Raw genomic sequence first — 57,671 nt, forward strand, 5'->3', positions numbered from 1 at the left:
CGAGCGCGAGGCGGCGACGATGACGGTCGAGGAGCGGTTGGTGTACCGGCAGCGCTGCGCCCGGCCGGTCCTGGACGCCTTGAAGACCTGGCTGGACGGACTGCAGCACACCGTCATGGGCCAAAGCGGCACCGCCAAGGCCCTGGCCTACACGCTGCGGCGCTGGGACGCGCTCGTGCGCTACGTCGACAACGGCGCCAGCCCCATCGACAACAACCTGGCCGAGAACGCCATCCGGCCGATCGCGCTGGGTCGCAAGAACTGGCTGTTCGCCGGCTCCGAACAGGCTGGCCGCCGGGCCGCCGCCATCATGAGCCTGCTCGCCACCGCCAAGGCTAACGGCATCGAGCCGCACGCCTGGCTGGAAAACACCCTGACGCATCTGCCAACCACCCTCAATCGCGACATCGACAGCTTACTGCCGCTGCGGCGCGATTGAATCCGGGGGTGGGGGTGTCCTTACCGGACGCTTACGTTCCTAGCAGGGGATAGGGCGCACGGGCGCCACTGTCCGGGCGCCGCCGTCTGCGCCGGATGGGCTGGCCCGCTTTGGCTGGGCTATGCTTCCGGATCAGGAGGGCAGGCCATGGAACTGACGTACTGTGGTGCCGCCGGCGTTGTCACCGGCTCGTGTCACCACCTTCGCATCGGGCGGCAGCAACTGCTGCTTGATTGCGGTCTTTTCCAGGGCGGCCGGGAAGAGGAGGCGCGCAACATCCAGCCTTTTCCGTTCGATCCGCGTGCCATCGACGCAGTGGTCCTAAGTCACGCACACCTGGATCACTGCGGCCGCCTTCCACTGCTGGTCAGGCGTGGTTTTGACGGGCCGATCTATTCCCATCCGGCTTCAATCGATCTTGTCCGCGTGCTGTTGAAGGATGCCGCCTACCTCGAGCAGGCCGACGTGGAGCGTGAGAACCGGAAGCGGGCGCGTCGGGGCGAGAAGCAGCTCAAACCGCTGTTTGACCTTGCCGACGTCGAAGCGGTGATGGCCCGAATGCGGCCGCTCCAGTTCAATGCGGCGGACGAAGTGCTCCCAGGGGTTGCCGCGACCTTGCTTCCCGCCGGGCACATCCTTGGCGCAGCGAGCGTCGTCCTGGACGTCCACGACGCTGGGCGCCGGAAGCGCGTCGTGTTCAGTGGCGACCTCGGGCCCAGCGACACGACGCTGCTACGGAATCCGGCGCCGCCGGACTCTGCGGATCTGGTGCTTCTGGAGAGCACCTATGGTGACCGGAACCACCGCTCGCGCAGCGAGACATTGCAGGAAATCGGCAGCGTTCTCGAAGCGGCATGGGAGGCTGGTGGGAATCTTCTGGTTCCCGCATTCGCGATCGGACGGACCCAGGAAGTCCTTGCGCTGTTCGCCTCGCACCGCCACGAATGGAATCTCGACCGCTGGAGGATCTTCGTCGACAGTCCCATGGCCATCCAGGCGACCGGGATTCACCTGCGCCACGCCGACCTGTTCAATGACGAGGCCCAGGCCTTCATGGCCGGTCGGAGCCTGCGCGAACTGCTTCCCAACCTTCACGAAACACCGGAAGCAGCCCAGTCGATGCAGCTCAACAACATTCGCCGTGGCGCGATCATCCTGGCGGGTGCGGGTATGTGCACCGGCGGGCGCATCCTCCATCATCTTCGCCACAACCTGTGGCGGTCGCAGACGCAGGTGATGATCATCGGCTACCAGAGCGAGGGTACGCTCGGCCGCCGCCTGGTCGATCGCGCCGAAGTCGTCCGCATCTACGGCGAGGACGTGCGCGTCCAGGCTGGCATTCATACGGTTGGCGGGCTGTCGGCCCATGCCGGCCAGGACGAACTCGTCAAGTGGTACGGCAGTATCGGCGGCCGTCCGCCCGTGCATCTGGTCCACGGGGAGAAACGGGGACGCGACGGTTTGGCTGCGCGTCTCAACCATGACTATGGCGTCATCGCCCGGATGCCTGGACACGGCGAGGTCATTACCCTCTGAGCGGCCGTGACGGATCGTGTGCATGCGGTCATGCAGGTAGAATGCGGCATCGCGCGGGCCTATAGCTCAATGGTCAGAGCAGGGGACTCATAATCCCTTGGTTCCAGGTTCGAGTCCTGGTGGGCCCACCACACGCTGCATCCCGGTCCGAAATCCGACGCCCGCTTTGCGACGGTTGCGGCCCGCAGTGCGTATGATTCAGGAAAGACTTCCGGAATGACGATGCGCCTGCTCCCTGTTCTCGCTTCGCTGCTCACCGTATTCCCCTCCGCGTCGCCCGCTTCCGATGGATTGCCGGGCGAGGGCATCAGCGCCGACAATCTTGCGCGGCACATCAGGACGCTTGCCTCCGACGAGTTCGAGGGCCGGGCGCCCGCCACCGCGGGCGAAGCAAAGACCGTCGATTACATCAGCGCCGAATTCCGCAAGGCCGGGCTGGTTCCGGCCGGCGACAACGGAACCTGGACCCAGCAGGTGACGCTGGTGCGAAGCGAAATCCAGGGCGAGGTGAATGCCTCGGTTACCGTGGACGGCAACAAGCGCCCGCTCGTGAAGGACGAGGACCTGGCCGTCGAGAGCCTGCATCCGGATCCGCGCGTAGACCTGCGCGACGTGCCGCTGGTCTTCGCCGGTTACGGCATCAGCGCGCCGGAACTGGACTGGGATGACTACGCCGGGCTGGACGTGCGCGACAAGGTGGTCGTGGTGTTGGTCAACGATCCGGACTTCGAGAGTGGCGTCGGCCGTTTCGGCGGCAAGGCGATGACCTACTACGGTCGATGGACCTACAAGTACGAGGAAGCGGCACGGCGCGGCGCAGCCGGTGCCCTGATCGTCCATGAGACCGCACCGGCTGCGTATCCGTGGGCGACGGTGCGCAACGGACGCAACGGCCCGCAGTTCGACATCGTCCGCGAGGATGCAGCGGGATACCACCTGCGCATGCGTGGCTGGATCCAGCGCACCGTCGCGGAGCGCCTGTTCGCGGATTCCGGCTTCGATTTCGAGACGGCCAGGCGCGCCGCGCAGCAAGCCGGGTTCAAGGGCCATGCGCTGGCTGGTGCGACGATCAGCATCGCCTTCGACGTGAAACACGACCAGGTCCGGACGCGCAACGTCGCCGGACTGCTGGCCGGCAGTCCGCAGGCGGAGCAGACCGTCATCGTTTCCGGTCACTGGGACAGTTTCGGCGTTACGCCGAATGCCGGACCGGATGGCGACGCCATCATCAACGGCGCCGTCGACAATGCGACCGCCATCGCCTCGATGATCGAACTGGCGCGCGTGTTCGCCAGCGACAAGCCGCCACGACGCAGCCTGCTGTTCCTTGCCCTTGCCGCCGAGGAGAGTGGGCTGCTCGGCGCCAGGTATTACGTCTCCCGCCCATTGCGTCCGCTGCCGACCACGGCGGCCGTCATCAACATGGAGATGTGGAGTCCCGATGGCCCAACGCGTGACATATCGTCGTGGGGACTGGGAAAGGTTTCGCTGGAGCGCAGCCTGGTCGAGGCCGCGGCACGGGATGGCCGCACCTGGTCGCCCGACGACAACCTCGAAGCCGGCCTGTTCTATCGCGCCGATCATTTCGCGTTTGCACAGGCCGGTGTGCCGGCGATCACGATCGGCCCCGGCATGGACATGCTCGAAGGCGGCATCAGCGCCGGCAAGGCGGCGCGTGCCGACTATTTCGAGAAGCGCTATCACCAGCCGGGTGACGAGTTCGACGACAGCTGGGACATGCGTGGTCCCGTGAGCGATACACAGACCGTCTATCGCCTCGTCCACGCCATCGCCAACAGTGGTGAATGGCCGCATTGGGACGAGGGCAGCGAATTCGCCGCGGAGCGGCGTCGCAGCGACGGCGAACGCCGGCAACCTGCAGCTGCGGGCGCCCCAGGCAGCGAGTGATGGCCATCAGGTGTCACCCGCCAACGACACGCGTACGAGATCACCGCGGTTCGCATTGAACCCTGGAGTGCGACGGCCCGCTCGGCCGCACAACGATGCGACGGTGGCCCGCGCCTCGAAGCCCGGATCAACGCCCGGGGTCAGGACGCCGGGAACGTTTGCGCAACCAGTTCCTCGAACGGCGTTGCGGGCGGCAGCGTGCCGAAGCATTGCCCATGCCCGCCGCCCAACCGTGAGTCGATGAAGGCACCTGCGACCCGGTCGCGTCCGCTGCGGATGAGCTGGACTGCCTGCAGTGCCTGGGCGATGCGCTCGGTCAGCAGGCGCGAACGCGTTTCGATGGTGTCGCCGTCGTCGATGGTGGTGGCGATCCATCGCACCGCCGAATCGAGGGCACGACTTTCTCCGGCAACGCTTTCCAGTTCGCGCAACAAGGCATCCCGCGTTTCCGGTTCGCGACGCAGGGCGCGCAGTACATCCAGGCACTGGATGTTGCCGCTGCCTTCCCAGATGGAATTCAGCGGTGCCTGGCGATAGAGCCGCGGCAGGATGTTCTCTTCGACATAGCCCAGGCCACCCAGGCATTCCTGCGCCTCGTTGACCATCGGCGGGCAGCGCTTGCAGACGTAGTACTTGCCTATCGCCGTGGCGATCCGCGCCAATGCCGCCTCCGCCGGGTCACGTTCGCCTGCGTCAATGGCGCGTGCCACCCGCATCGCCAGCACCATCGCCGCTTCCGACTCCAGCGACAGGTCGGCCAGCACGTTCGCCATCAGCGCATGCTCGACCAGCCGCTTGCCGAAGGCCATGCGCTGCCGCGCGTGGTGGATGGCCTGGACCAGCGCCTGGCGCATAATGCCGGCCGAACCGATCAGGCAGTCCTGCCGTGTGAGTGCGACCATTTCCAGGATCGTCGCCACGCCCCGGCCCTCCTCGCCGAGCAGCCAGGCGATGGTGCCGGTGAACTCCACCTCCGAGCTTGCGTTGCTCCAGTCGCCCAGCTTGTCCTTGAGACGCTGGATGCGGATGGCGTTGAGGGTGCCGTCGGGCAGGAAGCGCGGCAGCAGGAAACAGGACAGCCCGCCCTCCGCCTGCGCCAGCACCAGAAAGGCATCGCTCATGGGGGCGGAAAAGAAGAACTTGTGTCCCACCAGCTCATAGGCCTCGCCGGGACCGGGCGAGCCGACCGGGAACGCTCGCGTGCTGTTGCTGCGCACGTCCGACCCGCCCTGTTTTTCGGTCATGCCCATGCCGATCGTGTTGCCGGCCTTCGCATGCGCGGCGACGAAGCGGCCGTCGTATCGAGGCGCAGTGATGCGCGGCAACCATTCACGCGCGAGCGACGGCTGCTTGCGCAGCGCCGGCACGCAGGCGTAGGTCATCGTCAACGGGCAGTTGTTGCCCTGCTCGGGCTGCATGTGCAGGTACGCCAGTGCCGCGCGGGCGACATTCGCTCCCGGTGTACCGGCATGACGCCAGTAAAAATTGGGGATGCCATATTCCACACCCAGCTGCATGATGCGGTGCCAGGAGGGATGGAAGTCCACCCGGTCGATGCGGTGCCCATACCGGTCGAAGGGCCGGAAAACGGGCCGGTTGGCGTTGGCGTCCTCGCCCAGGTGCATCAACTCGCCACCGGCGACCGGCCCGAAGGCGGCCACCTGCTCACGGGCCCAGCCGGCCCCCTCGCGCTCCAGTGCCGCCTGCAGCGCGGGATCGGTAGCGAAGGCGTCGTAGTCGAGCAGGGGACTGGCCTGGTTTCCGACGGAATGGGTGAGGAATCGTTCGGCAATACGCATGGTTAAAGTCCGGTTGCACGGCATCCGTGGCGAAGATGGGGCGCATGACCGGAACGGTGGTGGTCTCGCCTCGCTGTCCATCATAGGCCGGCGCGGCCGCCCCTGGCCGTGCGTGGCGCCGTCGGCGCCGGCGCCCTTCCGCTGCCCGGGCCGGCTGACAGGCCGCGCGGCTGTGGTGGCGTTCCGGAACAGGCGCCTGATTGTCCGACCCGGCCCCGAGGCAAGGAGGCATATCGCGCACCCGCGGGATCGGTCTGGGCCAGAAGATCTGGCTGAGCGAAAAGATCTGGCGGTCATGCGCCTCCACGAGTCCCGCCCGCTTCCCGTGTCCGTTCCCGGCCGAAGATGCAGATTCTCGATGCTGCGAGTGGAGTGGAAGCCGGACCGGATCCACGTCGACGGTCCGGCGCTCGACCGATTCCTTTGCACGGGGGCGCTGACGGGTCCTGCGCCGCTCAGGCCTGCTAGACCCGGGCGCGCATCAGCCCGGGTCGCAGCTGCCGCGGCCAGTCGCGGTCGATGCCCACCTGGGCTGCGCAGCGGCTGCTTTCCAGTGAGTCGAAGTCAAGGCTGGCCTGGACCCAGGTGCCGACCGAACCGACGGTCGACGCCACGATGCCGTCGGCGGGCAGGCCCACGTCCATCGCCGCGTAGACGGCCGCTTCGCCGGTGTTGGTGTCCAGCGCCGGACTCCACGCCGCTTCGCCGGCAGTCACCGACTGGGCGACGAAACAGCGGTTTTCCAGGGCCCGGGCAAGGCAACCCGTGCGCACGCGCGTCGCGCCAGCGGCGGTGTCCGTGCAGCTGGGAACCAGCAGCAGGCGCGCGCCGGCTTCCCATTGCGCCCGGGCCAGCAGCGGGAACTCGATGTCGTAGCAGATGGCGATGCCCAGTCGCACACCGTCCACATCGAACACCTTGAGCGCATCGCCCGGTTCGATCACGGCGGTGCTTTTCTCGAAACCGGTCAGCTGCAGTTTGTCCTGCCAAAGATGCATGCCGGCGGACGTGAACAGGTCGGCACGGTTGCGGTATCGCCCATCGCCGGCGTCGAGCAGGAAAGTGCCGGCGACGAGCGTCGTTCCGGACTCCCGTGCCAGGTCCGAGAACAGCTGCAGCCAGTCGGCGCGGTAGCGCTGGATCGCCGCCAGCGATGCGTGCAGGTCGTTGCGCACGGCGTTGTCGAAGGTCGCCGCCAGCTCCAGCGACAGGTACTCCGGCAGCACCAGCAGCTGCGCACCGGCAGCGGCAGCCTGCAGGACTTCGCCGCGCACGCGGGCGGCGAATGCAGGGAAGTCACCGGGTTCGCCAACCCGCCATTTGGCGACGGCAACGCGGAGAATCATGGCGCGGCCTCCAGCGGGCGCAACCAGAAGGTCAGGTCGTGGCCGATGTCACCGCGGCCGAGCTCATTCCACGCCAGCTGCAGTGTCATGCCCTGCTGGCGGACGTAGCCGCGTTTCCGCCAGAACACCTCGTTGCCACGATAGGCCGCAGGCCGGCGAGGATCGTCGCCGGCGCGATCGACCGCCGCGAATGCGGTGACCGAGAAACCACCCAGCTCGCGGGCATGGGCTTCGCGATGGTCGAAGAACGCATGGCCGATGCCGCGACCGCGGTAGGCCGGCAGCAGGACCGACTCGCCGAAATAGAACACGCTTTCGACCGGCATGCCGCGCGCGAGGAAGGGCGCCTGGAACGCCGGCGTGTCCTCGGCCAGCGGGATGCCGGTGGAGGCGCCGATCACGCGGCCTTCAACGCAGGCGAGCACGCACACACTGCGCGGCGAAGCGGCATACGCGGCCAGATAGTCGCGCTCGTAATCCTCGTCGCCGTCGTACAGATAGGGCCAGTCGCGGAAGACGGTCATGCGCAGTCGCGCCACGTCGTCCAGGAACGGCAGCATCGTCGTGCCCGTGCAGCGACGGATGTCGATGGCGTTGCCTTGCTTCATGCCGCGTATTGGCGCTCTGTCGCCGGCAACGGGTGCAGGCGCATCGGCCGCAAGGCATCGCGTTGCTGCATCGCCTTGCTCCGCCCTTCAACAAGGGACCAACCGACGAATGGAAGAATATTCCGGGCCATGCCGTCAGTATCCCGTGCGGCCACCTGCCGGCAGCGACAGCTCCAGTCGGAAATCGTCGGGAGGTTCGACCCCGTGCAGATGTTCGACGAAGTAGTCCCACATGCGCTGCACATAGTAGGCATCGGTGCGGAAGAAGTTGTGATCGCGACCGGGCAGGTACATCAGGTCATAGCGGCGGTTGGCGCGGGTCAAGGCGTCGACCAGCTGCAACGCCAGTGCCGGGAAGGCGTTCTCGTCGAGGTCGCCGTAGGCCAGCAGCAGCTTGCCGCGCAGGTTGCCGGCCAGAGGCATCAGGTCCAGGCGGTCATACGGGGCCGGGACGGCATCATCGGCAGTCCGGAGCACCTGTGCGTTTCCGTAGTCGGGCGGGCCAAAGAACACGCTGGTCGGATAGAAGCCCTGGAAATTGTAGGGGCCGGCGGAAGACACGGCGACCTTGTAGAACTCCGGATGGGCAAGGATCGCCCGTGCGGAGCTGTAACCGCCAAAGGAATGGCCATAGGTGCCGACGCGCTCCAGGTCCATGAACGGATAGCGCTCCGCCAGTTGCCGCAGTCCGGCGATATGGTCGAGCAACTGCGGTTCGGCGAAGTTGCCGCCATAGCTGACGTCATTGAACGACTTCGACCGGCCCGGCGTGCCGCGCGCGTCGATGGTGACGACCACGAAGCCGAGCCGGGCGAGGCTGGCTCGCGAGACCGGATTCATTGCGGTCACCGCGCTGCTGAAGTCGGCAGGTGCATTGGTCACCTGCGGCCCGCCGTAGATCGCATCGATCACCGGATAGCGTCGCCCAGGCTGGCGGTCCGGCGGCAGATACACGGTTGCCCAGATCGGCGTGTGTCCATCGGCGGCCAGCAGGCGCACGCGCTCGGGTGGCTGCCAGCCGGCTGCGAAAACGGCGCTTGCGTCCGCGCGTTCCAGCACCGCGACCACGCGACCGCTGAGCGCATCGCGCAGCACGCTGACCGGCGGTTGCGCCACGGTCGAATGCGTATCGACCAGCCAGCGGCCGTCGGGCGACAGGGCAGAGCGCGACTGCGCCGTCGCGGTGTGTCCCGGTGCCAGCAGCGCGGTGGTGTGGACGGCTTCGGCATCACTCAGGCGGCGGGGCTCGCCCTCGTCGAGCGCGGCCCGGTGGAGTGCCGCGAGGTATGGATCGACATCGTCTTCGCTGCCACCCGAGGTGTAGTACACCGCGCGGCCCGCGACATCGACGTCGACCAGGTCGTAAACGCTGCGATCGCCGGAAGTCAACGCGCGCTTCAGCGCGCCCGTGCGCAGGTCGCGCAGCTCGAGCTGTCCCCAGTCGTTGCGCTGCGTGAACCAGATGAACTCGTCACTGCCGGAGAGCACGCGAATCGCCGGCGGCTGGTAGCGGAAGCTGCCGAAGTGCGCCGAGCCTTCGCCGCGCTCCGAGTGGACGATGCGCACCTTGCCCGATGCCAGCGACACCTCGTACAGCGCCTTGGCGCGATGGTCGATGCTGGCGGCCAGGCCGAAGAAGCGCTCTCCGTCGCCGCTCCAGTGGATGACCGGATAATAGGGCTGCAAGTCTTCCGGAAGCCCGGCCGTCACCACGCCCGCTGTGGCGACATGGATCACGAACAGTTGCGGTCGTGGTTGTTCGCGATCGCCGAGCAGCGCGATACGGGGCTGCCAGACCTTCGGTCGCAAGGTGCCTTCGCGCGGAACCGATTCGAGGAACGGGTAGGGTTCAACGGCGCGCTCGTCGTAACGGACGCCGACGATCATCGAGCCGTCGGTGGACCAGTACAGGCCGGCCGGTGGCTGTGCCGACGTGGCGCGCAGGTCGGCGATGCCCTGGTAGGAATTGCCCGGACGCGCACCGTAGGCGAAATGCGCCTCGCCATCGCGCGTCAGCGGACGGTCTTCGCCGCCTGGCGTATGCAGCCACAGGTTGTGCTCGCGGACAAACGCGCCGTGGCGGCGGTCAGGCGCCCACAACACGCCCGGCACGGGCGCCGGTCCCTGCCATTGGCAGGTGTTGTCGCCGGTTTCGCAGCGCAGCCGGCGACCGGCGAGTTCCAGCTCGACGAGGGTGTCGCCGCCGTCGGGTTCGATGCGTTGTACCGGCAGGATTGCCGGCAGTGAACCGGCGTCGGCACCCGCCTTGACGATGGCATCGCGAAGCCGGGCAGGATCGAAGGCCGTCCGCGATGAACCTGTCGCACTGTCGACGATGCGCCATTCGGGGCCATGGTCACCGTCGCGGCGGTACCAGAAGCTGTCGCCGTTTCCTATCCAGACCGGCAGCACGCGCTCATTGCGGATCTTGCCGGCAAGGTTGGCGTCGAGCACCGACTGCGCGGCGGCATAGTCCATCGGCGGCGTGACGCGGGCGGTGGTGTCCGCAAGCGCCTCGTGCCCGTCCGCTGCCAGCATCGCCGTGGCGAGGAGGACAGCCCTGGATGCATGGCCGATGCGGGTCCACGCCTTGGGGCCGGAAAACCCGGCCGGTCTGAGCGGCACCGGGCCGGACGGGGCGAAGGCGGAAGGGCAGGCGTCGGCTCGGCTCATCGATCTCGGACAGCGGCTGGAGTTGCCCGATTATTGACGACGGAGCCCGCCGGCGTCAGGTCGCTGCGGCGAACGCACGGTTTGACGTGGTCGATGCCGGCCTGTGGGCCATCGCGCCCTTGATGCGCGAAGCGCGCGGCGAAATGCGGGCGAGGGTGGCCGCGAAGGCCGGAACCGGCATGGGCCAAAGGGATTGCCGGCATCGGCCGGCGCCGACCTGCCGTCCGGCAAAGGACGGCAGGTGGTTTGCGGAGCGGTCAGGCCGCCTGGCGGCTGGCGCGCTTGCGATCGTTCTCGGTGAGCTGCTTCTTGCGCAGGCGGATCGACTTCGGCGTCACTTCGACCAGCTCGTCGTCGTCGATGAATTCCAGCGCCTGCTCCAGGCTCATGCGGACCGGCGGCGTCAGGTTCAACGCATCGTCCTTGCCGGCGGCACGGAAGTTGGTGAGCTGCTTGCTGCGCAGGGCATTGACGGTGAGGTCGTTGTCCTTGGCGTGGATGCCGACGATCTGGCCTTCATAGACCTCTTCGCCGGCGTCGATGAGCAGGCGGCCACGTTCCTGCATGGCGAACTGCGCATAGGCCGGCGAGGTGCCGGTGCCGTTGGAGATCATCACGCCGTTGATGCGCTGGCCGATCGCTCCGTCCACCTTCTGGCCGTAATGGTCGAAGACATGGAACAGCAGGCCGGTGCCGGCGGTCAGCGTGCGGAATTCGGTCTGGAAGCCGATCAGGCCACGCGCCGGGATGAGGTATTCCAGGCGCACGCGGCCGTTGCCGTCGGGCACCATGTTGCGCAGCTGGCCCTTGCGCAGGCCCAGGCGCTCCATCACCGCACCCTGGAAGTTTTCTTCGAGGTCGACCACGAGCTGTTCGTACGGCTCCTTGGTGACGCCATCCTCGACATGCAGGATGACTTCCGGACGCGACACCGCCAGTTCGAAGCCTTCGCGGCGCATGTTCTCGATCAGGATCGACAGGTGCAGTTCGCCACGGCCGGAAACCTTGAAAGTATCCGGATCCTCGGTGTCCTCGACGCGAAGGGCGACGTTGTGCATCAGCTCGCGGGTGAGGCGGTCGCGGATCTGGCGGCTGGTCAGGAACTTGCCTTCGCGGCCGGCGAACGGCGAGTTGTTGACCTTGAAGAACATGGAAATGGTCGGCTCGTCGACCGTCATCGCCGGCAGCGCTTCCGGCGCGTCCGGATGACACAGGGTGTCGGAAATGCCCAGCGTTTCCAGGCCGTTGATGGCGATGATGTCGCCGGCCTGCGCTTCTTCCACTTCGGTGCGCTCGAGGCCCATGAAGCCGAGCACCTGCAACAGGCGGCCCTGACGGCGCTTGCCTTCGCGGTCGATGACGATGACCGGCGAGTTCGGACGGATGCGGCCGCGCTGCACGCGACCGATGCCGATGACGCCGACATAGCTGTTGTAGTCGAGCTGGCTGATGCGCATCTGGAACGGACCGTCCGGATCGACGCTCGGCGACGCGACATGCTTCACGATCGCCTCGAACAGCGGCGTCATGTCGCCTTCGCGGATGTCGGGGTTGTCGCCGGCATAACCGTTCAGGCCGGAGGCGTAGACGACCGGGAAGTCCAGCTGCTCGTTGGTGGCGCCGAGCTTGTCGAACAGGTCGAACGTGGCGTCCAGCACCCAGTCGGGGCGCGCGCCGGGACGGTCGATCTTGTTGATGACGACGATCGGCTTGAAGCCCATCTGGAACGCCTTCTGGGTCACGAAGCGCGTCTGCGGCATCGGGCCGTCGAAGGCGTCGACGAGGATCAGCACCGAATCCACCATGCTCAGCACGCGCTCGACTTCACCGCCGAAGTCGGCGTGGCCCGGCGTGTCGACGATATTGATCCGGTACTTCTCGCCTTCCGGCGACGTCCAGCGGATCGCGGTGTTCTTGGCGAGGATCGTGATGCCACGCTCGCGTTCGATATCGCCGCTGTCCATCACGCGGTCCGGTACGGCCGCGCGTTCGGACAAGGTGCCCGACTGCTTCAGCAACTGGTCGACAAGGGTGGTCTTGCCATGGTCGACGTGGGCGACGATGGCGATGTTGCGAAGGTTCTGGATGCTCATTTGGGCGCGACCGGACGGTCGTCTGAAGGCGGGACAGCTAGGCAGTATAACGGGTTCCGGACCATTGCTGCGGCACAGCATCAAGGGAAAGCCCCGCCGTTCAGGCGCGCCGGCGCCCGCCGGGCCGGCGTTCGACGCCGGCGCCGGAAGGACGCGACGCCGTCAGCGCGCGGACTGGCACTCCGCTGGCAGGAGACGGGACGGCACGGTGGTGGCGACAGCCGGCTCGACCGTCTCGCCCAACGGGGTCGCGCCTTGCGGTGGCAGGGCCAGGCCACACACATAGCCGGGCTTGCCATCGGCCATGCGATACGGAACCAACGCCACCTGCACGTCACGCAGCCCGGCCGGGGCGGCCTCGTCGAAGCGGATGAAGATCATGCCGTTCGGCTCGACCTGCACCTTCGAGTCGCCAATTTGGCCAGCAAGATGGAGCTGGCCCGCCAGCGCCTGTTCCCCGGGCCACCGGCCGTCATCGGCATGGTGCCGGATGATCGCCTGCTGCAGCAGGCGCGTGGCCGCGACGGCCTGGACCAGTCGGGAGCGCATGACATAGTCCTGGTACGACGGTATGGCGATGGCCGCCAGGATGGAGACGACAACGATGCTGCCGTAGGCGCCGGGACCGGACATCAGGCCATCCAGGGGCGTGTGCTGGTAGTTCAGGTCGATGCCTGCGCGGTTGGGGCCGGCGACCAGCTGCATGCCGGCGCCGGTGCGGGCGGGCAGCCCCAGTTGCCGGGCGGTGGGCAGCGCGAACAGGTCGACGGGACTGTTCGTGACGTCGCCCAGCAGCGCCAGGAGACCCAGGTAGTGCCGGTACACGGCGCGCGGCGCGCCTTCGACGCGCGTCGAAGCCGATGCCAGCGCCTGGCTGCGGTCATCGCCGTGGCGTTCGCGCAGCCAGGCGTCGATGGGCTGGCTGGCCTTCAATGCGATGCGGTCGATCAGCGGCTGCGGCACCGGGCTGTGGACCAGCCAGTCGCCGTCCTCGATCCAGTACAGGTGCATGGGCTGTCGACGCCACCAGGCCAGCAACGCCGCGCCGGGTGTGTCGCCGGATGGCGCCGACGCGGCTGCCGGCGCGCGCAGGAGGAGGTGATGGATGTCGACACCCTCCACGGTTCGAACGGTGTATTCGGAGCCCAGTGCGGTGAGCCGGTCGATGTTGGCCTTCAGCGCATCGCGGTTGCGCAGGCGCACGGCGCTGAAGCCACCGGCGTCGTCGTCGAACAGCAGCACCTCGCTGCCGTAGGGCGCCAGCCATTCGCGCAGGGACAGGCCGGTTTCCTGGCGGGTTTCATTCTCGATCGCCTCCCAGCGCTGCAGGGCCGGCGCGCCGAAATCCTCGCCGACCGCAACGAGGATGCGCTCGATGTCGGCGGCATCCGGAATCGCCAGCGTGACGACGCTGGTCGGTTCACCCGCGCTTGCCAGCTCGAACCGGCGCGGCGCTGCCGGCAGGTAGCGCATCCAGGCCGGGTCATCCAGTTGAACGCGCAGGCCCAGCCGGCCATGCCCACCGACGCCACCCCAGCCGAAGGCGAAGGCGCCCGTTCGTTCGACCAGGTGCCCCAGCCACCGGTTGTCTGGCGCCAGGCTGGCGAGAAGATAGGGCTTCACCGATGGCGCGTCGATCCACAGCAGCAGTCCCTGGCCACCGGCATCGATTTCCTGCTCCAGCGCGTGCATTGCGTGCGGGCGCGGACCTTCATCGCGAGCCTCGTCGAGCAGCGTCTGCAGCCGCGTCCGCGAGGCGCCCATGCCGGCGAGCAGATCAAGACGGCCCGACGCCCCGTCGAAATGCGCCGCAGCCGTCGCGCCGTTCGTCGCGGTCGCCACGGCGAAGCCGTCGGCACCGAAGCGCAGCGAGGGAAACCCGGCGTTCTCCAGCACGCTGTCCAGCAGCGCCGATACCGCGGCGGGGTCCTTGCCTTCAAATGCCGTGCTGACCAGGGCCAGCGCCGCTGCGGAAGCGACCTTGCCGGACGCGACGAATGCGATCTCGACCGGCGCCTGCACGCTGCTCAGCACCTTCAGTACACGGTCGGTGGTGTCGCTGCCGAGGAAGCTGGCGGTGACGGCGTTGCCGGCCACGGCCTGGCGCAGCTGGCCGATGACCTTGTCGTGCGCCGGATTGGCGTACATCGCGTCGGCGCCGCGCTGGTTCGGCGCCGACAGCAGGCCCCACAGGCTGGGCAGTCGCAGGTAGGCGATCGTGTCGCCGGGAAGGTGCTGCCGCAGCCAGGGTGGCGATGCGAAACTGACGGCCTGCGTGCCCGCCGTCGCAACGGTTGGCCCCTCCGGTTGACCGGCACGCTGGCCACATCCGGCCACGAACGACAATGCGCTCGCGGCAGCGAGCAGAAGGAACCTGGAGAGGGTCGGCATGGCGCTGCTTCCTGTGCTGGGGTTCGGGTGCGCAGGCCGCCGGCAGATGCGCTCTGTCATACTGTGCGACCGGAAACCTGTCCACATTCTAGCGGAGTGCCCATGTCCGACCTGATCGCCACTTTCAACACCAGCCGCGGCCCGATCCGCGTCCGCCTGTTCGCCGACAAGACGCCGGTGACCGTCGCCAGCTTCGTCAACCTTGTGAAGCGCGGCTACTACAACGGCCTGAACTTCCACCGCGTGATCGCCGACTTCATGATCCAGGGCGGCTGCCCCAACGGCACCGGCACCGGCGGCCCGGGTTACGAGTTCGAGGACGAGGTCAATACCGGCCTGCGCCACGACAAGCCGGGCGTGCTGTCGATGGCGAACCGCGGTCCGCGCACGAACGGCTCGCAGTTCTTCATCACCCACGTCGCCACGCCGTGGCTGGACGGCAAACACACCGTCTTCGGCGAGGTGCTGGGTGCCGAGGACCAGGCGGTGGTGGATGCCGTCCGCCAGGGCGACGGCCTGGAATCGATCACGCTGGAAGGCGATGCCGACGCCGTCCTGGCCGCCCAGGCCGACCGCGTGGCGACCTGGAACGCCGCCCTCGACCGCGCCCGCTGATACCGGCGCCGCTTCGCCCGGCCGCCACGGCCGGGCCGGAGTGACGGGTTTCCTGGCGGCGGTGTTCCGCCCCGGAAACCCGGCCGTTCATCGCGCAGCAGTCGGCCATGTTGCGCTGCGTGATACCATGCTGCCCCTCCGCACCACCCTTGCCTGAGGTCCAGCATGCTGAAGCTCGCTGCGCGCGTGGGTCGCGCCAAGCCCAGTGCCATCATGGTCGTCGCCGAGAAGGCGAAGGCGCTGAAGGCCGCCGGCCGCGATGTGATCAATTTCTCCATCGGCGTGCCGAATTTCCTGCCGGGTCCCCACGTTTACGACGCGGTGCGCAATGCGCTGGACAGCGACAGCGGCCAGTACGGCTCCAACCGTGGCCGTGACGACCTGCTCGACGCCTTCCTCGCGCACATGGCCGCGATCGGCATGGATGGCTACACGCGCGCCAACTGCGCCGTGGCCGTCGGCGCCAAGCACATCCTCTACAACCTGTTCGAGGCGATGCTTGACGAGGGCGACACCATCGCCTTCGCGACGCCGTACTGGACCAGCTACCTGGACATCGCCGAGATCGTCGGCGCGAAGACGCTGCTGCTGCCGTGTCCGCCGGAACAGGACTACAAGCTGACCCCCGAACAGCTGGACGCTGCGCTGGCGCAGAAGCCGCGCGTGTTCCTGTTCAACAACCCGTCCAACCCGACGGGCATGGTCTATGGCCGTGACGAGATCGCCGCGCTGGCGAAGGTGCTGGTGAAGCACCCGGAGACCTGGGTCATCACCGACGACATCTACAACCGCATGGTGTTCGACGGCCTGGGCTACCACAATTTTGTCAACGCCGAACCGTCGCTGCGCGACCGCGTCGTGTTCGTCGATTCGCTGTCCAAGACTTACGGCATGCCCGGCTGGCGCGTCGGCCTGATGGCCGGTCCGGAAGTCGTCGCGAAGGCCGTGGTGACGCTGAACTCGAACCACATCACCAACATCCCCGAAGTGGTCACCGCCGCCGCCGTGGCCGCACTGTCGGGCCCGCAGGATGTGCCGACGGCCAAGTGCTCGGAATTCCAGGGCAAGCGCGACCAGGTCATCGAGGCGCTGCAGGCGATCCCCGGCATCGTCTGCCCGCGTCCCCAGGGCGCGTTCTACGTGTTCCCGGACATCTCCGTCGCCTTCGGCAAGCGCCACGGCGAAACGCTGATCGGCAACGACGTCGATTTCTGCGCCGCGCTGCTGGAGGCCAAGGCCGTCGCCTGCGTGCCGGGCAGCGCCTTCGGCGAGCCGCGCGCGCTGCGCATCAGTTACACCTGCCCGACCGCGCAGCTGGCCGAAGGCCTCAAGCGCATCCAGGCATTTTTCGCCGAGCTGGCCTGATCCCGCCGGCGCCACCGCAGCGCTGCCGCGGCACCGTCGACAGCCGTTGACGATGACCGCGGTCCGGTGCGGTTTCCCCGTCCGCAACCACTGCTACCCGCCCATCCCAAGAGACCGCCATGAAGACTCCAGTTCGCGTTGCCGTCACCGGCGCCGCCGGCCAGATCGGTTATTCCCTGCTGTTCCGCATCGCTTCCGGTGAAATGCTGGGCAAGGACCAGCCGGTCATCCTGCAGCTGCTGGAGCTGCCGATGGAGAAGGCCCAGGCTGCGCTGCGTGGCGTGATGATGGAACTGGAGGACTGCGCGTTCCCGCTGCTGGCGGGCATGGTCGGTACCGATGATGCGGACGTCGCCTTCAAGGACGCCGACATCGCCCTGCTGGTCGGCGCGCGTCCGCGCGGGCCGGGCATGGAACGCAGCGACCTGCTGATGGAAAACGCCAAGATCTTCACCGCCCAGGGCGCGGCGCTGAACCGCGTCGCCTCGCGCGACGTGAAGGTGCTGGTGGTCGGCAATCCGGCCAACACCAACGCCTACATCGCCATGAAGTCGGCGCCGGACCTGCCGGCGAAGAACTTCACCGCCATGCTGCGCCTGGACCACAACCGCGCGCTGAGCCAGCTGGCGAACAAGGCCAATGTGGCCGTCGGCGACATCGAGAACCTGGTGGTCTGGGGCAACCACAGCCCGACCATGTACCCGGATTACCGCTTCGCCACCGTCAAGGGCGAGTCGCTGAAGGACCGCATCAACGACGCGGCCTGGAACAAGGACGAGTTCATCCCCAAGGTCGGCAAGCGCGGCGCCGCGATCATCGAGGCGCGCGGCCTGTCCTCGGCCGCTTCGGCTGCCAATGCCGCCATCGACCACATCCGCGACTGGGTGCTGGGCAGCAACGGCAAGTGGGTGACCATGGGCATTCCGTCGGACGGCAGCTACGGCATTCCGGAAGGCGTGATGTTCGGCTTCCCGGTCACCACCGCCAATGGCGAATACACCATGGTCCGTGACCTGCCGATCGATGCCTTCAGCCGCTCGGCCATCGACGTCACCCTGGCCGAACTCGAAGAGGAACGCGCCGCCGTCGCCCACCTGCTGGGCTGATCGCGCCTCCCGTGCCGCGGCGGACCTGCGGCTTGCGCCGCGTGCGCCGCCTTGCGGTCATCTGCACACGCAGCCGGGTGCGCCCGGCTGCTGCGGAGGAGGCGGACGGAAGCGGAAACGGACCGTGTCCGCCTGCATCAGGCCACCTGCTCCAACGAACGCCGGCATCTTGCCGGCGTTCGTGTTTTCAGCGCCGGAGCGTGGCGTGATCCGCAGGGCCAGGCCGCCGATGCCGCCGGGCCCCAGGACACGCCGATCGGCAGGCACGGAACGTGATCGTTGCCTACTTCATTCTGCGTTCGAGCAGGTAGTAGCCGAGGTTGCCCAGGCCGGTCGCGCCCAGCAGCAGGGCAATCGCACCCGGCGACACGCGGTCGGCGGTCACCAGCCACTCCACCAGTCCGAAACCGGCCGCCAGCGCCACCAGCACACAACCCCAGTGCAGCGAGGTCAGGCGTCGACGGGTGGCTTCGCCTTCCAGCAGCGAACGCACCAGTTCCTCCGAACCGCGCGACTCGATGATGCGGCGACGCGTATAGGCCTCGACCACGGTCTTGATGGACCAGGCGACGCAGACGAACAAGGTGATGGGAATGAGGATCTCGAAATGCATGGCGTGGGGCTCCGTGGCCGAGGATGAAAGGTTCGCGGAAGGAGAGACGTCGGGCGGACGTCCGGTTGCACCAGAGGCCAAGGGTGCTCGGTATCAGGGGCCGCGGCTCCCGGTGGTGCGAACTCCGTGACGCCAGGACGGTGCGACCCGTGGCACGGCGCCGCCATGGCAGGGCAGGGCACCCGGCGCGGCAACGCCAGAAGCGGCCGGGCCCGGCGGTCCTCGGTATTCCTTTCGACCGGATTTGCAACCGGTCGGCCGTCGGGCGTATCCCTATGCCGGATGACCGACGCCAGCGCGCCCGACCGGAACACCCTTGACGCCGACCGCGCACTGGTCGCAGCCGTGCTGGAACGGCGTCCGGGTGCTTTCGAACGACTGGTGCGCGAGTACCAGCGGCTGTGCTGGCATATCGTCGACCGCATGGTCCGGCACCCCGAGGACACGCGCGAGCTGTGCCAGGAGGTGTTCCTGCGCATCCATCGCACGCTGCACCAGTACCGCGGCGAGAGCGCGCTGAAATCCTGGATAGCGCAGGTCGCCTTCTCGGTGGCGACGCGGCATCTCGAACGCAAGCGCCTGCCGCTGGTCGACAACGATGGCGATGAGGGCGAGCCGTCGCTGGCCGAGCGCGCTGGCAGCGGCTTCGACCTGGAATCCAGTGTCGCCGGCGAGCAGATCAACGCCTGCCTGCACGCTGCCATCGACACGCTGCCGCCGCTGCAGCGCACACTGCTGGCGCTCTACCATCTTGAGGAAATGCCGATCAGCGAGATCGCAGGGCTTACTGGTCTGGCGGAAGGCACCATCAAGAGCCACCTGTTCCGCAGCCGCAAACGGCTGCGTGACCTGCTGGAATCACGCATAGGAGTACCGACATGAGCGTGACCGAAAAGACCCCGTTCGACGAAGCCGAGTGGCAGGCGCAGGAACGCGCGCTGCGCGACCCATCCGCACGCGACATCGACCCGCGCGACGTTTCCTATCGCCGTGTCGCCAACGCTCTGCGCTCCAGTCCCCGCAGTGAGCCGCCCGCCGACTTCGCCGCCGATGTCGCCAAGCGTGTTGCGCGCCATGAAGCCGGCATCGAGCCACTGCTGTCGCGGATCCTGCTGGCGGCGTTCGTCGTGATTTCGGCAATCCTCCTTGCGATCTACGGAAGCGCGGCGTGGCAAGCCCTGGGTCAGGGCATGGCTGGCGGCGGATCCGGTTGGGTGCTGGCAGGCGCAGGGTGTGTGGCGCTGTCCTGGATCGCCAGCCGGGGGCTCGGATGGGTCGTGGGTGCTGGCGGTCGAACGCGCGTGGCTTGACTGGGACGCCGTCATATTGAGTGAGGCCGAAGTTGTCCAGCTGGAGCGGGAGCATGATTTCTCACCAACCAGTCGGGTGGAGATGGCGGCCTTGCACGACACGAGGCTTGCCGACATCGAAGATCTTCTGCTCCAGGATGCGTCACCGCGGGAGCTCTGGGCGACGACTCGCATCGAGCGATTGCTGCGCCGTGCGCTGGCGGCAGAATTGGAGAAGATGGCCCGAGGCGCCTACACGGTCAATCAGGAAGCCGTGACGGGCGACGAGAAAGAATCCGATATCCGCCTGGCCTCTAGCGCGGCACATCTTGAGGCGGTGATCGAGCTCAAGATCGGCGAAAACGGCTACTCCTACTCCGATCTGCGGGATGCGCTCCATACGCAGCTGGTGGGAAAGTACATGGCGCCGGAACACCGGCGGGTAGGCTGCCTGCTGATATCGATCGCGTCCCATCGAAAAACCTGGATGGATCCCAATAACCGAAGCTGGATAGATTTCGAAGAGGTGATAGCCCGTTTGGACGCCGAAGCGAAGGTATTGGCGGCCAGCCTTGGGTATGGGGTATTTGTTGCCGTCAGGGGCCTCGATCTGCGTACCAGAAAGACGACGTAGTGCCACTGAGTCAATTGTGTTAGATGTCCGCTTCGGGTCGAAAGCGGACACAGCCTTTGAGGTTGGGGGGCTATTCCTCCAGCGGCATGCGGGTCTGGTAGAACTCGACCAGTCGCGATACGGCTTCCGGATCGACGTTGGCCAGGCCGACGATCACGATGCCCAGCGTGGGGACGATGCGCAGTTCGGCGTTCATGCCCTGGGCGCCGCCACCGTGGCCGTAGATGAGCAGGCCTTCTTCTTCCGCGACGGCGAAGCCGAAACCGTAGCGCGGGATCTGCGGTCGCGTCGCCTCGGCCAGCAGTGCCGGTGACAGCAGCGTGCCGGCCTGCAGGGCGCGCGCGAACTTGAGCAGGTCGCCGGCCGTGCTGTAACCGCCGCCGGCCGCGGTGCCTCGCCAGGGCAGGGTGTCGGCGGCATCGGTCCAGGCGGCGCTGTCATCGGCGCGCGTATAGCCGACGGCGCGGCGCGGGACCGCTTCGGTTTCCGGCAGCGAGCCGCTGTCGCGCATGCCGGCCGGCGCAAAGATGTGCTGGTCGATGTAGTCGTAGTACGACTGGCCGCTGACGCGCTCGATCACTGCGCCGAGCAGGACGAAGCCGTAGTTGCTGTAGCGCGGCCTGGTTCCCGGCGGTGCATCCGGACCGCGTGCGCCGTACAGGCGCAGGTAGTCGTCATGCGACTTCAGGGTCAGGCGATGCGCGTCGAATTCGGGGCCGAAGATGTCGCCGGTTCCGCCGGTATGGGTGAGCAGCTGGCGCACGGTGACCTTGGCGATTTCGGCGTTCGGATAGTCGGGCAAGTGCGTGCCGATGGCGTCGTCCAGCGACAGCTTTTCCGCCTGCACCAGTTGCAGCGTGGCGACCGCGGTGAACATCTTGTTCATCGAGCCGATCCGGAACCGGGTGGCGAGGGTGTTGGCGATGCCGGCCTCGCGATCGGCCAGTCCCCAGGCGCGCTGCAGCAGGACGTCGTCACCACGCGCGACCAGCAGCACGCCGGCGAAGGCATCGTCGGCGGCCATCCGGTCCGCGCGTTCCACCAGCGAGGCGAGGGCGGCGTCCTTGTCCAGCCGGGGAATGCGCAGGTCGGCGGGACGCTCGACCATTTCCACGCCGAGCGTCATCGCGGCATCTTCATCCAGTGACACCCGGATGCGTGCGACGGTATCCGAGTCGCGTTCCTGCACCAGTGCCTGCGCCGAACCGGCCTCGGCCGGCTCATGGCGAAGCAGCGAGAAGCCGCCCGTGCGCCGGTGGAAGTCGAGCATGCCGTCGACATCCATGTCCGGCTGGTAGCGGTCGCGGAAGGCTTCCAGTTGTGCGCGATCGTTGGCATTGAAGGCGGCGAGCCAGGCGTCCAGCGCCTGCCGCGCCGGATCGGTCGTCGATGCGTTGCCGCTCGCAGAGGGTTCGACGGCCGGGGCGACGTGCGCGCTGTTTGACCTGGCGTCGCCACGGGAAATCGTGGCCGAGGCTGACTGCGCCTGCGTGATCGGCGACAGGCAGAGCAACGGCAGGCAATGGCACAACAGCAATGCGAGGTGTCTTTTCATGGCGTTTCCAGGTCAAGTGGCCGGGACGGGTGTCCAGGTCCTGCCCAGGGGATACCGGCAGCGCGTCGCCGGTTGCACCGACCTGCAGGGCAGCGCCTCGCGACTGGGTGTGTGCGGTGTTGGCAGCGCAGGGCTTGAGCTGTTCGCCGTCCCGCAAGCGACGCATCGACGGAGGCCCACGGCGTCATCGCAGGGCGCCGGCGCGCTGCGTACGCCGTTTCCACGGCGCAGCGGCCGCGATGTCAACGCGGAAGTGGTCTAGGGTGTGTGACCGCGATCCGCCGCCGGACCGGGTTCGACGCCGCTGTAGCGCGCACGCGGGCGGATCAGCTGGCCCATCGACTGTTGTTCCATCGCGTGCGCCAGCCAGCCGGCGAGGCGGCCGGCGGCGAACATCGCCAGCGCGTGTGCGGCGGGCAACGCGTGTACATGGCACAGGGCGGCGAGCATGAAGTCGATGTTGGGGCGCAGGCCGCTGGCGTGCCACGCCGCGTCGACCAGCGTGTCCATCGCACGCACGGCCGGCTGATCGCCGCGCTGCTCGCGCAGCAGTGCCAGCAGCGTCAGCCCGCGCGGATCGCCTTCCGGATACAGCGCATGGCCGAAGCCGGGCAGGTCGTCGCCGCGTTTCCAGCGCTCGTCGATGTGCGCGGCGGGCGAGGGCGTGTCCAGCGCATCGCGGATCAGTGCATACGCGCGCGCGGTGGCGCCGCCGTGGCGCGGTCCGGAGATCGCCGCCAGCCCGGCGCAGACGGTGGCATGCAGGGGCGCACCGGTGGAGGCGACGACGCGTGCCGCGAATGCCGAGACATTGAGTTCGTGGTCGGCACACAGCACCAGTGCCGCACGCACCAGCGCGGCGAAGGCGCGGTCACGCGGCTTCCAGCAGCGCGCCAGCTGTTCGTGCACCGGCGTGACCTGCGGCGCCCGCCCGATCAGCAGGGCGGCGTTCTGGCGCAGCAGCAGGGCGGCGATCTCGCGTCGTACGCCGGTCGCTGCGCTGTGCGACTGCGGCAGTGTCAACGCCAGCAGTGGAATCGCCGCCAGTGCACGTTCCAGTGGTGGCAACGACGCATTGCCCGCCACCGGCTGCACGCTCGCCGGCCAGGCCGTGTCCACGTCGCGTGCGAAGGGATCGTCATCGCCACAGTCCCAGAGCAGGCGGGCGGCGTCTTCCAGCGTGGCGCCGTCGCGTGCCAGTGCCAGCGCCGAACGGCCGCGGTAATACGGGCCGTCGGGCCGGATCAGGCTGATGCGCGTCTCCATGACCGGCAGCCCGCGATCCAGGCTCTGCGCCGCGCCGCGCGCCGCGCCGCGGCCGGCGCGCTTGCGCTGCAGCAGCTTGTCGACGTCGAGGCGGCGGTAGACGCGACTGCGGTGGTCGGCCCCGGGACGCGACTGCAGCAGGCCGCGACTGACGTAGGCGTACAGTGTCGCGGCACTGATGCCGAGCAGCGCGCAGGCTTCATTCGCGGAGATGAATTCGTCCTTCATGCAGACATATTGATTGATTGCATCAAGATTGATCAACCCATGCCTGGCTGGCACAGTGGCAGCCACCTGGGGCCGTCAGCGCCGGATGGTCGGCGCACCGCACAGGACAGGAGCGCAATGCCATGACCCAAGTTTCCGCCGGTGCCCGTTTCCGCGCCGCACTCGCCGCCGAGTCGCCGCTGCAGGTGATCGGGGCCATCAATGCCAACCATGCCCTGCTTGCGCAACGCGCCGGCTACAAGGCGATCTACCTGTCCGGTGGTGGCGTCGCCGCCGGCTCGCTGGGCCTGCCGGACCTCGGCATCAGCACGCTCGAGGACGTACTGATCGACACGCGCCGCATCACCGATGTCTGCGACCTGCCGCTGCTGGTGGACATCGACACCGGCTTCGGTCCCAGCGCCTTCAATATCGAGCGCACCGTCAAGAGCCTGATCAAGGCCGGCGCCGCCGCCTGCCACATCGAGGACCAGGTCGGTGCCAAGCGCTGCGGCCATCGTCCCGGCAAGGAGATCGTGTCGCAGGGCGAGATGGTCGATCGCGTCAAGGCCGCCGCCGACGCGAAGACCGATGCCGCGTTCTTCCTGATCGCGCGCACCGATGCCATCGCCGTCGACGGCGTCGATGCCGCCATCGAGCGCGCCGTCGCCTGCGTCGAGGCGGGCGCCGACGGCATCTTCGCCGAAGCCGCCTATGACCTGGACACCTATCGCCGCTTCGTCGATGCGGTGAAGGTGCCGGTGCTGGCGAACATCACCGAGTTCGGCAAGACACCGCTGTTCAGCCGCGACGAGCTCGCCTCCGCCGGCGTCGCCATCCAGCTGTTCCCGCTGTCCGCCTTCCGCGCCGCCAACAAGGCCGCCGAAGCCGTGTACGAGGCCGTGCGCCGCGACGGTCACCAGAAGGCGGTGCTGGACAGCATGCAGACCCGCGAGGAACTGTACGATCGCATCGGCTACCACGCCTTCGAGCAGCGCCTGGACGCGCTCTTCGCCCGCAAGGGCTGATCGCCACGACTTCAACCCGGCGCCGGAGCCGCGCATGCGCGCCGGCGTCGATCCGGACCTGATCCGCCCACCCAGTCGGGAACGACCATGACCACCGAAACCTCCGCACCCGCCTTCAAGCCCAAGAAATCCGTGGCCCTGAGTGGCACCGCTGCCGGCAACACGGCGCTGTGTACCGTCGGCCGCACCGGCAACGACCTCGCCTATCGCGGCTACGACATCCTCGACCTGGCGACGACCAGCGAGTTCGAGGAAATCGCCTACCTGCTGGTACACGGCAAGCTGCCCAACCGCGCCGAGCTGGCCGCCTACAAGGCCAAGCTGAAGTCGCTGCGCGGATTGCCGGCCGCGGTCAAGACCGCGCTGGAGCAGCTGCCGCCGTCGGCGCACCCGATGGACGTCATGCGCACCGGCGTGTCGGTGCTCGGCTGCATCAAGCCCGAGAAGGACGACCACAACCATCCGGGTGCCCGCGACATCGCCGACAAGCTGATGGCGTCGCTGGGATCGATGCTGCTGTACTGGTACCACTTCGCCTACAACGGCAAGCGCATCGAAGTGGAAACCGATGACGACTCCATTGGCGGCCACTTCCTGCACCTGCTGCACGGCGAGCAGCCGCGCGACAGCTGGGTGCGGGCGATGCACACCTCGCTGATCCTGTACGCCGAGCACGAGTTCAACGCGTCCACGTTCACCTGCCGCGTCATCGCCGGCACCGGCAGCGACATGTATTCCTGCATCGCCGGCGGCATCGGCGCGCTGCGTGGCCCCAAGCACGGCGGCGCCAACGAGGTCGCGTTCGAAGTGCAGAAGCGCTACGAGACGCCGGACGAGGCCGAGGCCGACATCAGGGCGCGTGTCGAGCGCAAGGAAGTGGTGATCGGCTTCGGCCACCCGGTCTACACGGTGTCCGACCCGCGCAACAAGGTCATCAAGCAGGTGGCGAAGGAGCTGTCCGAAGAAGCCGGCAGCATGAAGATGTACGACATCGCCGAGCGCCTGGAGACGGTGATGTGGGATATCAAGAAGATGTTCCCGAACCTCGACTGGTTCAGCGCCGTCAGCTACCACATGATGGGCGTGCCCACCGACATGTTCACGCCGCTGTTCGTGATGGCGCGCACCGCAGGCTGGAGCGCGCACATCATCGAGCAGCGCATCGACGGCAAGATCATCCGCCCGAGCGCCAACTACACCGGTCCGGAAGACCAGGCCTTCGTGCCGATCGACCAGCGTCCCTGATCGCCTGCGCGTCGCGCGCCACGCCTTGACCCGGCGCGCGCGACGCGCTCATTGCCCCGGTGCCGGCCGCTCGCGAACGAGCGCCGGCAACCTTTCCGTTCCAGTGGCGCGACCCCGGTCCCGCCCGTTCCCGATCCACCGAGGCCAGCCATGAACCGCCAGCATCGCAAACCGCTTCCCGGCACCCGGCTCGACTGGTTCGACGCGCGCGAAGCCGTCGAAGCGCTCCAGCCCGGCGCCTGGGCCGGTCTTCCGTACACCGCCCGCGTCCACGCCGAGAACATCGTCCGCAAGGCCGATCCGGCACACATCGCCGACTACCTCGGCCAGCTGGTGCATCGCCGGCGCGAGCTGGATTTCCCCTGGTTCCCCGCGCGCGTGGTCTGCCACGACATCCTTGGCCAGACCGCGCTGGTGGACCTGGCCGGCCTGCGCGACGCGATTGCCGAGCAGGGCGGCGATCCCGCCGCGGTCAATCCGGTCGTGCCGGTGCAGCTGATCGTCGACCATTCGCTGGCGGTGGAATGCGGCGGCTACGATGCGCAGGCCTTCGAGAAGAACCGCGCGATCGAGGACCGGCGCAACGAGGACCGTTTCCACTTCATCGACTGGACCAAGCGGGCGTTCCGCAACGTCGATGTCATCCCGCCGGGCAACGGCATCATGCACCAGATCAACCTGGAGAAGATGTCGCCGGTGGTCTATGTGCAGGACGGCGTCGCCTTCCCGGACACCTGCGTCGGCACCGATTCGCATACACCGCACGTCGATGCGCTCGGCGTCGTCGCCATCGGCGTCGGCGGCCTGGAAGCCGAGAACGTCATGCTCGGCCGCGCATCCTGGATGCGCCTGCCGGACATCGTCGCCGTCGAGTTGTCCGGGCGGCCACAACCGGGCATCACGGCGACCGACGTCGTGCTGGCGCTGACCGAGTTCCTGCGCAAGGAACGTGTCGTCGGCGCCTACCTGGAGTTCCGCGGCGAAGGCGCGGCGGCACTGACCATCGGTGACCGCGCGACGATCTCGAACATGGCGCCGGAATACGGTGCGACCGCGGCGATGTTCTTCATCGACGACAACACACTCGACTACCTGCGCCTGACCGGCCGCACGGACGAACAGGTCGCGCTGGTGGAAACCTACGCCAGGACCGCCGGCCTCTGGGCCGACGACCTGAAGAGCGCGCAGTACGAACGCACGCTGCACTTCGACCTGTCCACGGTCGTGCGCAACATGGCCGGCCCGTCGAATCCGCACCGCCGCCTGCCGGTGGACGAACTGGCGGGTCGCGGCATCGCCGACCCGGCCAAGCTTGAAGCCGGCAAGGCCGACGAGGCGCAGGGCCTGATGCCCGACGGCGCCGTGATCATCGCCGCGATCACCTCGTGCACGAACACGTCCAACCCGCGCAACGTGATCGCCGCTGGCCTGCTGGCGCGCAATGCCGTGGCGAAGGGACTGGTGCGCAAGCCCTGGGTGAAGTCGTCGCTGGCACCGGGCTCCAAGGCCGTGCAGCTGTACCTGGAAGAAGCCGGCCTGCTGCCGGACCTGGAAAAGCTCGGCTTCGGCATCGTCGCCTTCGCCTGCACCACCTGCAACGGCATGAGCGGTGCGCTCGACCCGGCGATCCAGCAGGAAATCATCGACCGCGACCTGTATGCCACCGCGGTGCTGTCCGGCAACCGCAACTTCGACGGCCGCATCCATCCGTATGCCAAGCAGGCCTTCCTGGCGTCGCCGCCGCTGGTCATCGCCTACGCGATCGCCGGCACGGTGCGCTTCGACATCGAGAAGGATGTGCTCGGCATCGACGCCGGCGGCAACGAAGTGCGACTGAAGGACATCTGGCCCAGCGACGAGGAAATCGACGCCGTGGTGCGCGCCAGCGTCAAGCCGGAGCAGTACCGCAAGGTGTACGAGCCGATGTTCAACATCCGGGTCGAACAGGGCGGGAAGGTCAGCCCGCTCTACGACTGGCGTCCGATGAGCACCTACATCCGCCGTCCGCCGTACTGGGAAGGTGCGCTGGCCGGAGAACGCACCCTGCGCGGCATGCGACCGCTCGCCGTGCTCGGCGACAACATCACCACCGACCACCTGTCGCCGTCGAACGCGATCCTGCGCAGCAGTGCCGCCGGCGAATACCTGGCGAAGATGGGCCTGCCGGAAGAGGACTTCAATTCCTACGCCACGCATCGCGGTGACCACCTGACCGCGCAGCGCGCCACCTTCGCCAATCCCAAGCTCATCAACGAGATGGCGGTGGTCGATGGCGAGGTGAAGCAGGGATCGCTCGCGCGCCTGGAGCCGGAAGGCACGGTCATGCGCATGTGGGAGGCGATCGAAACCTACATGGACCGCAAGCAGCCGCTCATCATCATTGCCGGTGCCGACTACGGCCAGGGCAGTTCACGCGATTGGGCCGCCAAGGGCGTGCGTCTTGCGGGTGTCGAGGCCATCGTCGCCGAAGGTTTCGAGCGCATCCATCGCACCAACCTCGTCGGCATGGGCGTGCTGCCGCTGGAGTTCAGGCCCGGCGAATCGCGCAAGACCTGGGGCATCGACGGCAGCGAGACCTTCGATGTCGTCGGCACGCCGGCGCCCCGGGCGACCTTGACGCTGGTGATCCATCGCCGCAACGGCGAGCGCGTCGAGGTGCCGGTGACCTGCCGCCTGGATTCCGACGAGGACGTGTCGATCTACCAGGCGGGTGGCGTGCTGCAGCGCTTCGCGCAGGACTTCCTGGCGTCACGCGCGGCCTGACGCCGCAGGGGCGGGACCGGCGCTGCTGTTCCCGCTGCCGCCTGTGGACGTGGAAGTCCCGGACTGGAAGGGCCGGAACTGGAAGGGCCGGAACTGGAAGGGCCGGAACTGGAAGGGCCGGAACTGGAAGGGCCGGAACTGGAAGGCCGGAACTGGAAGGCCGGAACAGCGTGATCCGCTGCTCCGGCCTTGTCATTGCACCGGGCTGGCCGGGCTGGTCCGACGCGTCGCGCGCCGGCCGTTGCTCAGTCCGCCGCAGCGCCCTGTGGGCGCTCCTCGCGCCCATCCGGGAACACGGCGAAGCGTTCGGCCGTCGTCCCGTGCGTCGGTGCGCCGTCGGCGAACGGCCACTGGCCGAAGCGCGTGCGCTGGAAGTCCTCGAACGCCTGCTGCAGTTGCTGCGGCGTGTTCATCACGAACGGCCCGTAATGCGCCACCGGCTCGCCGATCGGCCGCGCCTGCAGGAGCAGCAGCATCGTTTCGCCGTCGCCATCGTTCCGCACCGTCAGCGTCGCGTCGGACAGCACCTGCACGGTATGGCGGACCGGCAGCACCTCGCCATCCAGGCTGACCGCACCACTGCCCACGGTATGCAGCGAACGCGACAGTCCGGCAACCGCCGCCGGAATCGTCCAGCGGCTGCCGGCCGGAAGGCGCGCCAGCCAGACGGCGATATGCGCCTCGGGACGCGCCGCCCAGGAATCCGGCGGTGGAGCCAGCGGTTCGACATCGCCGAGCTTTCCGGCGATCACCTGCACGCGCACGCCTCCGTCCAGTTCGGCCACGGGAATCTTCTCGTTCCAGAACATGGTGAAGTGCGCCGGCGCCATCTTGCTGGCCGCCGGCAGGTTCAACCAGATCTGCATCAGGTTCAGCGTGTTCGGCCGGTCGGCGTGCAGCAGCGGGAACATCTCCGCGTGCATCACGCCGCGGCCGGTGGTCAGCCACTGCACGTCGCCCATGCCGTAGCGCGCCTTGCCGCCCAGCGAGTCGGCATGGTCCACGTAGCCTTCCGGCACGATGGTGATGGTTTCGAAACCACGGTGCGGATGCGCGGGGAAGCCGGGCACGCGATCGCCGTGATACATGTTCCAGCCCTCCTTGTCGGCGAAATCCGAACCGATCTGCCTGCCGGCCAGCGAGGCCTTCGGCGCCAGTGCGCCATCGCCCTCGGGATAGAGGTCGAGGTGGTGCGCCATGAACAGGAACGGGTCGGCGCCACGCCAAGGCGTGCTCAGCGGGCTGATCGACAGGATGGACGGATGGCTCATCGGGATCTCCGGTTGGGAATGCCTACAAGGTCGGGGGTGCAGACCTTCCGATCAAGGCCGCCAGTGGCACCGTTTCGGGAACACGGTGATCCAGTCCTGGCCCCGATGCCGGCCGCCGTGCCGGTCCGCGCGGCAGTCCCGCACCGCACTCGCTTCAGGGACACCGGCTGAACGTCCTGGCCGATCCTTCGCCTGCGCGCGGTGCGGCAATGGCATCATGCCAGCCATCCCGGCTGGCCAGCTGACGGATCGCGATCCGTCGGTTTCCCCTGCATCGTGACCCGATGCCGGGGTCGCAGCCAGCCCTTGTCCCGCAAGGATCCGGCCGATGTCCTCCGCCCACCGCTGCCTTCCGGCATTGCTCCTGCTGTCCGCCGCGTCCCTCTGCCACGCCGACGCGGCACTGGAGCGCGCGGTGTCGGCGTTGTGGTCGGCGATGTCGCACGAAGCCGGCACCGGCGCCGACACCGGGACGCTGCGCCGCCTGTTCCACGCCGAGGCGGTGGTTTTCGGCGCCCGCCACGATGGCAAGCCGCCGGTGCGGCGCAGCGCCGCGGCGGATTTCCTGCAGCGGCTGGAGCGCGTCGGCGAGCAGGGCTTCTTCGAATGCGAGATCCAGCGCGAGATCCACGCCAGCGGTCGCTTCGCCACCGTGTACAGCGTCGTCGAATCCCGTCGCGACCGTGGCGCGGCGGCGGAATTCACCGGCGTCAACAGCCTGCAGCTGTTCCGCGACGAAGACGGCTGGAAGGTGCTGTCGCTTTACTACTACGTCGATGCGCCCGACGTCGCCATCGCGTCCAGCGGCCGGAGCGGCCACTGCATTCCCTGAACATCGACCCGAACGATTCCCCTCCTATGCCGACAAACGCTGATTCGCCCAAGGCCACCCACTCCCGATTCGGCCTGGCCGCACTGCTGGCGGCGCTGGCGATGTTCGGTCCGTTCTCGATCGACACCATGTTCCCCGCCTTCCCGGCGATGGCCGGCGCGCTGGGCGTGTCCGACGTCGCCGTGCAGCAGACACTCAGCGTGTACCTGATCGCCTACGCGGCGATGGCGCTGTTCCACGGGCCGCTGTCCGATGCCTACGGACGTCGCCGGCTGATTCTCGTCGGCACGGCCGTCTTCACGCTGGCTTCGGTGGGTTGCGCGCTGGCGCCCGACCTGGGCTGGCTGCTCGTGTTCCGCGCCGTGCAGGGCATTTCCGCGGGCGTCGGCATCATCGTCGGGCGGGCGATCATCCGTGATCTCTACGACGGCCCGGACGCGCAGCGCCTGATGTCCACGGTGACGATGATCTTCGGTGTCGCGCCGGCCATCGCCCCGATCATCGGCGGCTGGGTGTTCGAATGGGCCGGCTGGCAGGCGGTGTTCTGGTTCCTGTGCGTGTTCGGCGTGCTGCTGTGGCTGGGCTGCCTGCTGTGGCTGCGCGAAACCCTTCCGGTTGCGCAGCGGCAGCCGATCTCGGTCGGCTCGCTATGGGGCGGCTATGCGGAGATGTTGCGCGATCCGATGTTCCGCCGGCTGTCGTGGTCGGCGGCGTTCAATTTCGGATCGCTGTTCCTGTTCATTTCCTCGGCGCCGATGTTCGTCTTCGAATTCCTCGGCATGGGCGCGCTGGATTTCGGCTGGTTCTTCGTGCCGACGATCTCCGGCATGATGGTCGGTGCCTGGCTGTCCGGACGCCTGGCCGGGCGCGTCAGCGCCGAGCGCTGCGTCGGCATGGCCTATGCGGCGATGCTGGTCGCCGGTGTCGCCAACATCGCCTACTGCAGCTCGTCGCTGCCGTTCGCCTTGCCGTGGGCGGTGTTGCCGATCGCCCTGACCGCGTTCGGCATCGCGATCGCCTTTCCGGCCATCACGCTGATGCTGCTGGACCGCTATCCCACCCACCGCGGTGCGGCGTCGTCGCTGCAGTCGTTCATCTCGCTCGTGTTCAATGCCGTCATCGCCGGCGCCGCGGCGCCGCTGCTGCATGGACATCCGCCGGTCTGGCTGGCGATTTCCGCCTTGACCCTGAGCGTGGCGGGCTACATCGCCTGGCAGATGCGCCCGCGTGCCGATGGTACGCCGTTGCCGCCCGTTGACAGCGACGTGCCGCTGCCCAATGAAGGCCAACAGTAGCGCCGCGGGAGCGGGTCGCACGTTCGACCGCCATCGGCCGATGTGAACCTCAAGGGTCGCGGCGCACCCGGTGCCGCAGGCGAAGGTGGCCGGGCTGTCGCTGCGGGGTGCGCGACCGGCGACCGCGTCGTTGCTGTCGGTGGCGGGCGTGCCCGGGCAGGGCATCGCAGAAAAGTCCGCCATTTCAACGTGTACCGGTTGCCGGAACGGATGGGATCCGCCTCCCGCCCTGATCGGAAGGCCGCGAAGGCATGACCTGGGTACGGAAACATCCCGTGCGCGTCTTTGTCGCGGCCCGCGGTGATGCGTAAAGGCAGCGCCGCCCGGTCGGGGATTGGCCGCTGCAAACGGTCACAGGGGAAATGTCCGTCCGCGTCGCTTTTCCTCGTCCGGGGGATGCGGCATAGTGCTGCGCTGCGATGCAGCATCTGCTGGGGGAACGCCATGGGTTGGGTGGCACACAAGTTCGGCGGATCGTCACTGGCGGATGCCGGGCGCATCCGGCAGGTGGCGACGGTACTTGGCGCCCGCGACGACGCGGCACAGGTCGTGGTCGTTTCCGCCATGGCGGGCGTGACCGACGCCCTCACGCGCCTGGTGACGGATGCGGCGGCCGGCGATGCCGACTGGCGCGTGCAGCTTGCCGGCCTGCGCGGTCGCCACGTCGAGGCGGCGACGACGTTGCTCGGCGAACACGCCGACCTGGGCTGGCTGGACAGCGTGTTCGCCGACCTGGCCGACCTGCTGCACGCACAGTCGCTGCTGGGTTCGCTGTCCCGCGAGGCGCTGGATTTCGTGCAGGGGCTCGGTGAGGTGCTCAGCGCCGGGCTGCTCACGCGGTACCTGCGGTCACAGGGTCGCGAAGCCGCGCGCCTGGATGCCCGCGACGTCCTGGTGGTCAGTGAAACCGAACTGGGTCGGGTCGTCGAGGACACACCCACTCGCGATCGGCTGGCCGCATGGCGCGCCGTACACGACGCGCGCTGCGTTGTCGTCACCGGTTTCGTCTGCCGCGCCGCCGACGGCCGCATCACCACGCTGGGCCGAAACGGCAGCGACTATTCCGGCGCCATCTTCGCCGACCTGTTCGATGCCACGGCGCTGCACATCTGGACCGATGTCGATGGCGTGCTGTCGGCCGATCCGCGCCTGGTACCCGAGGCGGTCCTGCTCGACCGCCTCAGCTACGACGAGGCCTGCGAGCTGGCCTACTTCGGCGCCAGGGTCATCCATCCGCAGACGCTGGCGCCGGCGATCCGCCGCGGCATGCCCATCGTCATCCGCAACACCTTCAATGCCGGCCATCCCGGCACGCGCATCGAAGCGGAGAGCAGCGCCCAGCCGCCGGTGAAGGGCCTGACCACGATCGGCGACCTGGCCATCGTCAACCTGGAAGGGGCCGGCATGATCGGCGTGCCCGGTACCGCCGAGCGCGTCTTCGGCGCGCTGCACGATGCCGGCGTATCGGTGGTGATGATCTCGCAGGGCAGTTCGGAGCATTCGATCTGTTCGGTCGTGCGCGCCGCCCAGGCCGGTCGTGCGGTGGCGGCGCTGCAGCACGCTTTTGCCGCCGAGCTCGCCGCCGGCAGCATCCACGCGGTGACGTCGACGCCGGATATCGCGGTGCTCGCCGTCGTCGGCGACGGCATGGCCGGCACGCCCGGTATCGCCGCGCAGGTGTTCAACTCGCTGGCGCGCGCGCAGGTCAACATCCGTGCCATCGCCCAGGGCGCGTCCGAACGCAACATTTCCATCGCGGTGGCCGCTGGCGATGCCTCGCGCGCCCTGCGCGCCGTGCACGCGGCCTTCTTCCTGTCGCCGCAGACGGTATCGGTGGGCATAGTCGGGCCGGGCAATGTCGGCCGCGTGTTCCTGCAGCAGCTGGCGGCGCGGGGTGAGGAACTGCGCCGTCGCGCCAACCTCGACCTTCGCGTCCGTGCGATCGCCAACAGCCGCGTGCAGTGCCTGCATGAAAGCGGCATCGACCCGGCCGCCTGGCCGGAGACGCTGGCGGCGGCAACGGCGCCGCTGGAGCTCGATGCCTTCGCCGACCACGTACGCGCGCCGCACCTGCCGCATGCGCTGATCGTCGACCTCAGCGCCAGCAGCGAGATCGCCGGGCACTATGCCGGCTGGCTGGCGCGCGGGATCCACGTCGTCACGCCGAACAAGCAGGCCGGTTCCGGCGACTGGAGCCGGTACCAGGCCATCCGCGCCGCGCAGGCCGAAGGGCGCAGCCTGTTCCGGTACGAAGCGACCGTCGGCGCCGGCCTGCCGGTGATCTCGACGCTGCGCGACCTGCTCGATACCGGCGACGACATCCTGTCCATCGAGGGCATCCTGTCCGGCACGCTGGCCTGGCTGTTCAACCGCTTCGACGGCAGCGTGCCGTTCTCGGCGCTGGTGCGGGAGGCGCGCGAGCTGGGCTATACCGAGCCGGACCCGCGCGACGACCTCTCGGGCATGGACGTGGCGCGCAAGCTCACCATCCTCGCCCGCGAAGCCGGCTGGTCCTTGCGCCTTGAAGACGTGGAGGTCGAATCGCTGGTGCCGGAAGCGCTGCGTGGTGTCCCGCGTGAAGATTTCCTCGCACGCCTGCACGAGCTCGACGAGGCGCTGGCGACGCGCCTGGCCGGGGCCCGCGACCGCGGCTGCATCCTGCGCCACGTCGCGCACCTGGACGCCGAGGGCAGGGCGCGCGTCGGCATCGCGGAGCTGCCTGCGGACCATGCCTTCGCCCATCTTGCGCTGACCGACAACATCATCCAGTTCCGCAGCCGACGCTACTGCGACAACCCGCTGATCGTGCGCGGCCCGGGCGCCGGACCGGATGTCACCGCCGCCGGTGTGTTCGCCGACGTGCTGCGTGTCGCCGCGGCGCTGGGAGCGCAGCTGTGAGCGGCGCCGTGCGTGCCGAAGCGACGGCGCCGGCATCGGTCGGCAACGTCGGCGTCGGATTCGACCTGCTCGGCCACAGCATCGCCGGGCCCGCGGACCGCGTGATCGCCTTCCGCGCCGGCGCGCCCGGCGTTCGCATCCGCGCCATCGACGGTGCCGACATGCCCTTGCCGTTGGCGGCTGCCGAGAACACCGCCGGGCGCGCCGTGCAATCGCTGCTCGATGCGCAGGCGCCGCAACTGGGCGTCGAGCTGCACATCGTCAAGGGCATTCCGCTCAGCGCCGGCATGGGCGGTTCGGCCGCGTCGGCCGTGGCGGCGCTGGTTGCGGCCAATGCACTGCTGCCGCAGCCGCTGTCCGTCGAGCAGCTCTACACCTATGCGCTCGATGGCGAAGCGGTGGCGTCGGGCGCGCGCCATGGCGACAACCTCGGCCCGCAGTTGCTTGGGGGCCTGGTGCTGACCACGCCGACGCGGCTGATCGCCTTGCCGGTACCGGAAGGCCTGTGGTGCGCACTGGTGCATCCGCACCAGCGTCTGGAAACGCGTCGTTCCCGCGAGGTGCTGCGCGAACCCTACGCGCTGGGACAGATCGTGCAGCAGACCGAAGCACTGGCGCTGTTCCTCACCGGCTGCCAGCGTGGTGATGTCGAGCTGGTCGCCACCGGCCTGCGTGACGTGCTGGTCGAGCCGCGTCGGGCACCGCTGATCCCCGGATTCGCTGCCGTGAAGCAGGCGGCGCTGGCGGCGGATGCGCTGGGCGCGAGCATCAGTGGTGCCGGTCCCAGTGTGTTCGCCTGGTTCGACAACGAACCCTCGGCACGACGCGGCGCGCAGGCGATGACCGCCGCCTTCGCCGGCGCCGGCCAAAGCGCCGATGCCTGGGTGTCGCCCGTCAATGGACCGGCCGCGACGCTGGTCGCGGTGGAATGAGGACGACGGCATGGCCGTGAGCTACGTCAGCACGCGTGGCGGCTCTCCAGCGGTAGGCCTGTCCGCGGCGATCGCCGCCGGGCTGGCAGCCGATGGCGGCCTGTACGTGCCGGCGCATTTCCTGCGCGCGCCGCTGGATGCCCTCGCCGGCGCCGGCGATCTGGCGGACACGGCTTCGGCGCTGCTGTCGCCGTTCTTCTCCGGTGACCCCCTCGCTGCAGACCTGCCCGCCATCGCTCGCGCCGCGCTGGATTTCCCGGTGCCGTTGCGTGCGCTGCGGGGCGATGACAGCGCCTGGCTGCTGGAACTGTTCCATGGTCCCACGGCCGCTTTCAAGGATGTCGGCGCGCGCTTTCTGGCCGAAGTCCTTGCGCGGCTGCCCGATGCGGCGCCATTGCGCACCGTGCTGGTGGCGACGTCCGGTGACACCGGCGCCGCCGTTGCCGCGGCCTTCCATCGACGCCCGGGCTTCCGCGTCGTGATCCTCTATCCGGATGGCCGGGTGTCGCCGCGGCAGGCGCACCAGCTCGGTGCCTTCGGCGACAACGTGCTTGCCCTGCGTGTCCAGGGCAGTTTCGACGACTGCCAGGCGCTGGTGAAGCAGGCCTTTTCCGACGTCGGGCTGCGTGCACGGGCGCCGCTGCTGTCGGCCAACAGCATCAGCCTGGGCCGCTTCCTGCCGCAGATGGGCTACTACACGCTGGCCGCCTTCGCGCAGCAGCGCGCCGGCGGGCCGCCGCTGAACTTCATCGTGCCGACCGGCAACCTCGGCAACGCCTGCGCGGCCCTGATGGCGAAGTCGATGGGCGTGCCGATCGGCACCGTGGCACTGGCCTGCAATGCCAATCGCACGCTGCCGGATTTCCTCGCCGGCGCCGACTACACCCCGCGCGCCAGCGTCGCCACCCTGGCCAATGCCATGGACGTCGGCGCACCCAGCAACATCGAGCGCCTGCGCTGGCTGTATCCCGATGCCGTGGCGCTGCGTGCGGCGGTGCCGGCGGCAAGCTTCGACGATGCGCAGATCCGCGGACAGATCGTGCGCGCGGAACGTGAGCACGGCGTTGCCGTCTGCCCGCACACCGCCTGTGGCCTGGCGATGCTGGCCCGGCTGCGCGAACGCGGTGACACGCGGCCGTGGGCCATCGCCGCCACCGCCCACCCGGCCAAGTTCGACAGCATCGTCGAGCCGCTGCTGCAACGTGCTGTGCCGGTTCCCCCTGCGCTGGCGTCATTGCTTGAACGTCCGGCGCAGGCCGATCCCCTAGCCGCCGACTACCCGCCGCTGCGTCGCATGTTGCTTCATCCGGGTCGCGAGCTGACCGAAAGGTTCGGTTGACATGTTTGTTGTGTAAAGTTACAAATATAAATCAACTAGTTGCTTGGAGGAGGGTCTTGCTATGATTTTCGTTAAAGTTCTTTCAGTCTTGTTCAGTTTGGCGCTGCTCTGCGGTAATGCCCATGGGGGTCAGGAAGAATACTTTTCCCTTGAATTGGAATTGAAGGTGAACAGTCAAGTCGTTGCCACCCCATCGCTGACGGTAAGGGCGGATACCCCCGCACGCGTGATGGTGGAGGACCAGTCTGGCATTTGGAGCGGAGCGATGTTCTCAGTCCGTGTCAAGCCGAGTGCGGAAAAAGGGGATCAGGTCGCGGTGCTGACGGAACTGGTAATCCACGAGAAGCGGGGCGATGATTGGATTCTCGCAGCAGAAGCGACGATTCAGTCTATTCCTACATACTTTAATGAAGAGCCGGCGGTCGTAACGGTACCGGCCGCCGGTGCGTCACGATTGGCCGGTTCGATGCTCACTATTGCTCTGGTGGTGCAGCCCATAAATCCCGATGGGTCTTCGCGGATCAGTGTGGGTCCAAACGGACGTTTTGGGGTAGCGCTGGCAGGAAGCTGGCGATGACCTTGAGCTTGAGGTAGTCCTCGTCGCGATAGCCGTAGGCGCTGCGCTGGATGACGCGGATCTTGTTGTTCAGCCCTTCCACCAGGCCAAGGCTGACCTTGTTGCCGGGTGTGCAGTAGGCGGCGATGCCGTCCCAGTGCCGCTCGATCATTCGCGCGAACTTCTGGTACGGCGCGAGCCGCTGCCAGCGCAGGCTCTGCTTCCAGTGCTCGAAGAACGCCCGTGCGCCACGCTCGGTGCGATAGCTCCATAACTGGCCGAAGGATTCCTTGAGCAGGTAAGCCGTGCTCAGGCGCTTGTTGGCCGCCAACAGCTTCTTGAGTGCTTTACGCCCATCCAGGCTGAGGTTCTCGCGGTTGGATAGCAGGGTGTAGCGCTGGCCCTTGATGTAGCTGCGGTCCTGGCCCTGCAGACGCTTGTACTCGTCCCGTCGCACCTGGTCGAGCGCCTCGGACAGGTGGCGCATGATGTGGAACTTGTCGAACACGATGGCAGCATTGGGCGCGTTCTTGCCGACCGAGGTACGGAATGGGCGCCATATGTCCATCACCGCCAGCTCGATGCGAGCGCTCTTTTTCGGCCCAAGATCGGCGAAAAACTGGTCAATGTCCGCTTCCGTGCGGCCACTGCCGCCGAACCAGATCGGCCGCCCGCGCTCCAGGTCGCTGACCACGACGCGGTAGTCGTTGCCCTTGTGGATGGCGATCTCGTCGATGCCGATCGCCCGCGGCGCCGGCTTCCAGTGATGGATCGACTTCCAGTTCTTCGATGCCTCACGGTGGGCGTTACACTGCCCCCCCATGATCCGACTAACCGACTTCGCGCTGCGGCGCGGCGGGCGGCTGTTGCTGTCCGAAGTGAGCCTGACCCTGCATCCTGGCTGGCGCGTGGGCGTGATCGGCCGGAACGGCTGCGGCAAGTCCAGCCTGTTCGCGGCGCTGCTGGGCCATCTCGACGGCGACAGCGGCAGCATCGACCGGCCGCGCGGCCAGCGCGTCGCCACCGTCGCCCAGGAAACGCCGGCACTGCCGGATGCGGCCATCGACTACGTCATCGGTGGCGATGCCGAACTGTCCGCGGCGCTGGTCGCCGAAGCCGCCGCGCAGGCCGCCGACGACCACGAAGCGGCGGCGCGTGCGCACCATCGCATCGAGGAGCTCGACGGCTATGACGCCCGCGCGCGCGCCGGACGGCTGCTGCACGGCCTGGGCTTTACCGCGGAAACGCATGACACGCCCGTGCGTGAATTCTCCGGCGGCTGGCGCGTGCGCCTGAACCTGGCACGGGCGCTGATGGCGCCCTCGGACCTGCTGCTGCTCGACGAACCGACCAACCACCTCGACCTCGACGCCGTCGTCTGGCTGGAAGACTGGCTGCGCCGCTACGAAGGCACGCTGCTGGTGATCTCGCACGACCGCGAGTTCCTCGATGGCGTCGCCACGCACATCGTCCACCTGCATGAAGGGCGCGCGCGCCTGTACACCGGCGACTACACCAGCTTCGAGCGCCAGCGCGCCGAACAGTTGCGCCAGCAGCAGATCGCCCACGAGAAGGAGCAGGTCGAGCGCGCACACCTGCAGTCATTCATTGACCGCTTCAAGGCCAAGGCCAGCAAGGCGAAGCAGGCGCAGTCACGCATGAAGCGCCTGGAAAAGCTCGCCGGCACGGAAGCCGTCCGCGCCGAAAGCCCGTTCCGTTTCAGCTTCGCACCGCCGCAGCGGCTGCCGTCGCCACTGTTGCGGCTGGATGATCTTTCCGCCGGCTACAGTGCCGACAGCTCGCTTCGCCAGCATGATCCGGATGTGCCGGCGGCGCAGGCCGGCCAGGCGAAGACCGTGCTGACCGGCGTGAAGTTCTCGCTGGAGCCCGGCGAGCGCGTCGCGCTGCTGGGCCCGAACGGCGCCGGCAAGTCGACGCTGGTGAAGACGCTGGTCGGCGACCTGCCGCCGCTGGCCGGCGAGCGCCTGGCGCACAAGGACCTGCGCATCGGCTACTTCGCCCAGCACACGGTGGAATCGTTGCGCGAAGGCGCCACGCCCATGGACCACCTGCGCGACATCGCGCCCGGCGTCGCCGAACAGGTGTTGCGCAATTACCTGGGCAGCTGGAATTTCGCCGGCGAGCGTGCGTTCGAAAACGTCGACACCTTCTCCGGCGGCGAGCGCGCGCGCGTCGCGCTGGCGCTGATCGCCTGGCACAAACCGAACGTGCTGCTGCTCGACGAACCCACCAACCACCTCGACCTGGACATGCGCGAGGCGCTCGCCGAGGCGCTGGCCGACTTCGGCGGCGCGCTGGTGCTGGTTGCGCATGATCGCCACCTGATTGGCCTGGTCTGCGACACCTTCTGGCGGGTGGCCGAGGGTTCGGTCAGCGAATTCAACGGCGACCTTGACGACTATGCGCGCTGGCTGCGTGGCCGCGACAGCGATACGGGTGGCGCCGGCAAGGGCGCGGGTGCGGAAGACGACGACGCGCGTGAATCAGCCAAGGAGCGCCGTCGCGCCGCCGCCGAACAGCGTGCGCGCGAAAAACCCGTTCGCGACCGCCTGAAGAAGATCGAGACCCGGCTGGCGACGATCGAAAGCGACCGCGCCACGCTGGAAACGCAGCTCGCCGATCCCGAGCTGTACAGCAGTCGCAGCGACGATTTCGCGGCGCTGCTGCAACGACAGCGTGCGCTGGTGACCGAGCAGGAAACGCTCGAGGAAGAATGGCTGAACCTGCAGTCATGACGCGGGCCGTCGTGAAAGCGGCGAACGGATCCGGAGCCGCTACGCTGGCCGGCATGAAGCAGCCGTGAACATCGTTGCGATGAGCCGCAACACCCGGGCATCGTCAGTGCCAGCCGCAGGGCAAGCCGCCAGCATGTTGCGCGTTGTTCTTGCAGCGCTGTTGATCGGCGCGGCGGAGGCGCACGCCGCAAACACCGTGCGCCTGCCGGACTGGGTCTGCGCGCATGCCGATGCCCTGTTCGTCGATGGATTTTCCGGTGCTGCGGCCGTCGTCCGGCAATCCTCCGGAGGCGCCGGCGGTGCCGCTCCTGGCGCACAGTCGCGCACGGTGAACGTGCCCGGCTACGGCTCGCATACCTACTACCTGTATGTCCCGACGCGGCATGCGTCGATCCGGCCGATGCCGGTGCTGCTGGCGCTGCATGGCGCTGCCGGATCCGCGTCGATGGCACAGCTGGCGGCGCAATGGCTGCGCGACGACTGGATCACCGCGGCGGAGGCAGGCGGTTTCCTCGTTGTCGCACCGGCCGCGACCGGCAGCAGCGGCGGCTGGGTCGTACCACCACCATCACCCAGCGACTACAGCATTTTCGAGGCGGCGCTGGCCGACGCCGAAGCCGCTTATGACATCGACCGCTCGCGGCGCATCGGCTGGGGTTTTTCCGCGGGCGCGCATGTCATGCATGACCTCGGCTTCAACCACTACAGTGCGACCCTTCATATCGACACGCTGGCGGCGTTCGCCGTCGGCGCCGGCACCATGTCGGCACTGGCCTGTGGCCCGGAACCGGATTGCACGGCCATGGTGTCGTCGGCGTCGCGGAAGATTCCCGTGAGCATCCACATCGGCGACAGTGATCCGGTGCAGCCGTATGCGGCAGCGGACCGGGGACGTCTGCTGGCGCAGGGTTGGGTGGAAGGCGACACGCTGTTCTACACGCCGTTTGCAGGCGGCCACGAATACCACTACTCGCATCTTGCGCAGGTGTGGTCGGACCTCTGCCGGTTCCAGGTCCTGCCCTGAGCGCCTGGCCGGCGTGAGCCGGATTGCACGATTCCTGCGCCTACTGGATCGAGATGACAGACGGATGCCCCGCTGTCCCGAACCGGTCCAGGAGATCCTGATGAACATGCTTTGCTCTATTGCCCGCGCGAGTGCCACATCCGCACTTGTCGCGATGGTGCTGGCCGTCGGCCTGGTGATGCCGACGCAGGCCTCGGCGCCTGTATCGCCGGGGAGGACGTCGGCAGCACCGGGCCACCCGCCGAAGCCGGAAGGATTGTCGTGGTCGGGCGTGGCCGATCAGGGCGGTACGAGGAGTGGCGCACAGGGGCGGATCACCGTATCGACGGCCGGCGAACAGGAGCCGGCGTCCAGTCCGCCGACCGCCCGCTACGACCGCGATGATGAAGAATCCCGCGAGATCGACGGGCTGCCTCGCCTTGAGATCCGCCTGCAGCAGGCGCGCTTCGATCCGCTGGTCGATGGCGTGACGGTGCTGCCGGCACTGGCGCAGCCGAGCCGAGGCGGCGACGGGACGACGTATCGCATCGTCCAGTTCAAGGGGCCGTTGCGCGAGGCGTGGCGCGATGCGCTCGTCCGCCAGGGCGCGACCATCCTCGAGTACGTCCCCGACTTCGCGCTGCTGGTGCGCGTCGATGCGACGCGTTCGACGCAGCTGGACGATGTCGAAGGCGTGCGCTGGACCGGTCCATTCGTGCCGGCTTTCCGGCTTGCCAGCGAGCTGGTCGACGATGCGTTGGCGCCGCGCTCGGGTCATCGCATCGATCTGGTCGTGCGCGGATTCGCCGGCGAGGACGATGCATCGCTGCGGGTAGCGCTGCGCGCTGCGGGTGCCGAGGTGGGCGATCATGCAGTCGATGCGGGCGGAGGCGCCATCGTCCGCGCCACGGCACCGGCATCGTCGCTGATCGAGCTGGCATCGCTGCACGCGGTCGCCTGGATCGAACCTGTCCAGGTATTCACCTACAGCAACGCTGTCGCGCGCAGCAACCAGCTGACGGCCAAGGAGCATGTCGAACAGAGCTACGGCCTGTTCGGCGCCGGTCAGGCCGTGGCGGTGGTCGACAGTGGCCTGAGCAGCGGCAATCCGGCGACGGTGCATGCCGATTTCAGCGGTCGCGTGCTAGGCGGTACCTCGGGACCCGGCAGTTGCGGACATTGGGCCGACACCAACGGCCACGGCACCCATGTCGCCGGTTCGGTCCTGGGCAGTGGCGCACGCAGCGGCAGCAGTCCGGCCGCCAACCAGTACGCCGGCTCGCAGGCCGGCATCGCGCCGAAGGCAGGACTGCTGGTCTGGGCCACCTGCGATGACTTCAGCGGCCTGCCAGTCAATCCCTACGAGGCGCTGTGGTCGCCGATCTACGCGTTCAATACGGCGGTGCGCACCAGCAACAATTCCTGGGGCACTGCTGGCTCGGCCGGCGCCTACACGACGTTCACCCGTGAAACCGACCGCTTCGTCAGCGACTACTTCGACATGGCCATCGTCTTTGCGGCCGGCAACGATGGCAACGACCAGGATGTCGATGGCGTGTCCGACATGGGCACGGTGATGGCACCTTCGACCGCAAAGAACGTGATCACCGTCGGCGCATCGGAGAACCTGCGCGCCAGCGGCGGCTACAACCCGGGCGGACCATGCGCGAGCTACGGCGAGTGCTGGCCGAACAAGTTCATGCTGCCGCCGCTGGCCGGCGACCGTCTGTCCAACCACCCGGATGGCATGGTGGCGTTCTCCGGCCGTGGTCCGACGCGCAGTGGCCGCCTCAAGCCCGATATCGTCGCGCCGGGGACCAATATCGTGTCGGCACAGTCGGAAATGACGGCCAATACCGGTTGGGGCGTCTTCAATCCCTACTACCAGTTCCAGGGCGGTACCAGCATGGCCTCGCCGCTGGTCGCCGGCGGCGTGGCCGTGGTGCGCGAATTCTTCCAGGTCGGCTACAACCACAGTGCCACCGCGGCGCTGGTCAAGGCCACGCTGCTCAACGGTGCCTGGGACATGTCGCCGGGCCAGTATGGTGCCGGCGCGCAGCAGGATGTCTGGCGCCGGCCGGACGTCCACCAGGGCTGGGGCACGATGGATCTGTCGCGCACGCTGGTCGGCAGCCCGACGCGCGCCCACACCTTCTGGGAGGTCTACCCCGGCCTGCAGACCGGCCAGCAGTGGCAGTCCGAGGTCTTTGTGGCGGCTGCCGGCAGCGAGCTGCGCGTGCAGCTGGTGTGGATCGACAAACCCGGCATGGAAGCCACGCACGGCGCCCTGGTGAACGACCTGGATCTGGAAGTCGTCGCGCCGGACGGCAGCGTCCACTACGGTTTCGCCGGCCTGGTCGGCCAGCAGCGGGACCGCTATAACAATGCCGAGGGCGTGCGCCTGGCCGCCGCGGCGGCGGGGCGCCATGTGGTCCGCGTGCGCGGCTTCAACGTGCCGATGGGGCCGCAGCCGTTCTCGATGGCAGTGAACGGCCATCTTGCCAATGACGTGATTTTCCGCAACGGCTTCGATCCGGGCTGAGCATCACGCCGGGGCCGACGCCGGCTGCACGCCGCGGCCGGCTCGCCCTTCAGGGCTGAATGCGTCCTCGGCGACGGTGGACGCCGCGTCTCGCAGGTTGAGACGCGGCGTTACCATGATCGCTTCGACATGAACGCACTTCCCGACTTCGACGACCTCGCCGGTTTCCATCCGGCGGTGGCGCGCTGGTTCCGCCGCGCCTTTCCGCAGGGCGCGACGACAACGCAGGCGCAGGCCTGGGCGCAGGCGCGCACCGGTGCCGACGTGCTCGTGTCGGCGCCGACCGGTTCGGGCAAGACCCTGTCCGCCTTCCTGGTCGCGCTGGACGAACTGGTCACGCGCGGTGAACGCGCGCCATTGCCCGACACGGTGCAGGTGCTCTACGTGTCGCCGCTGAAGGCGTTGTCCAACGACATCGAGAAGAACCTGCAGGCACCGCTGAACGGCATTCGCGACGCGCTGTTCGAACTGGGTTGCGCGGATGTCGGCATCCGCACCGCGGTGCGCACCGGTGATACCAGCGCGAGCGAGCGCGCCCTGATGCGCCGGCTGCCACCGCATGTGCTGGTCACCACGCCGGAGTCGCTGTTCATCCTGCTCACCAGCACGTCCGGCCGCGCCATGCTTGGCGACGTGCGTACCGTGATCGTCGATGAACTGCACGCGCTGGCCGGCAGCAAGCGCGGTGCGCACCTGATGCTGTCGCTGGAACGGCTGGCCGCGCTGGGAACGAGGCGGCCGGCGCGCATCGGCCTGTCGGCGACCGTCACGCCCATCGCCGAAGTGGCCGATTACCTGCGTGGTGCGCCGGCCCACGAAGTCGATTGCCATATCGTCAATGCCGGCCATCGCCGCGACCGCGACCTTGCCCTGGAAATGCCCGGCTCGGCGCTGGATGCGGTGATGAGCGCGGAGGTCTGGACGGAAATCTACGACCGCCTCGCCGCACTGGCGCAGGCGCATCGCACCACCCTGATCTTCGTCAACCAGCGCCGCATCGCCGAACGCGTGGCCCGGCACCTGGCCGAGCGCCTGGGTGACGAGCATGTCACCGCGCATCACGGATCGCTGGCCAGGGAACACCGCCTGCAGGCCGAGCAGCGCCTGAAGGCCGGGCAGTTGAAGGCGCTGGTCGCGACCTCGTCGCTGGAACTGGGCATCGACATCGGTGATGTCGACCTGGTCTGCCAGCTTGGCTCGCCGCGCTGGATCTCGGCTTTCCTGCAGCGCGTCGGGCGTGCCGGCCACGCCGTCGGCGCCGTGTCCAAGGGCCGGCTGTTCCCGCTCACCATGGACGACCTGGTCGAGTCGGTGGCGCTGCTCGACGCCGTGCAGCGCGGCGAGCTGGACCGCAACCGCGACATCGGCGCGCCGCTGGACGTGCTCAGCCAGCAGGCCCTTGCCGAGGTCGGTTGTGGCGAATGGGACGAGGACGCGCTGTTCGACCTGGTACGGCGGGCGTGGCCATACCGGAACCTGCAGCGCGCGCAGTTCGACGCCGTGGTCGCGATGCTCGCCGAGGGCTACACGACGCGCCGCGGTCGCCGCGGTGCCTATCTGCACCACGACGCCGTCAATCGCCGACTGCGGCCGCGTCGCGGCGCCGCGCTGACCGCGGTCACCAATGCCGGCGTGATTCCCGACCAGTTCGACAGCGACGTGATCCTGCTGCCGGAAGGCCAGCGCATCGGCTCGCTCAACGAGGACTTCGCCTTCGAAAGCCTGCCGGGCGACATCTTCCAGCTCGGCAATACCGCCTATCGCATCACCAAGGTCGAGACCGGGAAGGTGCTGGTCGAGGATGCCCATGGGCAGCCGCCGACGCTGCCGTTCTGGCTTGGCGAGGCGCTGGGTCGCAGCGACGAACTCTCGCAGGCGGTGTCGCGCCTGTTCGCCGACATGGAGGCGCGCCTGCGCGAGGGCGACGAGCGCGATCCCGAAGTGGCCGGCGTGCCGGCGACCGCGTGGCAGCAGTTGCGCGCGTTCCTCGGCGCGGCGCTGGGTGCGCTGGGCGTACTGCCGACGCGCGGGACGGTGGTGTTCGAGCGCTTCTTCGACGAAGTGGGCGACGCCCACCTGGTCATCCATTCGCCGTTCGGTTCACGCATCAACAAGGCCTGGGGGCTGGCGCTGCGCAAGCGCTTCTGCCGCACGTTCAACTTCGAGCTGCAGGCGTCGGCGCTGGAGGACAGCATCATCCTGTCGCTGGGGCCGACGCACAGCTTCCCGCTTGACGAGGTGTCGCGATACCTGCACCCGTCCAGTGCGCGCGACGTGCTGGTGCAGGCGCTGCTCGACGTGCCGATGTTCCCGACGCGCTTCCGCTGGGTGGCTTCGGTGGCGCTGGCGATCCGGCGCATGAACGGCGGACGCCGGGTGCCGCCGCAGTTCCAGCGCAGCGACGCCGAGGACCTGCTGACCGTGGTGTTCCCCGACCAGGTGGCGTGCCTGGAGAACCTCAGTGGGCCGCGCGAAGTGCCCGACCATCCGCTGGTCGCGCAGTCGTTGCACGACTGCCTGCATGACACCATGGACGTCGATGGTTTCCTTCGCCTGGTCGAAGGGTTGTCGACGGGGGCGATCCGGGTTGTGTGCGCGGATCTCACCGCACCGTCGCCGCTGGCGGGCGCCATCCTCAACGCGCGGCCCTACGCCTTCCTCGATGACGGCGAGGCCGAGGAGCGGCGCACGCGTGCCGTCAGCCAGCCGCGGCTGCATGAAATCGGCAATGGCGAAGTGCTGGCGCGCCTGGACCCGGCGGCGACCGCGCAGGTGCGCGACGAGGCCTGGCCCGTGGTGCGGGATGCCGATGAGCTCCACGACGCGCTGATGGTGCATGGCTTCCTCACCGCGGAGGAAGTGCGTCGCCTGGGCGAACAGTGGCGCGACGTGCTGCTGGCAGCCGGACGCGCGGTACTGGCCAGCGGCAACCACGCGCAATGCCTGGTCGCCACCGAGCGCAGCGCCGCCTTTGCCGCCGCCGTGCCGGCGATGGCGCTGGCCTTGCCGCCGTTCGCCGCCACGCAGCTGGTCGAAGCGCCCGATGCGGCGCTGCTGGAACTGGTCCGCGGCCGCCTCGAACTGCTCGGTCCAACCACCGCCGCGGAACTGGCGGGGACGCTTGAACTGCCGCTGCCGCCCGTGGAAGCCGCGCTGGCACGTCTGGAAGGCGAGGGCGGCGCGATGCGCGGTCGTTTCGATCCCGCCATCGACGGCGAGCAGTGGTGCGACCGCCGCCTGCTGGCGCGCATCCATCGCCTGTGTCGCCAGCAGCGCCGCGCCCGTGTGCAGGCGGTGCCGCCAGCGCAGTTCATGCGCTTCCTGCTGCACTGGCATGGCCTCGACCACGCCGGTGGCGTCGAGCAACGGCGCCAGGGCGAAGGCGGCCTGCTGGCGGTGATCGGTCAGCTCGAAGGATGGGTCGCGCCGGCTGTCGCCTGGGAGCGGGACCTGTTGCCGGCGCGCCTGCGCGACTACCAGCCGGCGCTGCTGGATCGCCTGTGCAGCAGCGGCCAGGTCGCCTGGTGGCGGCCGGTGAACGGCGAGGCGTCACGCGCCGGTCGCGGCGCATCGCCGATCCGCAGCACGCCGATCATGCTGGCCTCGCGGGGTGGCCTGCCGCAGTGGCGCGCGCAGGCCGGTATCGGGAACGCCCCGATGCCGGAGATGTCCGGCAAGGCACGGCGCGTCGCCGATGTGCTGCGCAGCCATGGCGCACTGTTCCTCGATGACCTGCAGCACGCCTGCGGCCTGATCGCGACGGAACTCGAGGCCGCGCTGGCGGAACTGGTGGCAGGCGGCTGCGTGGCCTGCGACAGCTTCGCCGGGCTGCGCACGCTGGTCGCGCCTGCTGCCGTGCGCGACCGGCTGCACCGCCGCGGTCGTGCACTCGATGTCGGCCAGGCCGGGCGCTGGGCGCTGGTTCCACCGCCGCGGCCTGCGCCGGCGATGTCGGCCGGGGGGCTGGCCGATCCAGCCGTCGAGCACATCGCGCGCGTGCTGCTGCGTCGCTACGGCGTCGTCTTCCGTGCGTTGCTGGCGCGTGAAAGCTGCCTGCCGCCGTGGCGTGAACTCCATTACGTCTACCGGCGCATGGAGGCACGCGAGGAAGTGCAGGGCGGCCGCTTCGTCGACGGTTTCGCCGGCGAGCAGTTCGCGCTGCCCGAGGCCGCGGCCGCGCTGCGCCAGGCCAGTGCCGAAGCCGGTCAGCTGGCGCTCAGCGCCGCCGATCCGCTCAACCTGCTCGGCATCCTGGTCGGCGGATCGAAACTGCCCGCCACGGCCCGCAACCGCATCCTGCTCGCCGACGGCATCCCGGTCGCCGCACTGTCCGGCAGCCAGGTCCGGCCGCTGCAGGCCGCCGATCCCGCCACCACCTGGTCCTGGCACAACGCGCTGCTCCGGCGCACCGCCTGAGTGGAGACGGCGCGCCGGGTCATGGCGGCCGGCCGCCGCTGGGAATCGGGACTCACCTGATCCGGACGCCCGGGCTTGCTGCAAGTCGCCGCGGCTTGTACTAGAATGCCGCGTTCCGTTGCGCCCCGGGCGCTTCAATCCACCCCAGAGTTCCGATCATGGTCAAGATCCGTCTTTCCCGCGGTGGCGCCAAGGCGCGTCCGTTCTACCACATCGTCGTTACCGACCAGCGCAGCGCCCGTGACGGCCGCAACATCGAGCGCGTCGGTTTCTACAACCCGATCGCCGCCGGTCAGGAGCGTCCGCTGGAAGTGAACCTGGCCCGTGTCGACCACTGGGTCGGCGTCGGCGCGCAGATGACCGACAAGGTGCGCGACCTGGTCAAGCGGGCCCGCAAGCAGACTGCCGCCGCGGCCTGAGGCCGTCCGGCACGTTTACCGCCATGGATCGCCGCGACCGTCGCGTACTGCTCGGTCGCGTGGCCGGTGTCCACGGCGTCCGCGGTGGCCTGAAGGTTGAGTCCTTCACCGAGCCGCGCGGGCAGATTCTCGATTACCAGCCCTGGACCCTGCGCCACGCCGGCGCGGAAACGGTCCGGCGCGCGCGTGCGCTGGTGCGCGAGCCGCGGCTGGCGGTGCAGCTGGACGGCGTTGAGGACCGCGATGCGGCTTCGGCGCTGATCGGTGCGGAAATCTGGGTCCGTCGCGACCAGCTGCCGACGCCACCCGCCGGCGAGTACTACTGGGTCGATCTGGAGGGGCTGGCCGTGGTCAACCTCGAAGGCATCGACCTGGGCGTGGTGGACCACCTGTTCGCCACCGGCGCCAACGACGTCCTGGTCGTGCGCGGCGGCGACTGCGAACGCCTGATTCCCTTCGTGCAGGGCAGCCACGTCCGCGAGATCGACCTGGCCGGCGGTCGCATGACCGTCGACTGGGATGCCGATTTCTGATGCGCATCGACGTCGTCAGCCTGTTTCCCGAATTCATCGACAGCGCCAGCAGTTTCGGCGTCGTCGGCCGTGCCCGCGACCGCGGGCTGCTGCAGGTGGCCGGGTGGAATCCGCGCGACCACACCAGCGACCGCCACCGCACCGTCGATGACCGCCCCTACGGCGGCGGGCCGGGCATGGTGATGCTGATCGAGCCCCTGCGCGCGGCGATCTCGGCGGCGCGCGCGGCCGCGCCCGGCGTGGCGCGGGTGGTCCACCTCAGCCCGCAGGGGCGGCGGCTGGACCAGGCCGGCGTCGAGCGGCTGGCGCGCGAACCGCGGCTGATCCTGCTCTGCGGCCGCTACGAGGCCATCGACGAACGCCTGCTGCAGGCCGAGGTGGACGAGGAGTTGTCGGTCGGCGACTACGTGCTGTCCGGTGGCGAGTTGCCGGCGTGCATCCTGATCGACGCGATCGGCCGGCTGCTGGACGGTGCGCTGGGCGACGCCGATTCGGCGCGCCAGGATTCGTTCGGCGACGGGCTGCTCGACTGCGGGCACTGGACCCGGCCGGAGCGCCACGAGCTGGGCGACGTGCCGGCGCCGCTGCTTTGTGGCGACCACGCCGCCATCGCGCGCTGGCGACGGCAACAGTCGCTGGGCCGGACCTGGCTGCGCCGGCCCGACCTGCTGGCCCATGTCGAGCTGGGGCGCGAGGATCGCGCGCTGCTGGCGCAGTTCATCGACACCTACCGGTCGCGCGCCTGACCGGCATTGCCGGGTCGCCACGGGGCAGGGAATGCCGCAGGTGCGGGCTCCCGGCGCCGCTTGCATCGAGTTCCGTGGAATGCGGCCTTGTGCGGCCCCGAAGGGTCTGGCATAATTCCGCGTCTTTAGTCGTCCAAACCGTTTCTGGTGACCGCCATGAACCTGATCCAGCAATTCGAAGCCGAGCAGATGGCGCGCCAACTGCCGGAGTTTTCCCCCGGCGACACCATCGTCGTCAACGTCAAGGTGAAGGAAGGCAACCGCGAGCGTGTCCAGGCCTATGAGGGCGTGGTCATTGCCAAGCGCAACCGTGGCCTGAATTCCGCTTTCACCGTGCGCAAGATGTCGCACGGCACCGGCGTCGAGCGCGTGTTCCAGAGCCACAGCCCGGCGATCGACTCGGTCGAGATCAAGCGTCGCGGCAAGGTGCGTGGCGCCAAGCTGTACTTCCTGCGTGGTCTGGAAGGCAAGGCTGCCCGTATCCAGGAAGACCTGGCTGCTGCCGCCAAGGATGCCGCCAAGCGCGATGCCGCCAAGAAGGAAGCGCGCAAGGCCAAGGCCGACTGAGGCGGGTTTCCCGGCTCGCAGGCATGAAGAAGGCCGCCCTCGGGCGGCCTTCCTGCTTTGCGGCTCCCGGCCCGCTCAGGCCAGCAGCGAGCGCAGCATCCAGGCGGTCTTCTCGTGCGCCTGCATGCGCTGGGTCGCCAGGTCGGCGGTAGGCTGGTCGTCGGCGTCGTCGGCGGTACGGAAGGCCTCGCGGGCGGTACGCGCCGCCGCTTCGTGGCCGTCCACCAGCTGGCGGACCATCTCCTCCCAGCCCGGGACGCCGGTCTCCTCGCGGATCGACGACAGCTGCGCGAATTGCGCGCCCGAACCCGGCGCGAACACGCCCAGGGCGCGGATGCGCTCGGCGATCTCGTCGTTGGCGAGCCACAGCTCGTTGTACTGCGTCTCGAACATCACGTGCAGCGAGTTGAACATCGGTCCGGTGATGTTCCAGTGGAAGGCGTGGGTCTTGAGGTACAGCGTGTAGTTGTCGGCAAGCAGGGCAGCCAGGCGGCTGGCGATTTCCTTGCGCTTGCGCTCGGGAATGCCGATGTCGATCCTGGGTTCCGCGCTGGCGGCTGCCGTTTTCTTCGTCTTCGACTTGCTCGATGCCATGATGCACTCCTCAATCTGTGGGCGTTGATGAGACGCCTAGGCTAACGCGGCCCCGAGTGGCCCGAGACCTGAACGTTTCGATGTCATTCACCGATCCTAATGGAAAAGCGTCGCCGCGAAGCGATAACGGCGGACGCGCGCGTCGCCCGGGGCGCAAGGTGCCGGCGCTGCCCGCTGCCGACACCGTGCGATCGGGCGACCGGGGCCGCCTGATCCGCCTGCGCGCGCGCATGCGGCAGGCGCCTGACGCCCAGGTCGAGGGGCTGCGCTCGCAGTTCGATCAGCTGGTGGCGCAATCGACCGAAGCGGTTCGACTGCGTCGCGCGCGGCTGCCGGCGCCACGCTTCGACGACAGCCTGCCGATCCATGCCGAAGGCGGGCGCATCGTCGAACTGCTGCGCACGCACCGCGTCGTCGTGGTCGCCGGTGAAACCGGCTCCGGCAAGACGACGCAGCTGCCCAAGCTGGCGCTGGCGGCCGGCCGCGGTGCCAGCGGGCTGATCGGCTGCACGCAGCCGCGCCGCATCGCCGCACGCAGCGTCGCCCGCCGCGTCGCCGAGGAGCTGGGTACGCCACTGGGCGAGCTGGTTGGCTACCAGGTGCGCTTCGACGACCGCGTCGGCGAGCAGGCGGCGATCAAGTTCATGACCGACGGCATCCTGCTGGCGCAGGCGCAAGGCGATCCCTGGCTGTCGGAATACGACACCCTCATCGTTGACGAGGCACACGAGCGCAGCCTCAACATCGACTTCCTGCTCGGCCTGCTGAAACGCCTGCTGGCGCGCCGCGACGACCTCAAGGTCATCGTCACCTCGGCCACGATCGACACCGCCCGCTTCTCGGCGTTCTTCGACGGCGCGCCGGTGGTCGAGGTGCCCGGTCGCACCTATCCGGTGGAGCGTCGTTACCGGCCCCTGTCCGGGCGCGCGCGCGACGACCGCCAGCTCAACCAGGCGCTGCTGGAAACCGTGGCCGAGATCAGTCGCGAGGATCCGCAAGGCGACATCCTGGTCTTCCTGCCCGGTGAGCGCGAAATCCGCGAGGCGCATCGCGTCCTTGGCGAACAGCGCCTGCGCCACACCGAGGTGCTGCCGCTGTACGCAAGGCTGTCGGCCAAGGACCAGGACCGTGTCTTCCATCCCGGCACCGGGCGACGCATCGTGCTCGCCACCAACGTCGCGGAAACCTCGCTGACGGTGCCGCGCATCCGCTATGTCATCGACGCCGGCACCGCGCGCATCAGCCGTTACAGTCCGCGCAGCAAGGTGCAGCGCCTGGAGATCGAGCCGGTCGCGCGCGCCAATGCCGAGCAGCGCGCCGGCCGCTGTGGTCGTGTCGGTCCGGGCGTGTGCTACCGGCTCTACGACGAGGCCGACTTCAATGCGCGGCCGGAATTCGCCGATCCGGAAATCCTGCGCAGCTCGCTGGCCAACGTCATCCTGCGCATGCTGGCGCTGGGCCTGGGCGACATCGAGGCGTTTCCGTTCGTCGATCCGCCGACCGAACGCGCGGTCAAGGAAGGCCTGCAGCAGCTGCTGGAACTCAAGGCCATCGACCCGGCGCGGCGTCTGACGCCGACCGGTCGTGCAATGGCCCGGTTTCCCATCGACGTGCAGCTGTCGCGAATGCTGGTCGAGGCCGAACGCCTGGGCTCCCTTCGCGAACTGCTGGCCATCGTCGCCTTCCTCGGCATCCAGGATCCGCGCGAGCGTCCGGCCGAACAGCGCCAGTACGCCGACAGCCGCCACGCCGAATTCGCCGACAACCGCTCGGACTTCCTCGGCGCCTGGAAGCTCTGGCAGGCTTACGACATCGCCCATGCCGACCTCGGTTCCAGCCGCCTGCGCGCCTGGTGCGAGGAACGTTTCCTCAACTTCATGCGCATGCGCGAATGGCGCGAGCTGCACCGGCAACTGCTGGGACTGGTGGGCGAGGCCGGCTGGGCCATCCCTGACAAGGCCGCGGACTACGAGGCGATCCACCGCGCCGTGCTCGCCGGCCTGCCGACCAGCGTCGCCCGCAAGGGCGAGAAAGGCCTCTACGACGGCACGCGCACGCGCGGGTTCGCGATCTTCCCCGGCAGCGCGCTGGTCAAGGCGCAGCCGCCCTGGCTGCTGAGCCTGTCGGTGATCCAGACCGCGCGCGCCTATGCGCACGTCAATGCGCGCATCGAACCGGACTGGCTCTACGACCAGTCCGGCCACCTGCTCAAGCGCACGGTCTCCGATCCGTTCTGGGACCGGGATCGCGGCCGTGTGCTCGCGCACGAGCAGGCGACGCTGCTCGGACTGGTGATCCACGCGCGCCGACGGGTCGATTTCGCACGCACCGACGCCGCGGGTGCGCGCGCGATCTTCCTGCGCGATGGCCTGGCCGAGTGCGACATGAACTCGCGCAGCGACTTCGTGCACGCCAACGCCAAAGTGCTGGAACAGGCGCGCGAGCAGGAAGCCATGCAGCGTCGCCAAGGACTGGTCGCCGACGCCGACCGGCGCGCGCAGTTCTTCGAAGGCCGCGTGCCCGAGGCCATCAACAGTGTCCGCGACCTCGACAGCTGGTACCGCTCGCTGGACAAACCGGTGCGGCGGACGCTGTTCTGGAACCTCGATGACGTACTGGTCGCCGATGACCGCCGTGCCGATTTCCCCAAGCAGATCGAACTGGCCGGGCATCGGTTCGACCTCGACTACCTGTTCGAGCCCGGCCATGAAGCCGATGGCGTCACACTGACGGTACCGCTGACATGGCTCAACGCGCTGCCGGCGTCTCGCCTGGAATGGCTGGTGCCCGGGCTGCTGCCGCTGAGGGTGGCGGAACTGATCCGCGCACTGCCGAAACCCTTGCGGCGCAACTTCGTGCCGGCGCCGGATTTTGCACGCGCCTTTGCCGAAGCCGAGCCGCCGCGGGATGCGCCGCTCACCGATGCGCTGGCGGCCTGTCTCAGGCGCGTGTCGGGCGTCGAGGTCGGCGTTGCCGATTTCGCTGCGGCCGAGTTGCCGCGACACCTGGTGATGCGCATCCGCCTGCTCGATGCCGACGGTCGCGAACTCGCCACCGGACGCGACCTGGCGGCGCTGCAACGCATCCATGGCCAGCGGGCCCGCGAAGCCTTCGCCGAGGCGGCGGCTGGCGGGCTGGCGCGCACAGGGCTGACGCGATTCGAACCGGAAGTCGTTCCCGCCTTCATCGAGAACAGCGCCGGCCTGCGCGCCTTCCCGGCTTTCGTCGATCGGGGCGACCACGTCGACCTGGCCGTGCTGGAAACCGCCGATGCGGCCGCGCGGGAACATGCCGATGGCATCCGGCGCCTGTTGCGCCTGCGCCTGGCCGATACCGTACGTCGTGTCGCGCGGCAGTTGTCGCTGGATGCCAAGGCACAGTTCGCCTGGACCACGACCGGCTCACTGGACGCCTTGCGCGGCGATATCGTCGAGCATGCCCTGGCATCACTGCTGACGCCCGACATGCTGGCCGTGCGTGATCGGCCGGCGTTCGAGTCGATCGCCGCCGGACTGGGACAACAGCTGGGTCGTGCCGCGCATGCGCGGGCGTTGCGCGTGCAGTCGGCCCTGCAGGGCCTGTCGGCGACGGCGCCGGCCCTGGCGCCGCCGCTGGTCGGTTTCGCCGCGGCGAATTTCGACGACCTGCGCGCGCAACTGGCGCGCCTGTTTCCGCCGACGCTGGGTCGCGACGTTCCCGATGCCCGGCTGGAGGATTATCCCCGTTACCTGAAGGCGATGTCGCTACGCGCGCAACGGCTGCAGGCCGATCCGCGCCGGGACCAGGAACGGATGCTGGTCGTGCAGAACTTCGAGCGCCGCCTGGCGGCGCTGCCGGAAAGCCGGGAAACGGCGGCCGAACGCGACGCCTTGCGCTGGCTGCTGGAGGAACTGCGCGTGTCGCTGTTCGCGCAGGAGCTGGGCACACGCGAGCCGGTGTCGGACAAGCGCGTCGAAAAACGCCTGCATGCGCTCGAACGCGGCAGGTAGGTCCTCGTTGCGTTCGGCGTCCGCGGCAGCGGCCGGATGACCGCCGCCGTTGCCAGGATGGCGCCGTGCCTGCCGGCTGCGACCTTGTCCCCGGCGAAAACATGCCCGCCGCCCTCGTAGTCGACAGGCCGTTCGCGCCTGTGAACGTCCATCTATCCCTGCGGCAGCGAGCCGACATCGACCACGCAGGCGTGCTGGCCGCTGATCGTCTCGCAGCGCACCGCGGGCGACGAGGCGGCGCGGAACGCGTCCAGGTATTCGGCGTGCAACAGGTACAGCGTATCGGCGCGGCGGGCGCCGGACTCCAGCAATTCCCGCTGCAACACGCAGTAGCGCTCCCAGCGCGAGCGATCCATGCGCGCGACGTAACCGCTGTTGACGGTCATGCCATGGCGAAGTGCCAGGTGCGTCGCCGGCAGCCAGGGCGCCGCCTGCCGGCCGCAACCGTCGCCGCTGACCAGTTCCAGATGGCGGCGCCCTTCCGCCAGGACCGTCCAGCGCGGGTCGGTCCAGGGCGCATGCTCGATCTTCGGCGCCTGGACGCGACGTTGCCCGAAGCTGTCGTGAAGGCGCAGGTCGTACACCTGCAGCAGGCAGACGAAAACGAGCAACGGCACCGCGAAAAGACGGCCCGCACGGGCCAGCACCAGCAGTGATACAAGCAGCAGCAGGTAATGCAGCGGCCACACGAAGCGTCCGCAGGAACGGAACAGCGAGTACAGCGAGATGCCGCGCAGCGATTCGAATTCGGCGAGCGTGCTGCCGGCCGCCGTCACCAGCGGACTGAGCGCGAACAGGAACATGCCCAGCGCTGCCAGCCACAGCGTGCTGCTCCGCTGCAGGACGCGGCGGGCGTCGCGCCGGAGGACGAGCACCACGACGGCCAGCGCTGTCGCGAGCAGCGCACCGGCACCCAGGTAGGCCCAGCCCTCCCACTGCTCCGGTCGCGTCATCCGCCATCCCGGCAGCCATGCCGCCAGGTTCGAGACGCCGTGGGTATCGACCAGCGAGGTGAGGTCTGCCGACCAGCGGCCGGCATTGCCCGCGTCGAGCGTCTGATCGCGCGGAACGGTGAAGGCGCCAGCCAGCCAGAGCAGCGGGATGCAGGTAGCGAGCACGCTCGCCGAGTCGGACACCGTGGCGCGCCATCGCAACGAGCGGGCAACCAGCAGGCCCTGCAGGCGGTCGGCGGCGAACACGGCCAGCACCATGGCCAGCAGATACAGGTGCGTAAGGCTGGCGACGCCCGCCAGGACGCACCAGGCCAGCCGGGCGCGCGGTTCGCCTGCGTCGCTCTCCGCCAGCCGCTGGGCGCGCCAGATCGCCAATCCGGTCGCGGCGACGACCAGCCACTGCGCCGTCAGCGTGTCGTGGCCGATGCGCATCACCATCACCGGCGACAGCACCGCCATCAACGCGACCAGCGCCGGTACCAGCAGGGCGTCACGTCCGTCCGATGCCGGTCCGGACGGCACCGCCAGGCGCGCAACGGCCGCCGCACTTGCGCCCATCAGCGTCCAGCTCATCAGGTAGGTCAGGCCAATGTACTGGAAAGGCTGCGGCAGCCATCCCGCGAAGGGCTTCAGCAACAGTGCAAGCAGCGGATGCGCGTCGGTGAAGAACACCGACGTGCCGACCGGATAGCGCAGCGTCGCGATTGTCCCCGGTGGCGACTGCCAGGGCTCCTGGCGGAAAAAAGCCCAGCCGGTGTAGTGCTGCGCCAGGTCACCCTGCAGCAGCCAGTCGATCGCGGTCGGATCCAGCCAGGCCCACCCGAAGGTGCGCAGGTAGAGCAGGGCGCCGACCAGCGCCCCGGCAAGGATGCCGGCCGAGGGTGGCGCGTCGCGGCGGGCCAGCGGCGCGAGCAGCGCCAGGGCGGTGCCCAGCGCGGCAATCGCCCAGGCATCGACATGCAGGGCGGCCGCCGAAGCCGGGAAGCGTTGCGCCAGCGCGAGCACGAACGCCAGGCAGTAGGCGGTGAACGCCAGGGCGAAGGCGAGGAACATCAGCGCCGGCATCCACCGGGCAAGGGCCGCCGCGGCCCTGATGGCTGCAGTCATTGTCGGGTCCGGGTCGATCCGTCAGGCGGGCTGTGGGCGGGCGTACAGGTTCCGCACCTTACGCCCTTGGCCACATCTGTACTTCAATGGGACTTGCCGCGCCGCCCTGCGACCGGCGCTGGCGCCTCGCAGCGCGGCACCGTTCCCGCGCCGCCGGCGACTTTGCAGCGGGCGGATGATTCGCGGGAATCAACGCGCGGGCAGCTGGATATCCGCCGGCACGGTGAAGGGCCTCAGCGGACGCGCTTGACCCGCATCTTGGCGTTGTAGCCCTCGATCCGCAGCAGCCAGGTCCCGAGCATGCCGGGTTCGATGATGACCGTGGGGTTCTGGATCGGGCGCGTGCTGAGAGGCGTGATGGAACCGCCGGCGGGCTCCCACACCATGCCGTTCTCCAGTTCGAACACCGAGCGGCTGCTCCAGCCGGTGAACTCGCCCTGCAGC

The 57,671-nt window shown here is 68.5% G+C and carries 41 protein-coding genes and 1 tRNA gene (1 of these 42 running past the window's edge); 28 read left to right on the forward strand and 14 right to left on the reverse strand.

What is annotated here, in order from left to right; translation table 11 throughout:
* From EDC25_RS08680 to EDC25_RS08695, 4 genes are all read left to right on the forward strand, one after another.
* A partial coding sequence (locus EDC25_RS08680; protein WP_132577420.1) for an IS66 family transposase occupies positions 1 to 439 on the forward strand: 439 nt, incomplete at its 5' end.
* 147 nt (positions 440 to 586) lie between these two features.
* The gene (locus tag EDC25_RS08685; protein WP_132577421.1) at positions 587 to 1,975 is read left to right on the forward strand and encodes an MBL fold metallo-hydrolase RNA specificity domain-containing protein; all 1,389 of its coding nucleotides are present in this window, start codon (positions 587 to 589) and stop codon (positions 1,973 to 1,975) included.
* Between the two features lie 55 nt (positions 1,976 to 2,030).
* Positions 2,031 to 2,106: transfer RNA gene (locus EDC25_RS08690), tRNA-Ile, on the forward strand.
* 91 nt (positions 2,107 to 2,197) lie between these two features.
* Positions 2,198 to 3,883 carry a M28 family peptidase gene (locus EDC25_RS08695; RefSeq protein ID WP_123521546.1) on the forward strand — a complete coding sequence of 562 codons (1,686 nt, stop codon included), beginning with the start codon at positions 2,198 to 2,200 and terminating at the stop codon, positions 3,881 to 3,883.
* Positions 3,884 to 4,023: 140 nt separating this feature from the next.
* Here the strand turns inward: EDC25_RS08695 and EDC25_RS08700 are convergent, their stop codons facing one another.
* The 6 genes from EDC25_RS08700 to EDC25_RS08725 all read right to left on the reverse strand — a co-directional run bounded on the left by EDC25_RS08700 (position 4,024) and on the right by EDC25_RS08725 (position 14,793).
* Positions 4,024 to 5,682, reverse strand: a complete 1,659-nt coding sequence (locus EDC25_RS08700; RefSeq protein ID WP_132577422.1) for an isovaleryl-CoA dehydrogenase — start codon at positions 5,680 to 5,682, stop codon at positions 4,024 to 4,026.
* A gap of 464 nt (positions 5,683 to 6,146) precedes the next feature.
* A complete protein-coding gene (locus tag EDC25_RS08705; protein WP_123521541.1) occupies positions 6,147 to 7,028 on the reverse strand; it encodes a carbon-nitrogen hydrolase family protein in 882 nt (293 codons plus the stop codon).
* Positions 7,025 to 7,636, reverse strand: a complete 612-nt coding sequence (locus tag EDC25_RS08710) for a GNAT family N-acetyltransferase (RefSeq protein ID WP_123521540.1) — start codon at positions 7,634 to 7,636, stop codon at positions 7,025 to 7,027. The genes EDC25_RS08705 and EDC25_RS08710 overlap by 4 nt, the downstream gene beginning before the upstream one ends.
* A gap of 135 nt (positions 7,637 to 7,771) precedes the next feature.
* Positions 7,772 to 10,309 carry a S9 family peptidase gene (locus tag EDC25_RS08715; protein ID WP_123521539.1) on the reverse strand — a complete coding sequence of 846 codons (2,538 nt, stop codon included), beginning with the start codon at positions 10,307 to 10,309 and terminating at the stop codon, positions 7,772 to 7,774.
* Positions 10,310 to 10,566: 257 nt separating this feature from the next.
* Entirely contained in the window at positions 10,567 to 12,402 is a 1,836-nt protein-coding gene (gene typA / locus EDC25_RS08720; RefSeq protein WP_123521538.1) for a translational GTPase TypA, read from the reverse strand.
* A gap of 162 nt (positions 12,403 to 12,564) precedes the next feature.
* The gene (locus EDC25_RS08725; protein ID WP_132577423.1) at positions 12,565 to 14,793 is read right to left on the reverse strand and encodes a hypothetical protein; all 2,229 of its coding nucleotides are present in this window, start codon (positions 14,791 to 14,793) and stop codon (positions 12,565 to 12,567) included.
* A gap of 102 nt (positions 14,794 to 14,895) precedes the next feature.
* Here EDC25_RS08725 and EDC25_RS08730 point away from each other — a divergent pair, with 102 nt between their 5' ends.
* The 3 genes from EDC25_RS08730 (at position 14,896) to EDC25_RS08740 (ending at position 17,879) form a co-directional block, all read left to right on the forward strand.
* Entirely contained in the window at positions 14,896 to 15,408 is a 513-nt protein-coding gene (locus EDC25_RS08730) for a peptidylprolyl isomerase (RefSeq protein WP_123521536.1), read from the forward strand.
* Positions 15,409 to 15,573: 165 nt separating this feature from the next.
* Entirely contained in the window at positions 15,574 to 16,773 is a 1,200-nt protein-coding gene (locus EDC25_RS08735; protein WP_123521535.1) for an aminotransferase class I/II-fold pyridoxal phosphate-dependent enzyme, read from the forward strand.
* Positions 16,774 to 16,892: 119 nt separating this feature from the next.
* Positions 16,893 to 17,879, forward strand: coding sequence for a malate dehydrogenase (locus EDC25_RS08740; RefSeq protein ID WP_123521534.1), 987 nt, complete (start codon positions 16,893 to 16,895; stop codon positions 17,877 to 17,879).
* A 283-nt stretch (positions 17,880 to 18,162) separates the two neighbouring features.
* On the opposite strand, the gene EDC25_RS08745 is transcribed toward EDC25_RS08740, so the two are convergent.
* Complete coding sequence (locus EDC25_RS08745) at positions 18,163 to 18,492, reverse strand: hypothetical protein (RefSeq protein WP_123521532.1); 330 nt, start codon at positions 18,490 to 18,492, stop codon at positions 18,163 to 18,165.
* Positions 18,493 to 18,774: 282 nt separating this feature from the next.
* Here EDC25_RS08745 and EDC25_RS08750 point away from each other — a divergent pair, with 282 nt between their 5' ends.
* From EDC25_RS08750 to EDC25_RS08760, 3 genes are read left to right on the forward strand one after another with little or no spacing between them, the layout of a single operon-like run.
* Positions 18,775 to 19,374 (forward strand): RNA polymerase sigma factor, encoded by a 600-nt coding sequence (locus EDC25_RS08750; RefSeq protein ID WP_123521531.1) that lies wholly within the window; start codon positions 18,775 to 18,777, stop codon positions 19,372 to 19,374.
* Positions 19,371 to 19,802, forward strand: a complete 432-nt coding sequence (locus EDC25_RS08755) for a hypothetical protein (protein ID WP_123521530.1) — start codon at positions 19,371 to 19,373, stop codon at positions 19,800 to 19,802. The genes EDC25_RS08750 and EDC25_RS08755 overlap by 4 nt, the downstream gene beginning before the upstream one ends.
* Positions 19,774 to 20,415: a hypothetical protein gene (locus EDC25_RS08760; protein ID WP_123521529.1), complete on the forward strand. Its 642-nt coding sequence runs from the start codon at positions 19,774 to 19,776 to the stop codon at positions 20,413 to 20,415. The genes EDC25_RS08755 and EDC25_RS08760 overlap by 29 nt, the downstream gene beginning before the upstream one ends.
* Positions 20,416 to 20,485: 70 nt before the next feature.
* Here the strand turns inward: EDC25_RS08760 and EDC25_RS08765 are convergent, their stop codons facing one another.
* Together EDC25_RS08765 and EDC25_RS08770 are read right to left on the reverse strand one after the other, a co-directional pair.
* Positions 20,486 to 21,970 carry a serine hydrolase domain-containing protein gene (locus EDC25_RS08765; protein WP_123521528.1) on the reverse strand — a complete coding sequence of 495 codons (1,485 nt, stop codon included), beginning with the start codon at positions 21,968 to 21,970 and terminating at the stop codon, positions 20,486 to 20,488.
* 258 nt (positions 21,971 to 22,228) lie between these two features.
* Entirely contained in the window at positions 22,229 to 23,464 is a 1,236-nt protein-coding gene (locus EDC25_RS08770) for a citrate synthase family protein (RefSeq protein WP_123521526.1), read from the reverse strand.
* Between the two features lie 122 nt (positions 23,465 to 23,586).
* Between EDC25_RS08770 and prpB the strand changes: the two genes are divergently transcribed.
* From prpB to acnD, 3 genes are all read left to right on the forward strand, one after another.
* Positions 23,587 to 24,471 (forward strand): methylisocitrate lyase, encoded by an 885-nt coding sequence (gene prpB / locus EDC25_RS08775; RefSeq protein WP_123521525.1) that lies wholly within the window; start codon positions 23,587 to 23,589, stop codon positions 24,469 to 24,471.
* An 87-nt stretch (positions 24,472 to 24,558) separates the two neighbouring features.
* Positions 24,559 to 25,716, forward strand: a complete 1,158-nt coding sequence (gene prpC, locus EDC25_RS08780; protein ID WP_123521524.1) for a bifunctional 2-methylcitrate synthase/citrate synthase — start codon at positions 24,559 to 24,561, stop codon at positions 25,714 to 25,716.
* Positions 25,717 to 25,866: 150 nt separating this feature from the next.
* Positions 25,867 to 28,479, forward strand: coding sequence for a Fe/S-dependent 2-methylisocitrate dehydratase AcnD (gene acnD, locus EDC25_RS08785; RefSeq protein WP_123521523.1), 2,613 nt, complete (start codon positions 25,867 to 25,869; stop codon positions 28,477 to 28,479).
* Between the two features lie 245 nt (positions 28,480 to 28,724).
* On the opposite strand, the gene EDC25_RS08795 is transcribed toward acnD, so the two are convergent.
* On the reverse strand, positions 28,725 to 29,750 hold the full coding sequence (locus EDC25_RS08795) for a pirin family protein (protein ID WP_123521522.1): 1,026 nt from the start codon (positions 29,748 to 29,750) through the stop codon (positions 28,725 to 28,727).
* Positions 29,751 to 30,078: 328 nt separating this feature from the next.
* On the opposite strand from EDC25_RS08795, the gene EDC25_RS14710 reads away from it, so the two are divergent.
* From EDC25_RS14710 to EDC25_RS08820, 6 genes are all read left to right on the forward strand, one after another.
* Entirely contained in the window at positions 30,079 to 30,582 is a 504-nt protein-coding gene (locus tag EDC25_RS14710) for a hypothetical protein (protein ID WP_164483977.1), read from the forward strand.
* A 26-nt stretch (positions 30,583 to 30,608) separates the two neighbouring features.
* Positions 30,609 to 31,877 (forward strand): multidrug effflux MFS transporter, encoded by a 1,269-nt coding sequence (locus tag EDC25_RS08800; protein WP_164483976.1) that lies wholly within the window; start codon positions 30,609 to 30,611, stop codon positions 31,875 to 31,877.
* 444 nt (positions 31,878 to 32,321) lie between these two features.
* Positions 32,322 to 34,775 carry a bifunctional aspartate kinase/homoserine dehydrogenase I gene (gene thrA, locus EDC25_RS08805; RefSeq protein WP_123521520.1) on the forward strand — a complete coding sequence of 818 codons (2,454 nt, stop codon included), beginning with the start codon at positions 32,322 to 32,324 and terminating at the stop codon, positions 34,773 to 34,775.
* A complete protein-coding gene (locus EDC25_RS08810; RefSeq protein ID WP_240639626.1) occupies positions 34,772 to 35,707 on the forward strand; it encodes a homoserine kinase in 936 nt (311 codons plus the stop codon). Before thrA ends, EDC25_RS08810 begins: the two co-directional genes overlap by 4 nt.
* A gap of 10 nt (positions 35,708 to 35,717) precedes the next feature.
* Positions 35,718 to 37,046, forward strand: a complete 1,329-nt coding sequence (gene thrC, locus EDC25_RS08815) for a threonine synthase (RefSeq protein WP_205984916.1) — start codon at positions 35,718 to 35,720, stop codon at positions 37,044 to 37,046.
* Positions 37,047 to 37,107: 61 nt separating this feature from the next.
* Positions 37,108 to 37,623, forward strand: a complete 516-nt coding sequence (locus EDC25_RS08820; RefSeq protein ID WP_132577424.1) for a hypothetical protein — start codon at positions 37,108 to 37,110, stop codon at positions 37,621 to 37,623.
* On the opposite strand, the gene EDC25_RS08825 is transcribed toward EDC25_RS08820, so the two are convergent.
* Positions 37,568 to 38,425 carry an ISL3 family transposase gene (locus tag EDC25_RS08825; protein ID WP_132577425.1) on the reverse strand — a complete coding sequence of 286 codons (858 nt, stop codon included), beginning with the start codon at positions 38,423 to 38,425 and terminating at the stop codon, positions 37,568 to 37,570. The genes EDC25_RS08820 and EDC25_RS08825 overlap by 56 nt on opposite strands.
* Between EDC25_RS08825 and EDC25_RS08830 the strand changes: the two genes are divergently transcribed.
* From EDC25_RS08830 to rplS, 8 genes are all read left to right on the forward strand, one after another.
* Positions 38,424 to 40,358, forward strand: coding sequence for an ABC-F family ATP-binding cassette domain-containing protein (locus EDC25_RS08830; RefSeq protein WP_123522936.1), 1,935 nt, complete (start codon positions 38,424 to 38,426; stop codon positions 40,356 to 40,358). The two genes, EDC25_RS08825 and EDC25_RS08830, sit on opposite strands and share 2 nt — an antisense overlap.
* A 133-nt stretch (positions 40,359 to 40,491) precedes the next feature.
* The gene (locus tag EDC25_RS14715; protein WP_164484169.1) at positions 40,492 to 41,382 is read left to right on the forward strand and encodes an alpha/beta hydrolase family protein; all 891 of its coding nucleotides are present in this window, start codon (positions 40,492 to 40,494) and stop codon (positions 41,380 to 41,382) included.
* Positions 41,383 to 41,482: 100 nt separating this feature from the next.
* Complete coding sequence (locus EDC25_RS08835; RefSeq protein WP_164484170.1) at positions 41,483 to 43,903, forward strand: S8 family serine peptidase; 2,421 nt, start codon at positions 41,483 to 41,485, stop codon at positions 43,901 to 43,903.
* A gap of 129 nt (positions 43,904 to 44,032) precedes the next feature.
* On the forward strand, positions 44,033 to 48,319 hold the full coding sequence (locus EDC25_RS08840; protein ID WP_123522938.1) for a DEAD/DEAH box helicase: 4,287 nt from the start codon (positions 44,033 to 44,035) through the stop codon (positions 48,317 to 48,319).
* Positions 48,320 to 48,477: 158 nt separating this feature from the next.
* On the forward strand, positions 48,478 to 48,738 hold the full coding sequence (gene rpsP, locus EDC25_RS08845; protein ID WP_123522939.1) for a 30S ribosomal protein S16: 261 nt from the start codon (positions 48,478 to 48,480) through the stop codon (positions 48,736 to 48,738).
* A gap of 23 nt (positions 48,739 to 48,761) precedes the next feature.
* Positions 48,762 to 49,271 (forward strand): ribosome maturation factor RimM, encoded by a 510-nt coding sequence (rimM, locus tag EDC25_RS08850; protein WP_123522940.1) that lies wholly within the window; start codon positions 48,762 to 48,764, stop codon positions 49,269 to 49,271.
* Positions 49,271 to 50,017: a tRNA (guanosine(37)-N1)-methyltransferase TrmD gene (trmD, locus tag EDC25_RS08855; protein ID WP_123522941.1), complete on the forward strand. Its 747-nt coding sequence runs from the start codon at positions 49,271 to 49,273 to the stop codon at positions 50,015 to 50,017. Before rimM ends, trmD begins: the two co-directional genes overlap by 1 nt.
* A 156-nt stretch (positions 50,018 to 50,173) precedes the next feature.
* On the forward strand, positions 50,174 to 50,584 hold the full coding sequence (gene rplS, locus EDC25_RS08860; protein ID WP_123522957.1) for a 50S ribosomal protein L19: 411 nt from the start codon (positions 50,174 to 50,176) through the stop codon (positions 50,582 to 50,584).
* Between the two features lie 75 nt (positions 50,585 to 50,659).
* Here rplS and EDC25_RS08865 read toward each other — a convergent pair whose 3' ends face one another.
* Complete coding sequence (locus tag EDC25_RS08865) at positions 50,660 to 51,178, reverse strand: Dps family protein (protein WP_123522942.1); 519 nt, start codon at positions 51,176 to 51,178, stop codon at positions 50,660 to 50,662.
* An 80-nt stretch (positions 51,179 to 51,258) separates the two neighbouring features.
* On the opposite strand from EDC25_RS08865, the gene hrpA reads away from it, so the two are divergent.
* A complete protein-coding gene (gene hrpA, locus EDC25_RS08870) occupies positions 51,259 to 55,167 on the forward strand; it encodes an ATP-dependent RNA helicase HrpA (RefSeq protein WP_132577426.1) in 3,909 nt (1,302 codons plus the stop codon).
* Between the two features lie 152 nt (positions 55,168 to 55,319).
* On the opposite strand, the gene EDC25_RS08875 is transcribed toward hrpA, so the two are convergent.
* On the reverse strand, positions 55,320 to 57,227 hold the full coding sequence (locus tag EDC25_RS08875) for a DUF6311 domain-containing protein (protein WP_132577427.1): 1,908 nt from the start codon (positions 57,225 to 57,227) through the stop codon (positions 55,320 to 55,322).
* Positions 57,228 to 57,460: 233 nt separating this feature from the next.
* On the reverse strand, positions 57,461 to 57,671 hold the end of the coding sequence (locus tag EDC25_RS08880; protein ID WP_123522946.1) for a hypothetical protein. Its footprint extends 272 nt past the window's final position; the window shows 211 of its 483 coding nt (coding positions 273–483); its start codon lies off the right edge, out of view; the stop codon is at positions 57,461 to 57,463.

Origin of the sequence: Pseudofulvimonas gallinarii, from assembly GCF_004343305.1 — a bacterium.
In the GTDB taxonomy this organism is placed as follows: domain Bacteria; phylum Pseudomonadota; class Gammaproteobacteria; order Xanthomonadales; family UBA2363; genus Pseudofulvimonas; species Pseudofulvimonas gallinarii.

Bases quoted from the DNA above. Each gene is read 5' to 3' on its own strand.
- EDC25_RS08685 (WP_132577421.1), top strand. From the start codon at position 587: ATGGAACTGACGTACTGTGGTGCCGCCGGCGTTGTCACCGGCTCGTGT.
- EDC25_RS08695 (WP_123521546.1), top strand. From the start codon at position 2,198: ATGCGCCTGCTCCCTGTTCTCGCTTCGCTGCTCACCGTATTCCCCTCC.
- EDC25_RS08700 (WP_132577422.1), bottom strand. From the start codon at position 5,682: ATGCGTATTGCCGAACGATTCCTCACCCATTCCGTCGGAAACCAGGCC.
- EDC25_RS08705 (WP_123521541.1), bottom strand. From the start codon at position 7,028: ATGATTCTCCGCGTTGCCGTCGCCAAATGGCGGGTTGGCGAACCCGGT.
- EDC25_RS08710 (WP_123521540.1), bottom strand. From the start codon at position 7,636: ATGAAGCAAGGCAACGCCATCGACATCCGTCGCTGCACGGGCACGACG.
- EDC25_RS08715 (WP_123521539.1), bottom strand. From the start codon at position 10,309: ATGAGCCGAGCCGACGCCTGCCCTTCCGCCTTCGCCCCGTCCGGCCCG.
- typA (WP_123521538.1), bottom strand. From the start codon at position 12,402: ATGAGCATCCAGAACCTTCGCAACATCGCCATCGTCGCCCACGTCGAC.
- EDC25_RS08725 (WP_132577423.1), bottom strand. From the start codon at position 14,793: ATGCCGACCCTCTCCAGGTTCCTTCTGCTCGCTGCCGCGAGCGCATTG.
- EDC25_RS08730 (WP_123521536.1), top strand. From the start codon at position 14,896: ATGTCCGACCTGATCGCCACTTTCAACACCAGCCGCGGCCCGATCCGC.
- EDC25_RS08735 (WP_123521535.1), top strand. From the start codon at position 15,574: ATGCTGAAGCTCGCTGCGCGCGTGGGTCGCGCCAAGCCCAGTGCCATC.
- EDC25_RS08740 (WP_123521534.1), top strand. From the start codon at position 16,893: ATGAAGACTCCAGTTCGCGTTGCCGTCACCGGCGCCGCCGGCCAGATC.
- EDC25_RS08745 (WP_123521532.1), bottom strand. From the start codon at position 18,492: ATGCATTTCGAGATCCTCATTCCCATCACCTTGTTCGTCTGCGTCGCC.
- EDC25_RS08750 (WP_123521531.1), top strand. From the start codon at position 18,775: ATGACCGACGCCAGCGCGCCCGACCGGAACACCCTTGACGCCGACCGC.
- EDC25_RS08755 (WP_123521530.1), top strand. From the start codon at position 19,371: ATGAGCGTGACCGAAAAGACCCCGTTCGACGAAGCCGAGTGGCAGGCG.
- EDC25_RS08765 (WP_123521528.1), bottom strand. From the start codon at position 21,970: ATGAAAAGACACCTCGCATTGCTGTTGTGCCATTGCCTGCCGTTGCTC.
- EDC25_RS08770 (WP_123521526.1), bottom strand. From the start codon at position 23,464: ATGAAGGACGAATTCATCTCCGCGAATGAAGCCTGCGCGCTGCTCGGC.
- prpB (WP_123521525.1), top strand. From the start codon at position 23,587: ATGACCCAAGTTTCCGCCGGTGCCCGTTTCCGCGCCGCACTCGCCGCC.
- prpC (WP_123521524.1), top strand. From the start codon at position 24,559: ATGACCACCGAAACCTCCGCACCCGCCTTCAAGCCCAAGAAATCCGTG.
- acnD (WP_123521523.1), top strand. From the start codon at position 25,867: ATGAACCGCCAGCATCGCAAACCGCTTCCCGGCACCCGGCTCGACTGG.
- EDC25_RS08795 (WP_123521522.1), bottom strand. From the start codon at position 29,750: ATGAGCCATCCGTCCATCCTGTCGATCAGCCCGCTGAGCACGCCTTGG.
- EDC25_RS14710 (WP_164483977.1), top strand. From the start codon at position 30,079: ATGTCCTCCGCCCACCGCTGCCTTCCGGCATTGCTCCTGCTGTCCGCC.
- EDC25_RS08800 (WP_164483976.1), top strand. From the start codon at position 30,609: ATGCCGACAAACGCTGATTCGCCCAAGGCCACCCACTCCCGATTCGGC.
- thrA (WP_123521520.1), top strand. From the start codon at position 32,322: ATGGGTTGGGTGGCACACAAGTTCGGCGGATCGTCACTGGCGGATGCC.
- thrC (WP_205984916.1), top strand. From the start codon at position 35,718: ATGGCCGTGAGCTACGTCAGCACGCGTGGCGGCTCTCCAGCGGTAGGC.
- EDC25_RS08820 (WP_132577424.1), top strand. From the start codon at position 37,108: ATGATTTTCGTTAAAGTTCTTTCAGTCTTGTTCAGTTTGGCGCTGCTC.
- EDC25_RS08830 (WP_123522936.1), top strand. From the start codon at position 38,424: ATGATCCGACTAACCGACTTCGCGCTGCGGCGCGGCGGGCGGCTGTTG.
- EDC25_RS08825 (WP_132577425.1), bottom strand. From the start codon at position 38,425: ATGGGGGGGCAGTGTAACGCCCACCGTGAGGCATCGAAGAACTGGAAG.
- EDC25_RS14715 (WP_164484169.1), top strand. From the start codon at position 40,492: ATGTTGCGCGTTGTTCTTGCAGCGCTGTTGATCGGCGCGGCGGAGGCG.
- EDC25_RS08835 (WP_164484170.1), top strand. From the start codon at position 41,483: ATGAACATGCTTTGCTCTATTGCCCGCGCGAGTGCCACATCCGCACTT.
- EDC25_RS08840 (WP_123522938.1), top strand. From the start codon at position 44,033: ATGAACGCACTTCCCGACTTCGACGACCTCGCCGGTTTCCATCCGGCG.
- rpsP (WP_123522939.1), top strand. From the start codon at position 48,478: ATGGTCAAGATCCGTCTTTCCCGCGGTGGCGCCAAGGCGCGTCCGTTC.
- rimM (WP_123522940.1), top strand. From the start codon at position 48,762: ATGGATCGCCGCGACCGTCGCGTACTGCTCGGTCGCGTGGCCGGTGTC.
- trmD (WP_123522941.1), top strand. From the start codon at position 49,271: ATGCGCATCGACGTCGTCAGCCTGTTTCCCGAATTCATCGACAGCGCC.
- rplS (WP_123522957.1), top strand. From the start codon at position 50,174: ATGAACCTGATCCAGCAATTCGAAGCCGAGCAGATGGCGCGCCAACTG.
- EDC25_RS08865 (WP_123522942.1), bottom strand. From the start codon at position 51,178: ATGGCATCGAGCAAGTCGAAGACGAAGAAAACGGCAGCCGCCAGCGCG.
- hrpA (WP_132577426.1), top strand. From the start codon at position 51,259: ATGTCATTCACCGATCCTAATGGAAAAGCGTCGCCGCGAAGCGATAAC.
- EDC25_RS08875 (WP_132577427.1), bottom strand. From the start codon at position 57,227: ATGACTGCAGCCATCAGGGCCGCGGCGGCCCTTGCCCGGTGGATGCCG.